Genomic DNA, 57,671 nt, shown 5'->3' on the forward strand with positions numbered 1-57,671 from the left:
GCTCTACGGCACCGACTGGCTGGCCTTCGCCCACCTCGTCATCGCGGTCGCCTTCTACGGCCCCTACCGCGACCCGGTGCGCAACATCTGGGTCGTCGAGTTCGGGATGATCGCCTGCGCCGGGATCATCCCGCTCGCCCTGGTCTGCGGTCCGATCCGCGGGATCCCGTTCTGGTGGAGCGTGATCGACATGTCCTTCGGGGTCTTCGGAGTCGTCCCGCTGTACGTCGTACGCAAGAAGATCAAGCGGCTGGAGGCGCTCACGGCCGGCTGACGGCGTCGAGCACGATCCGCCGGGCCACCGGGTGGGCCCCGTCGCCCTCGGCGTCGGTCGAGTCCACCGAGGACACCAGCGTGCGGCCCAGGTCCCGGTGGTACGTGTGCCGTATCCCGGCCGCGCGCAGCACCAGCCGGGCCGCCTCCTCAGCGTACGGCCGTCCCGTCGCGCGAAAAACCGTTGTCGCCCCGGCCCCCGCTGCCTCTCCGCCACGTTCCGCTTCCTCACGCACGGAGCCGGCCCGCCGCCCCACGGGGCCGCCGGCCCCCGCCGGTGCGGTGCTCAGCCGCCGTTGCGCAGGGCGTGCAGGACGTCGACGCGGTTCGTGGTGATCGAGTCGACGTCCAGGTCGAGCAGCCGGCTCAGCGAGCGGCGGGTGTCCGGCGTCCACACGGACAGCAGGTGCCCGCCGCGGTGGACGCGGGCCGCCAGCTCGCGACTCACCAGGGAGAAGCGGTAGTTGAGCCAGCGCGGGCGGATCACGTCCAGCAGCGCGGGCCGGGGCGGGGCGAGGGTCGTCCAGGTCAGGGCGATCTCGGCGGCCGGATCGGCGGCGCGGACGGCGAGCATCGCCTCGGCGCCCGCGCAGTAGTAGACGCGCTCGCGGGCCCCGCTCTGCCGGACCACGTCCATGACCCGGTCCACCATCCGCCGGCCGGGCCGCCCGCACAGGTCCACCATCACCCGGCGGTCCCCGGTCGCGGCCAGTGCCTCCGCGAGCGTCGGCACCCCGCCCGACGTGAGCCCGCGCAGCTCCGCGGCGGACAACGCGCCGAGCGGCCGGTCGAGTTCCCACAGCCGCTTGAGCGTCTCGTCGTGCAGCAGCACGGGGACGCCGTCACGGGTGAGCCGTACGTCGATCTCGACCGCGTCCGCGCCCCGGTCGAGCGCGGAGCGCAGCGAGTCGACGGTGTTCTCGCGGAAGCGGTAGGGGTCGCCGCGGTGGGCCACGGCGGTCACGGTCTGCATGACCCCCATTGTGGTGGGCGTCAGGAGGCGAGCCAGGTGCTGGTGTACGTGTCGATCTCCGCCGCGATCCGGGCCTTGCCCGGCGCGTCGAGGAAGGACGCCTCCACCGCGTTCCTGGCGAGGTCGGCGAGGCCGCGCTCGTCCAGGTCCAGCAGCCGGGCGGCCACCGCGTACTCGTTGTTGAGGTCCGTGCCGAACATCGGCGGGTCGTCGGAGTTGATCGTGACCAGTACCCCCGCCTGCACGAAGTCCTTGAGCGGGTGCTCGTCCAGGGTGGTGACCGCGCGGGTGGCGATGTTGGAGGTCGGGCAGACCTCCAGCGCGATGCGGTGCTCGGCGAGGTGCGCGAGCAGCTTGGGGTCCTGGGCGGAGCTGGTGCCGTGCCCGATGCGCTCCGCGCGCAGCTCGGTCAGCGCGTCCCACACCGTCCCGGGGCCGGTGGTCTCCCCGGCGTGCGGCACGGCGTGCAGGCCGGCGGCGATGGCGCGGTCGAAGTACGGCTTGAACTGCGGCCGGGGCACGCCGATCTCGGGCCCGCCGAGCCCGAACGACACGAGCCCCTCGGGGCGGATGCGGTCGTCGGTGGCGAGCCGTGCCGTCTCCTCGGCGGACTCCAGCCCGGCCTCGCCGGGGATGTCGAAGCACCAGCGCAGCACGGTCCCGAACTCGGCCTCGGCCGCCTTGCGGGCGTCCTCGATCGCCGCCATGAAGGCCAGCTCGTCGATGCCGCGCCGGGTGGAGGAGAAGGGGGTGATGGTCAGCTCGGCGTACCGCACCTGCTGGCGGGCCAGATCGCGGGCGACCTCGTAGGTGAGCAGCCGGACGTCCTCCGGGGTGCGGATGAGGTCCACGACCGACAGGTACACGTCGATGAAGTGGGCGAAGTCGGTGAAGGTGAAGAAGTCGGCCAGGGCCTCGGGGTCGGAGGGCACCTTGGAGTCGGGGTGGCGGGCGGCCAGCTCCGAGACGATGCGCGGGGAGGCGGAGCCGACGTGGTGGACGTGCAGTTCGGCCTTGGGCAGCCCGGCGATGAAGGTCCGCAGGTCCCGGTCGGCGGTGCCGGCGGCGGGTACGGAGCTGCTGTCGGTCATGGGGTCCTCCCCGGACAGGGCGCCGCGCCCCGGATACGGGCGCGGCGCGGGTGATCGGCTGATCGGCAGTACGCAGCACATCGTAGGCGGGGAGGGGTGCCGGGGTGCCGGGCGCGGGCCCGTCGACCGGTGGTGCGGTCCGCGGAGGGCGCGCGTGGGGTGCGGAGCGGTCTGTCGGCGAAGGGTCCTTTAGGTGGGCCGGGGGGCGGCGCGGAGGGGTGGCCTCCGGATGTACGCCCCGGGATCCACCGCCCGGCCCGTGCGCTGCGGGAATCCGGGGTACCGGGCCGCAGGGGTGCGGAGGTGAGGCCGTAGCATGGCGGCACGAACGACCGAGGGGGACATGCCCGTGAGCGACGGAGCGCAGCCGAGTGGGGCCGCGGGGGGCGACTACAACCCGTGGGCGCCGCCCGAGCACCGGCCTTCGCTGGAGAAGAAGCCGGGCGAGCCCCAGGACCAGCCGCCCGTGCGGCCGCCGTCCGTGCACGACCAGGCGACCATGATCTCCCTGCAGCCCGACGGCTTCCCGCCGCCCGCGGCCGCCCCCGGCTTCGCCCCGCCTGCCGCCGCCCCCGGTTTCGGCATGCCCGGCCCGGCCCCGATGGGCGGTGAGGCCGTACCGCCACCGCCGATCGCGCCCTCGGGCCCCGGCATACCCGCACCGCCCGCTTCCGGCGGCTACGGCTACCCCGGCTACCCCGCGGGCTACGGCTGGACCGGTATGCCGATGGCCCCGCAGAACGGCATGGGCGTCGCGGCGATGGTGCTCGGCATCCTCTCCCTGTGCCTGTTCTGCATGTACGGCGTGGTCTCCGTGGTGCTGGGCATCCTCGCGGTGGTCTTCGGCATCAAGGGCCGCAAGCGGGCCCAGCTCGGCGAGGCCACCAACCACGGCCAGGCCCAGGCGGGTCTGATCATGGGCATCATCGGCATCGTGGTCGGCATCGCCGTGATCGTCCTGCTGGCGATCGGCATCACCGCCGCCATCCATGAGGGCCGCACACACTCCGGCCCGTACGACGACGACTCCGCCCGCGGTGTCTCGGTGACGGTGGCCACCGGCCGCTGAGTCCGTCGGGTCCTGGCCGTTCGGACGCCGGTCGGCCGGAACCCGCTCCCTCCCGTTGCGTGCGGCCATTACGATGCCCTCGATCGTCAACGGAGGGGAAAGCGCGCATGTCCAACATCAACCCCGGAGCCGGTGGTTACGGTCCGCCGGCTCCGCAGCAGCCGCCGGGATACGGATACCCGCAGCAGCCCGGGCCCGGCTACGGCTACCCGCAGGCGGGGCAGGGGCCGTCCTACCCGGCCGCCCCGCCCACGGCGTACCCGCAGGGCCCCGGCTACGCCATGCCGATGCAGCCGAGCAACGGCATGGGGACCACGGGACTGGTGCTGGGCATCATCGGCGTGGTCTGCAGCCTCACCATCGCCATGGAGATCCTCGGGATGATCCTGGGCATCCTGGCGATCATCTTCGGCGCCATCGGCCGGGGCAAGGCCAACCGGGGTGAGGCCACCAACAAGGGCGCGGCGACCGCCGGTCTCGTCTGCGGCATCATCGCCACCGTGCTCCTGCCGCTGCTGGTCTTCGCGTTCTTCGCCAGCATGTTCAGCGCCAGCACGTTCTGACGTCCCGGCGGGCCGGGAGGCGACACGGGGGCCGGCCGTCAGGCCGGCCCCCCAGCTGTCGGGCGGGCCCCCGGCTCCGGCCCGCTCAGGCCGCCGCCCCCGCCAACCGCTCCCGCGCCTCCATCAGCGCGAAGCCCAGCAGGTTCGGTCCGCGCCACCGCTCCGGGTCCGAGGCCGCCTCGTCGTCCGCCGCGAGGCCGATGCCCCATACACGGTCCAAGGGGCTCGCCTCCACCAGGACCCGGTCACCCGTGCCCAGCAGGAACGCCCGCAGATCGTCGTCCGCCGCGAACTTGTGGACGCTGCCCTCGACCACGATCCGGAAGCGCTCCCGCTCCCACACCGCCTCGTCGAAGCCGCGGACCAGCCGGCCCTCCTTCTTGACCTGCGCGGGATGCTCCGCGGCCAGCACCCGGCGCTCCGCCTCCGCGTCGCCGAACAGCCGCGCCTTGCCGGCCATCATCCAGTGCTCGGCCGTCGCGTACTCCACCCCGTCCACCACGAACGGTGACGGCCACCACTGGCTCAGACAGCTCGCGCCGATCCTGCCGTCCGGCCGCGGCCGGTGTCCCCAGAAGTGCAGATACTTGACCCGGGCCCCGGCCCGGACCTCGCTGATCAGGGCTTCCAACCCGTCGATCTTCCCCATGCACGCGAGTCTGGCACGTACCACTGACACTCCGTCCGGCCTTTTCCCTCCGCACTCGACACCTGGTCGACAGATTCCGTTGCGTAACCAAAAGGCAACAACGGAATCACTTGTTGGAGTCCACTCTCTCTGTCAGGATCGGCACTCAAATCGAGCTGGAGCTACGCCACCCACCCCCCGGGACGGGGCAAACGGCGGAGGAGAGCGACATGCACAACCCGGGCACCGCCACCCCGGAACGATTCCCCGCCGAGGACCGGTTCGCCGAGGGCGCGCAGTTCATCGCGGGCCGGCTGACCAAGGGCACCTCGGGCCGCACCCACGCCGTGGTCGACCCCGCCACCGGTGAGGAGGTGTACACCTACGAGCTGGCCGGCACCGACGACGTCGACGCGGCCGTCGCCGCCGCGCGCGCGGCCTTCCCGGGCTGGGCCGCGGCCACCCCGGGCGAACGCTCGGACGCGCTGCACCGGTTCGCCGCCGTGCTCGCCGAGCGCGCCGAGGACTTCGCCCGCGCCGAGTCGCTGCAGTGCGGCAAGCCGCTCAAGCTGACCCGCGAGTTCGACGTCCCCGGGACCATCGACAACATCGCCTTCTTCGCGGGCGCCGCCCGGCATCTGCAGGGGCAGTCCGCCGGTGAGTACTCGGGCGACCACACGTCGTACGTCCGGCGCGAGCCGATCGGCGTGGTGGGCTCCATCGCGCCCTGGAACTACCCGCTGCAGATGGCTGCCTGGAAGATCCTCCCGGCGATCGCCGCCGGCAACACCATCGTGCTGAAGCCGGCCGAGCTGACCCCGCTCACCTCGCTGCTCTTCGCCCAGGCCGCCACGGACGCCGGTATCCCCGACGGCGTGATCAACATCGTCACCGGAACCGGGAGGGAGGCGGGGGAGCACCTCGTCGGCCACCCCGATGTCGCCATGACCTCCTTCACCGGCTCCACCCCCGTCGGCAAGCGAGTCGCCGAGGTCGCCACCGCCACCGTCAAGCGGCTCCATCTGGAGCTGGGCGGCAAGGCACCCTTCGTGGTCTTCGACGACGCCGATCTGGAGGCCGCCGTCCACGGCGCGGTCGCCGGTGCGCTCATCAACACCGGCCAGGACTGCACGGCCGCCACGCGCGCGTACGTGCAGCGCCCGCTCTACGACGCGTTCGTGGAGCGGACCGCCGCCCTGATGGAGACCGTCCGGCTGGGCGACCCCTTCGCCGCCGGTACCGATCTCGGTCCGCTCATCTCGCACGTCCAGCGGGACCGGGTCGCCGCCTTCGTGGACCGGGCGCGTGCCTACGCGCGCGTGGTGACCGGCGGTGAGGCACCCGAGGGCGACCTGGCGGACGGCGCCTACTACCGGCCCACCCTGATCGCCGACGCGGCGCAGGACAGCGAGATCGTCCAGTCCGAGATCTTCGGTCCGGTACTGGTCGTGCTGCCGTTCGACAGTGATGATGAGGGCATCCGGCTGGCCAACGACACCCCCTACGGCCTCGCCGCCTCCGCGTGGAGCACGAACGTCTACCGCGCCAACCGCGCCACCCGCGAGATCAAGGCGGGCTGCGTGTGGATCAACGACCACATCCCGATCATCAGCGAGATGCCCCACGGCGGCTCCAAGGCCTCTGGCTTCGGCAAGGACATGTCGGTGTACTCCTTCGAGGAATACACCCAGGTCAAGCACGTAATGTTCGACAATACGGCGGTCGCCAGGAAGGACTGGCACCGCACGATCTTCGGGGACCGGTAGCAGACGGTTTTGTCCGGCTGCCGCCGGGAGTGACGTTCCGGCCCTCGACCACGGCCGACCCACCCATCCCTCCGAAAGGGCACCACGCGCATGGAGCAGTACGAGCCCGACCGCCTCACCCCGGTCGAACTGGCCGCCATACGGCGCAGTTTCCGCAACGGCAGGGCCGCGATGACCCGCCGTTCGCTGCTGCGCGCCTCCGCGGGCGGTGCGCTCGCGGTCGGCGGACTCGGGGCGCTGAGCGCCTGCGGGATCCCCGCGGCGACCAAGACGCAGGGTGGTGTGCCCGCGGACGACCACTCGGCCAAGGAGAAGGTCGTCAACTTCTCCAACTGGCCCGAGTACATCGACGTGGACGACAAGGGCAAGCGCCACCCCACGCTCGACACGTTCGCCCGGCGGACCGGTATCCAGGTCAAGTACACCGAGGACATCAACGACAACGACGAGTTCTTCGGGAAGATCCAGCCGCAGCTCGCCGCCGGCCAGGACACCGGCCGCGACCTCATCGTGCTCACCGACTGGCTGGCCGCCCGGATGATCCGCCTCGGGTACGTCCAGAAGCTGGACCCCTCGAACCTGCCGCACGCCTTCGCCAACCTTTCGGACCAGTTCCGCGCGCCCGACTGGGACCCCGGCCGCGCCTACTCGTACCCCTGGCAGGGCATCTCGACCGTCATCGCCTACAACAAGAAGGCGCTCGACGGCATCGAGGTGAAGTCGGTCTCCGACCTGCTCGACAACCCCAAGCTCAAGGGCCGCGTCGGCTTCCTGACCGAGATGCGCGACAGCATCGGCATGACCATGCTCGACATGGGCAAGGACCCCGCGAAGTTCACCGACGACGACTACGACGCGGTGACCGCCCGCCTGCAGAAGGCCGTCGACAAGGGCCAGATCCGCCGCTTCACCGGCAACGACTACACCTCCGACCTCGCCAAGGGCGACTTCGCCGCCTGCATCGCCTGGGCCGGTGACATCGTCCAGCTCCAGGCCGACAGCCCGGACGTCGGCTACGTCATCCCCGACAGCGGCTACATGACGTCGACGGACAACATGCTGATCCCCAACAAGGCACGTCACAAGACGAACGCCGAGCGGCTCATCGACTACTACTACGAACTCGAACCGGCCGCCGAGCTCGCCGCCTACATCAACTACGTGAGTCCGGCCGCGGGGGTGAAGCCGTACCTCGCCAAGATCGACAAGCAGGCGGCGGACAACCCGCTGATCCTTCCCGACAAGGCCATGCAGGCCCGGTCCCACGCCTTCCGCTCCCTGACGCAGAAGGAAGAGACGACCTACCAGCAGAAGTTCTCGAAGCTCACAGGGGCGTGACGACGACGATGACGACACCAGACAACAGCGGCGACGTCCGCCTCTCCGGTATCAGCAAGACCTACGACAACGGCTTCACCGCCGTACAGCCGCTCGACCTGACCGTGCCGCAGGGCTCCTTCTTCGCCCTGCTCGGCGCCTCCGGCTGCGGCAAGACCACCACCCTGCGCATGATCGCCGGCCTGGAGGAACCTTCCTCCGGGACCGTGCGCCTCGGCGACCAGGACGTCACCCACCTGCCGCCGTACAAGCGCCCGGTGAACACGGTCTTCCAGTCCTACGCCCTCTTCCCGCACCTCGACATCTTCGAGAACGTCGCCTTCGGCCTGCGCCGGCGTGGCATCAAGAGCGTGAAGAAGCAGGTCGAGGAGATGCTGGAGCTGGTCCAGCTCGGTGAGCAGGCCCGCAAGAAGCCGCACCAGCTCTCCGGCGGCCAGCAGCAGCGCGTCGCCGTCGCCCGCGCGCTGATCAACCACCCGAAGGTGCTCCTCCTCGACGAGCCCCTCGGCGCCCTCGACCTCAAGCTGCGCCGCCAGATGCAGCTGGAGCTCAAGCGCATCCAGACCGAGGTCGGCATCACCTTCGTGCACGTCACGCACGACCAGGAGGAGGCCATGACCATGGCCGACACGGTCGCCGTGATGAACGCGGGCCGCGTCGAGCAGCTCGGCTCCCCGAGCGACCTGTACGAGAACCCGCAGACGACGTTCGTCGCGAACTTCCTCGGCACCTCCAACCTCATCGAAGCCGAGGTCGACACGAAGAACGGCGACGACATCGTGCTCAAGGCGGGCGGCGGCAAGCTGGTGCTGCCCGAGGCGCGATGTTCCGCCCCGACGACGGCCGGCGGCAAGGTGCTGGTCGGCATCCGCCCCGAGAAGATCTCCCTCACGCACGCCGACGACGCGGGCGAGATCCCCGCGGGCCGCAACCGCCTCACCGGCAGGATCGCCGACGCCAGCTTCATCGGTGTCTCCACCCAGTACGTGATCGACAGCCCCGTCTGCGACGAACTGTCGGTGTACGTGCAGAACGTCGAGCGTGACGGCCGGCTCGTCCCCGGCGCCGAGGTCGTCCTGCACTGGAGCCCGGCACACACCTTCGGCCTGGACGCGGCTCAGGACATCGACGCGGGCACCGAGGAAGAGGCGGCCGCCTGATGTCGACGCTCACCGAGGCACCCCCGCCTCTCGCCCCCGCCGCACCGGAGAAGAAGCCACCGCGCAAGCGCGGCCGGTTCACCCCGTACTGGCTGCTGCTGCCCGGCATGCTGTGGCTGGTCGTCTTCTTCGCGCTGCCGATGATCTACCAGGCCTCCACCTCCGTGCAGACGGGCTCCCTGGAGGAGGGGTACAAGGTCACCTGGCACTTCGTGACCTACTGGAACGCGCTGAGCGAGTACTGGCCGCAGTTCCTGCGCTCGGTCTTCTACGCGGCCGCCGCGACCGTGCTGTGCCTGCTGCTCGGCTACCCGCTGGCCTACCTCATCGCCTTCCGCGCGGGCCGCTGGAAGAACCTGCTCATGATCCTGGTGATCGCGCCGTTCTTCACCAGCTTCCTGATCCGGACCCTGGCCTGGAAGACGATCCTCGCGGACAACGGCCCGGTCGTGCACGCCCTGAACTCGCTGCACATCCTGGACCTCACCAACTTCCTCGGCTGGACGGCCGGGGACCGCGTCCTCGCCACACCCCTGGCGGTCGTCTGCGGTCTGACGTACAACTTCCTGCCGTTCATGATCCTGCCGCTGTACACGTCGCTGGAGCGGATCGACGGGCGGCTGCACGAGGCGGCCGGCGACCTGTACGCCAAGCCCTGGACCACCTTCCGCAAGGTCACCTTCCCGCTGTCGATGCCGGGCGTCGTCTCGGGCACCCTGCTGACCTTCATCCCCGCGGCCGGCGACTACGTCAACGCCGAACTGCTCGGCTCCACCGACACCCGCATGATCGGCAACGTCATCCAGACGCAGTTCCTGCGGATCCTGGACTACCCGACCGCCGCGGCCCTCTCCTTCATCCTCATGGCCGCGATCCTGGCCATGGTCACGATCTACATTCGCCGCTCCGGGACGGAGGATCTGGTCTGATGCCCTTCGTCACCTGGCTCAAGCGCCGTCTCGTCGTCATCGCGGGACTGCTGACGCTCGCGTACCTGCTGCTGCCCAACGTCATCGTCACCGTGTTCTCCTTCAACAAGCCGAAGGGGCGCTTCAACTACGAGTGGCAGCAGTTCTCGCTGGACGCCTGGAAGCAGCCGTGCGGCGTCGCCGACATGTGCGGTTCGCTGTCCATCAGCCTCCAGATCGCCGTGTGGGCGACGATCGGCGCCACCCTGCTGGGCACGATGATCGCCTTCGCGCTGGTCCGCTACCGCTTCCGGGCCCGCGGCGCCGTGAACTCGCTGATCTTCCTGCCGATGGCGATGCCCGAGGTCGTCATGGCCGCCTCGCTGCTCACCCTGTTCCTCAACATGGGCGCACAGCTCGGCTTCCTGACGATCCTCATCGCGCACATCATGTTCTGCCTCAGCTTCGTCGTCACCGCGGTCAAGGCACGGGTGATGTCGATGGACCCGCGCCTGGAGGAGGCCGCCCGGGACCTGTACGCCGGCCCCGTGCAGACCTTCCTGCGGGTCACCCTGCCGATCGCGGCACCCGGCATCGCCGCGGGCGCGCTGCTGTCGTTCGCGCTGTCCTTCGACGACTTCATCATCACCAACTTCAACGCCGGCTCGACCGTCACCTTCCCCATGTTCGTGTGGGGTTCGGCGCAGCGCGGCACGCCCGTCCAGATCAACGTCATCGGCACGGCCATGTTCCTCGTCGCCGTGCTCTTCGTCCTGACCTCGATGGTCATCAGCAATCGCCGTAACAAGCAAAAGGCGTAGGCCTTTTCCGGAAAGTCCTCTGTAGGGAGTTGAAATCATGGCCCCAAGCGCCATGAGCCGTGGCAAAGACAGCTGGATCTCCTCTCTCTCCGAAGCCCAGCCGGTCCCGTACTGGCTGGAAGACCCTGGCAAGCCCGACGCCGAGCCCGCCCTCACCGGCACCGAGACCTGCGACCTGCTGGTCGTCGGCGGCGGCTACAGCGGGCTGTGGACCGCGCTGAACGCCAAGGAGCGCGACCCGCAGCGCGACGTGGTGCTGCTGGAAGGCCGCGAGGTGGGCTGGGCCGCCTCCGGCCGCAACGGCGGCTTCTGCGCCGCCTCCCTCACGCACGGCCTGCCCAACGGCCTGACCCGCTGGCCCGACGAGATCCAGCGGCTGGAGGAGCTGGGCCGGCGCAACCTCGACGAGATCGAGTCCGCGGTCGCCCGGCACGGCATCGACTGCGACTTCGAGCGCACCGGCGAGATCGACGTCGCCACCGAGACCTACCAGGCCTGGGAACTGCGCGACTGGCACCGGGAGCTGGAGGAGAAGGGCCTCGCGGACGGCGTCGAGTTCCTGGACGCCGACGCGGTGCGCGAGCAGGTGAACTCGCCCACCTTCGAGGCCGGCCTGTGGGACCGCCGGGGCGTGGCCATGCTGCACCCGGCCAAGCTGGTCTGGGGTCTGAAGCGGGCGTGTCTGCGGCTCGGCGTACGGGTGTACGAGCACACACCCGCGCTGAGCCTGAAGCAGTACGGCGCCGGGATGGCCGTACGCACCCCGTACGGCGCGGTCCGCGCCCGGCAGGTCGCGCTCGGCACGAACATCTTCCCGAGCCTGCTGCGCCGCGTGCGCTCCTACACCGTCCCGGTCTACGACTACGCGCTGATGACCGAGCCGCTGAGCACCGACCAGCTGGCGTCGATCGGCTGGAAGAACCGGCAGGGGCTCGGGGACAGCGCCAACCAGTTCCACTACTTCCGGCTGTCCGCCGACAACCGGATCCTGTGGGGCGGCTACGACGCGATCCACCACTACGGCGGCCGGGTGCGCGCCGAGTACGACGACCGGCCGGAGACCTACGCCAAGCTCGCGGGCCACTTCTTCACCTGCTTCCCGCAGCTGGAGGGCGTCCGCTTCACCCACGCCTGGGGCGGCGCGATCGACACCTGCTCGCGCTTCTCGGCGTTCTTCGGCACGGCACACCAGGGGAAGGTCGCGTACGCGGCGGGCTACACGGGCCTGGGAGTGGGCGCCACCCGTTTCGGCGCGGACGTGATGCTGGACCTGCTGGACGGGGAGCGCACCGAGCGGACGGAACTGGAGATGGTCCGCAAGAAGCCGCTGCCGTTCCCGCCGGAGCCGTTCGCCTGGACCGGCATCGCGCTCACCAAGTGGTCCCTGGCCCGGGCGGACGCGCACGGTGGCCGCCGCAACCTGTGGCTGCGGACGATGGACCGGCTGGGGCTGGGCTTCGACAGCTGAGCGGAAGCCCGGTCGTGTACCCGCCCCTCAGGGCTGCGTCAAGCCACGGGTTTCCGGAGCATGACCTCGCTGCCGCTGTGAGGCGTACTGGATCACGAGGACCACGACCACCATGACCACGACGAGGACGGGAATGTGACCTAGATCACTCGAAGAGGGTGTGGAATCCGCGTAATGCCCCCGGAAGGCCTCCCTCTCTCCTCTGGCGCGACCGCGCGGAACGGTCGGGCCAGAGAAGAGGGAGGCTTTCTGATGACTGGGGCGAAGACGGCCGTCGAATGGCTCGCATCCGTCGCACCGGATCCCGAGGCCTGTCGCTGGGAGTGGGAACGCAACCCCCTCGGGGTGGCCCTGCTGCCGGCGGGCAGGGCGTGGGACGTGTTGATCCTGCCAGGGGAACTCGGCTACCCGACCCTGGATGTGCTCACCCGGATCCTCGACCGGCCCGGCCCGGTGCTCGCCGACTTCGGCGACCACCGGGTCGGGTTCTTCGTGCCCCCGGGCACCGCGGCACGCTGGCTCGGCACCGGCATCCGCACCGCCGGCGCCGGCACCTGGATCGTCGTACCCCATCCCGGCCGGGCGGCCCGGGGTGTGCGCTGGCTGATGCCGCCGGACGGCGCCGGCACGCTGACCGACCCGGCACTGCTGGAGCTGGCGATGCACGAGGCGGCGGCGGGGCTGGCCGGGAAGCGGGACGGGGACGGGTAGCGGCCGTGCCGGCAACGGCCGTACGGGGAGCGGCCGTACACCTTGACAACGGGATTGGTCTGGACCAAATTGTGTGCGCTCCGCTCCTCCAACTCCCCGCCAGGAGGCTCCTGTGGAACGCGCCAGACGCCCCGGATCCGTCCTCGCCCTGCTCACGGCCGCCCTGCTGGCCGTGCCCGGTGTCACCGCGCTCTCGTCGGCCGCCCGTGCGGCCGACGCGGACCTCGCGACGAACGGCGGCTTCGAGTCCGGCCTGACCGGCTGGACGTGCACCGCCGGCAGCGGAACGGCGGTGAACTCGCCTGTGCACAGCGGGAGTTCCGCGCTGCAGGCGACCCCGGCCGGCAGCGACGACGCCCAGTGCGCGCAGACGGTGACGGTCCGGCCCAACGCGTCGTACACCCTGTCCGGTTACGTCCGCGGCTCGTACGTCTACCTCGGTGCGACCGGCACCGGCACCACCGACGTCTCGGCCTGGACCCAGTCCGCCCCCGACTGGCAGAAGCTCGCCACCACCTTCACCACCGGCGCCGCCACGACGAAGGTCACCATCCACACGCACGGCTGGTACGGCACCGGTGCCTACCAGGCCGACGACATCTCCCTGGTCGGCCCGGGCGCCGGCACCGGACAGCCACCCGCCGCGCCGGCCGGCCTCGCCACCGGCACGGTCACCTCCTCCTCCGTGGCCCTGTCCTGGTCGGCGGTGACCGGCGCCACGAGTTACGGCGTCTACCGCGGCGGGGTCAAGGTCCAGACGGTGAGCGGCACTTCGGCCACCGTCACCGGACTCGCGCCCGCGACGGCCTACAGCTTCCAGGTCACCGCGAGCAACGACGCCGGCGAGTCCGCCAAGTCGGCCGCGGTGACCGCGACGACCACGGCAGGGACCGGCGGCGGCTCGACCGGCCTGCCCGCGCACGCGCTGGTCGGCTACCTCCACGCCGGCTTCGCCAACGGCTCCGGCTACACCCGCCTCGCCGACGTACCCGACAGCTGGGACGTCATCGACCTCGCCTTCGGCGAGCCCACCTCGGCCACCTCCGGCGACATCCGCTTCCACCGCTGCCCGGTCACCGAGTGCCCGAACGTCGAGAGCGACGCCGACTTCAAGGCGGCGATCAAGGCCAGGCAGGCGGCCGGCAAGAAGGTGCTGATCTCGATCGGCGGCCAGAACGGCCAGGTCCAGCTGACGACCACCGCGGCCCGCGACGCCTTCGTCTCCTCGGTCTCGGACATCATCGACACCTACGGCCTCGACGGCCTCGACATCGACTTCGAGGGCCACTCGCTGTCCCTGGACGCGAACGACACCGACTTCACACACCCCACGACACCCGTGATCGTGAACCTCATCTCGGCCCTGAAGACCCTGAAGGCCGCCTACGGCGCGAAGTTCGTGCTGACCATGGCCCCGGAGACCTTCTTCGTGCAGAACGGCTACCAGTACTACGGCACCGGCAAGTGGGGCGGCCAGGACCCGCGCTGCGGCGCGTACCTCCCGGTGATCCACGCCCTGCGCGACGACCTCACGCTGCTGCACGTCCAGGACTACAACTCGGGCCCGATCATGGGCCTGGACAACCAGTACCACTCCATGGGCGGCGCCGACTTCCACATCGCCATGACCGACATGCTGCTCACCGGCTTCCCGGTCGCGGGCGACCCGGACCACGTGTTCCGGCCCCTGCGCCCGGACCAGGTGGCCATCGGCATGCCGGCGTCGACGAACGCGGGCAACGGCTACGTGGCTCCGGCCGAGGTCACCAGGACCCTGGACTGTCTGACGAAGAAGACCGACTGCGGTGCGTACGCGCCCCACGGAACCTGGCCGTCGCTGCGGGGTCTGATGACGTGGTCGGTGAACTGGGACCGCTACGCGAACTGGGAGTTCCAGAAGAACTTCGACGCGTACTTCGGCTGACGCGGCCGGCGAACAGGGCGAGGGCGGCCAGCAGCACGGTGCCCAGGCACCAGCCGGCCACCACGTCCAGCGGCCAGTGATAGCCGCGGCGGACCAGGCCGTACGACACCCCGAGCACGAGGACCGCGCACCCGGCGACCAGGGCACGGCGGGCGGCCGCGGAGCGCAGCCAGGGGAGGAGGAGCAGGGCCGCGGAGCCGTAGGCGACGGCCGCCGTGGTGGTGTGGCCGGAGGGGTAGTACCCCGACCCCGGGGGCATCACGGGCGTACCCGGCCGCGCGGTCCAGTCCTTGAGCGGTACGACGACCGCCGGGACCAGCGCCATCAGCACGGCCGCGGCGAGCGGCGGCAGCCACCACCGGTCCGCGCCGGCGGCACGGCCCCGCCCGGCCGCGTACCCCAGGGCCAGGACCAGCGCGGGGACGGCGACCTGGATGTTTCCGAGGTCGGAGAGGAACTCCGAGAACCGGTCCGGATGGACGATGGCCCGGCTGAGACGGGCGTCCAGGCGCAGCAGCGGGCCGTGACCGGCCACCTGCCAGGTGATGAGCGCGAAGAGGACGGCCGGGAGGCCGAGGAGCGGGGCGCGGCGGACTACGGTCGACACGGCGCCCAGCTTGTCAGACGGGCTCGGAGAGAAGGAGGTCGGCCGCCCCGGAACAGGGGGGGTGGTTCCGAGGCGGCCGTCCGGATCGGAACGTCGCGCGCCCCGGGGGGTTTGGGGCGGCGACCGTCCGATCGGTGAGGAGATCCCGGAGCCGTCAGGCGCCGGTTGTGTGCGCGAGGGCACGACCAGGTCGAAGCTGGGGAGGCCCCGCCCTGAAATCGCCCACAGTCCCCTGTGGGCGGGGTGTATCTCTCATCTGGGTAGAACCTACGGCAGGCCGAGGCGCTTGGGCAGGCGGAATCGCGTCCCGCCATCCACCTCGCACACCTTCTTCACACGGCCTGCCGCAGGGGCCCGCCGCAGGTGCGGGCCACTCGCTCAGATGCGCGAGAAGGCCTGCTCGATGATGTCGAGACCCTCGTTGAGGAGGTCCTCGCCGATCACCAGCGAGGGCAGGAAGCGCAGCACGTTGCCGTAGGTGCCGCAGGTCAGGACCAGCAGGCCCTCGGCGTGGCAGGCCTTGGCGAGCGCGGCGGTGGCCTCCGGGTTCGGCTCCTTGGTGGCGCGGTCCTTCACGAGCTCGATCGCGATCATCGCACCGCGGCCCCGCACGTCACCGATGATGTCGAACTTCTCGGCCATGGCGGTGAGGCGACCCTTCATGATCTCCTCGATGCACCGGGCCTTGCCGTTGAGGTCGAGCTCCTTCATGGTCTCGATGGCACCGAGCGCACCCGCGCAGGCGACGGGGTTGCCGCCGTACGTACCACCGAGCCCGCCGGCGTGCGCGGCGTCCATGATCTCGGCGCGCCCGGTGACGGCGGCGAGCGGAAGCCCGCCGGCGATGCCCTTGGCGGTGGTGATGAGGTCCGGGACGATCCCCTCGTCCTCACAGGCGAACCACTGGCCGGTCCGGCAGAAGCCGCTCTGGATCTCGTCGGCGACGAAGACGATCCCGTTGTCGGCGGCGAACTGCCGGATCGCCGGCAGGAAGCCCTTGGCCGGCTCGATGAAGCCGCCCTCACCGAGCACCGGCTCGATGATGATCGCGGCCACGTTGTCCGGGCCGACCTGCTTGGTGATCTGGTCGATGGCCTGCTTGGCGGCCTCCGGACCGGCGTTCTCCGGACCGGTGGGCCAGCGGTAGCCGTACGCCACCGGCACCCGGTACACCTCGGGCGCGAAGGGCCCGAAGCCGTGCTTGTACGGCATGTTCTTCGCCGTCAGCGCCATGGTCAGGTTGGTCCGCCCGTGGTACCCGTGGTCGAAGACCACCACGGCCTGCCGCTTGGTGTACGCACGAGCGATCTTGACGGCGTTCTCGACGGCCTCGGCGCCGGAGTTGAACAGCGCGGACTTCTTGGCGTGGTCACCCGGGGTCAGCTCGGCGAGGGCCTCCGCGACCTCCACGTACGCCTCGTAGGGGGTGACCATGAAACAGGTGTGGGTGAAGTCCGCGAGCTGGGCGCTCGCGCGCCGTACGACGGCCTCGGCCGACGCGCCGACGGAGGTCACGGCGATACCGGAGCCGAAGTCGATGAGGCGGTTGCCGTCGACGTCCTCGATGATGCCGCCGCCCGCGCGCGTGGTGAAGACGGGCAGCACCGAGCCCACGCCCTGCGCGACCGCGGCGGTACGGCGGGCCTGCAGCTCCTGCGACTTCGGGCCGGGGATGGCGGTGACGACGCGGCGCTCCTGCGGAAGTGCGGTCATTGGGGGCTCCCTGATGATCTTGCGTGGATCTGCGTACCGGGCGGTCCGGACGATTCCGGGCGGTGCGTTTTTCGGCCGCTTACCTATCTTTCTTCGCAGGCTAGGGCCGGGGGTGGGGGGTGGGCATGCTCCATGTGGGCGTTGTCGGCCAGTGCGGTTGTCCGCCGTGGACATAGCCGTGTGACCGGGGTGCGCCCAGTCGGCGGGCACTCTCGGCCGCGTAAGCGGTGAACTCCCCTTGTCATGGCATTAGATTGGCTCGCTGATGGTGGACGGAACGGCTGGTCAGGGGGCAAGGGAGATGGACAGCGACGGCACACGGGACGCACGCGGCACGCATGCGCATCCTGTACCCCGCCCAGCGACACCCTTCGAGCACAACGGCACACCACCGATGCCGACGGTACCGCCGGGCGCACCACCGCGACCGGACGGCTCGCCCTTCCTGACCTGGCTGCGCACCCCCCGCCCGGAGGCGGCGCCCGGTGTATGGCGCCTCGGACACCGGCCCCGGCCCGAGCAGGAGCCCGAGCAGACCCCGGCCCGGCAGCTGATCAGCGGTGCTCTCATCGCCTTCCTCGTCGGCTGGCTGGTGTGGTCCCTGTTGTGGAACGGCTACCTCGGCAGCTGGTGGGTGCTGCCCCTGCAACTGCTCGTGCCCGACTCCTGGCGCAACAGCGACAGCAACGTCTCGCGGGCCTTCCTCTGGTACGGCTACTACAGCCTCATCGCCCTCGCCATTCTGCTCGTCGTCGGCAGGCTCGGCCGCTGGGGCGAGGTCTGGCGCCGCTACGGCCCGCCCGCCTGGCGTCCGGCCAGGCCGGTGACCGAGCGCCCGCCCGCACCCGAGCAGGACCCCGCAGAATGGCCCCACCTGCGCCAGGCCGGTGCTCACGAGGCTGCCGAGCGGCTGGCTGCCGAGGCGAAGGCCGGGCTCATGCGGGATGTCGATCACGCGCGGATCAGCCGGGCCTGGCAGGGCGTGCGGTCGGGGCGGCACACCCTGGCCGGTTTCACCGGTGCCGTGCTCAAGGACGGCTCCGGCGCCTGCCTGCACCCCTCCGGCGAGCGCGACCTGCCCGTCCGGCACGCCCGCCACGACCTGCTGACCGGTCAGGTCCGGCTCGGCACGACCGCCGACGACCCCCGCAACCCTTACCACTACCGCGGTGCCGGCCTGGGCCTTGACCCCGGGCTGCTCGGCACCTCGCTGCTCGCCGTCGGCCCGTCCGGCTCCGGGAAGACCGGCGCGGTGGTACGGCCGCTCGCCGAGTCCCTGTGCCTGCACGCTCTCGCCGGACGCGCCTCCGTCGTGGTCGTCGGCGCGGCGGGCGCCGGGCTCGGCCCCGCGGAGGGCTACGACGTCGTCGTACGCATCGGCCACCCGGACTCCGTCTACGACCTCGACCTCTACGGCGGCACCACCGACCCTGACGAGGCCGCGGCCATACTCGCCGAGGCCCTCGTCGGTGACCTCGCCGACCCGCACCCGGGCAGCGACAGCCGGCGCTCCACCACGGTCCTCGCCCAACTGCTCGGCCCCTTCCGCGCCGTCCACGACCGCTTTCCCTCCGTGCCCGAGCTGCGCGGGCTCCTGGACGGCGCCCCCGGCCCGCTCGCCGCGCTGCGCAAGGCGCTGACGGACACCGGACAGGACGGCCTGCTGCGCGAACTCGACGCCCGAGAGCGGCAGATGGCGCACCCGGGTGACGTCGGTACCGTGCTCGCGGACCGGATCGCGCTGCTCGACCGGCCCGCCTTCGCCCCTTTCTTCGACACCTCCGGGCAGAGCCGGCCGTTCTCGCTCAAGGCCCTCGACCACCCGGTCCGCGTCCGCATCGACCTGCCCCAGCGCGGTCACGGCGACGCCTCCCGGATCCTGGCCCGGCTGGTGCTCGCCCAGTTCACAGCCGCCGTGACAGTGCGGGAGGACCGGTCGCTGTTCGCCTGCCTGATCCTCGACGACGCCTCCGGCGCCGTCACCCCGGAGGCGGTCCGCAGCATCCAGCGGCTGCGTTCCGCGGGGGCCGGTGCGGTGCTCACCCTGCGCACGCTGGACGACGTACCCAGGCCGCTGCGCGGGCCGCTGCTCGGCGCCATCGGCTGCCGCATGGCACTGTCCGGGGTCACTCCCTGGGACGGGCAGGACTTCGCGGACGTGTGGGGCAAGGAGTGGACCGAGACCCGGGACGTCACCGACCGGCAGATCATCGCCGAGACCCCGGCCGGCAAGGCCGTGCACATGCTGCGCCGGGTCATCACCGGACAGGCGCCCACCGCCCGCGCCGTCACCGTGCGGCAGGTCGAGCGGGAGCGTTGGTCGGCTTCTGAGTTGGCTCATGGGGTGCCGGCGGGGCATGCCGTGTTGTCGTTGACGAGTGTGCGCGGGGAGCACGCGCCGCCGTTGTTGGTGGACCTGCGGGGGTGAGGGGGCGGCACGGGACCGTACGGTGAGGCAGAATCGGCACAGGCCGTTCATACGTCGCGGCCAAAAGATCACCGGATCTCCCTCACCGTGAAGGCCCCATGCCCCCGACCCTCGCCTCGCTCGTCCACCACTCCGCGCTCAAGCTGACCGTGCGCGCGGGCGAGGACCGCCTCGACGTGCCCGTCCGCTGGGCCCACGTCAGCGAGCTGGCCGACCCCGTGCCGTACATGGAGGGCGGCGAGCTGCTGCTGATCACCGCCCTCAAGCTGGACGCGGAGGACCGGGAGGCCATGCGGCGGTATGTGAAGCGTCTGGTCGGGGCCGGTGTCGTCGGGCTCGGGTTCGCCGTCGGGGTGAACTACGAGGAGATTCCCGAGGCGCTGGTCGAGGCCGCCCGGGAAGAAGGGCTGCCGCTGCTGGAGGTCCCCCGCCGCACCCCCTTCCTCGCCATCAGCAAGGCCGTGTCCGCCGCCATCGCCGCCGATCAGTACCGCGCCGTCACGGCAGGGTTCGCCGCGCAGCGTGAGCTGACCAAGCAGGCCCTCAACGCCGGACCCGAGGGGCTGCTCGGCGCGCTCGCCGCCCAGGTCGACGGGTGGGCGGCCCTGTACGACGCCTCCGGTGCCGTCGTCGCCGCCGCGCCCGAGTGGGCCGGGCGGCGTGCCGCGCGGCTGACCGCCGACGTCGAGCGGTTGCGGGAGCGGCCCGCGCCGGCCTCCTCCGTGGTCGGCGGGCCCGATCACGAGGACCGGGTCGAGTTGCACTCCCTGGGGACGGGACGCCGGCCGCGCGCCGCGCTCGCCGTCGGTACGGCCGCGGCCCTGGGCACCGCCGAACGGTACGCCGTCCACTCCGCCATCGCCCTGCTCACCCTCACCACCGAACGCTCCCGCTCCCTGTACGCGGCCGAGCAGCGCATCGGCACGGCGGTGCTGCGCATGCTGCTCGCCGGGCAGCCCGACCACGCCCGGTCCGTCGCCGGGGACCTGTACGGCGGGCTGCTCGACGCGCCGTTCCGGATGATCGTCGCCGAGTCGGTGTCCGGCTCGGCCGCGCGGGCGCACGCGGATGCCCATGCCCATGCCCATGCCCACGCGCCCGCTCCGGCGCGGGTGAACGGTGCTGCCCAGCAGGCGTCCGCCGCCGCTCTCGCCGCCGCCGGCACCGGCGGGGATCCGCTGGGCGGGCTGACGGAGACCGTGGAGTCCGCCGCCGCCCGCTCCGGGGAGTCCGTCCTGGTCGTGCCCGAAGGGGAGCGGCTGGTGGTGCTCGCCGCCGACGGGGGCGCGGCGGTGGCCGCCTGTACGCAGTACGCGGCGGCGCTGGAGGCGGCGCGAGCGGTGCCCGAGCAGAACGGGTCCGACGAGGACGAGCTCGTCGTCGGGCTGTCCGCGCCGGCCGGTCCGATCGCCGCGGCGGCGGCCTACAAGCAGGCCGAGCAGGCGCTGTCCGTGGCCCGGCGGCGCGGGCGCGTGCTGGTGGAGCACGAGCAGCTGGCCGCGGGGTCCGTGCTGCCGCTGCTGGCCGACGACGCGGTGAAGGCGTTCGCCGACGGGCTGCTGCGGCCGCTGTACGAGCACGACGCGACGGGGCGGGGGGATCTGGTCGCCTCGCTGCGGGCCTGGCTGTCGCGGCACGGGCAGTGGGACGCGGCCGCGGCGGACCTGGGGGTGCACCGGCACACGCTGCGGTACCGGATGCGCCGGGTCGAGGAGATCCTGGGCCGGTCCCTGGACGACCCCGACGTCCGGATGGAGCTGTGGCTCGCCCTGAAGGCGACGTCGACGGAGTGACCGCCCCCCGGGGAGCCCCGCGCGCTGCGCCCCGGACTCGCTCACCTCCCGGGCACCGGAGGCGACCCCGCCCTTCCCACCCTTCCACCCCGCCATTCCGGCGCACCCCCCGCCCCGAGTGCTACGACTCGGACAAGCGACCCCCGGCCGTCCCCGCCCTACCGTGGACAGCGAACCGAAAGAACACCCCCAACGCGGAAGGGCCGGGACTCACGACATGACTTCCACCCACGCCTTCTGGCTCGCCGGCCGCCAGGTCACCGGTGAGGACACCTTCGACGTCACCTCCCCGTGGGACGGCCGGCTCGTCGGCAAGGTCAGTGTGCCGACCGACGCCCAGGTCGAGGAGGCCGTGGCCGCCGCGTACGCCGTACGGGACGAGTTCGCCGCCACCCCGGCGCACGTGCGCGCCGCCGCCCTCGACCACGTCAGCAAGCGGCTGGCCGAGCGCACCGAGGAGATCGCCCAGCTGATCTCCGCCGAGAACGGCAAGCCCATCAAGTGGGCCCGCGGCGAGGTCGGCCGGGCCGTGTCCGTGTTCCGGTTCGCGGCGGAGGAGGCCCGGCGGTTCAACGGCGGCGAGGCCCAGCGCCTCGACACCGACGCCGGCGGCCAGGGCCGGCTGGCCATCACCCGCCGCTTCCCGAAGGGTGTCGTGCTCGGCATCGCGCCGTTCAACTTCCCGCTGAACCTGTGCGCCCACAAGGTCGCCCCCGCGATCGCCGCCGGTGCCCCGATCATCCTCAAGCCGGCCCCGGCCACCCCGCTGTCCGGCCTGGTCATCGGCGAGCTGCTCGCCGAGACCGAGCTGCCGGCCGGCTCCTGGTCGATCCTGCCGGTCGCCAACGACCGCATGCCCGCCCTCGTCCAGGACGAGCGCCTGCCGGTCATCTCCTTCACCGGTTCCGAGAAGGTCGGCTACGCGATCATGGACTCGGTGCCGCGCAAGCACTGCACGCTGGAGCTGGGCGGCAACGGAGCCGCGGTCGTCCTCGGCGACTACGCCTCCGACGCGGACCTGGACTGGGCCGCGACCCGCATCGCGACCTTCTCCAACTACCAGGGCGGCCAGTCCTGCATCTCGGTGCAGCGCGTGATCGCCGACGCGTCGGTGTACGACCGTCTGCTGCCGCGTATCGTCGCCGCCGTCGAGGCCCAGGTCACCGGTGACCCGAGCGACGCCAAGACCGACGTCGGCCCGCTGGTCAGCGAGGACGCCGCCCAGCGCGTCGAGGCGTGGGTCAAGGAGGCCGTCGAGGCCGGTGCCACGCTCCTCACCGGTGGCGACCGCGACGGCGCCTCCTACGCGCCCACCGTCCTCACGGACGTACCGGCGGACACGACGATCGCCTGCGAGGAGGTCTTCGGTCCCGTTCTCACCGTGCAGAAGGTGGACGGCGAGGCCGAGGCGTTCGCCGCGGTCAACGACTCCAAGTACGGCCTCCAGGCGGGCGTGTTCACCCACGACGTGCAGGTCGCCTTCCGCGCCCACCGCGCCCTGGAGGTCGGCGGTGTGGTGGTCGGCGACGTCCCGTCCTACCGCGCCGACCAGATGCCGTACGGCGGTGCCAAGCAGTCCGGTGTGGGCCGCGAGGGCGTGCGGTTCGCGATGGAGGACTACACCTACGAGCGCGTGCTGGTTCTCACCGGTCTCGCGCTCTGACCTGCCACGGACAGGTCAGCCTGAACGGCCGGAGCCCACTGTGCGGGGGCTCCGGCCGTTCGCGTGTGCGAGTGCCCGGGGTAGCCTGTTTCCTGCCTGCTGGTAAAGGATTTGATATCGGCGGTTCAAGAGTCTTGTTCTGTCCATGACTCTCCCGATGAGATGCGCCTGACCAGTTCGTCCCGCCGGTTCGTCCGGCTCGGGGCGTCTCAGGACACTCAGGGGACCACATGCACATAGCCCGTACCGGGCGCGGCGTCGCGGCGTCCGCCGCCACCGTCGCACTCGTCGCCGCCGCACTGGCGGCCACCTCCCAGGCCGGCGCCACCACCGCCGCGCCCGCCGGCGTACCGCACACCTTCGCGCAGCCGGCCGTCGCGGGGCACGCCCTCGTCCACGGCGTGGCCAGCCCCCTGCCCATCGCGCAGTGTCAGGCCAAGTGGCACATCAACTGCTACAACCCGCTGCAGTACCGCACGGCGTACAACCTGAACCCGCTGTACAAGAAGGGCATCACGGGCAAGGGCCGGACGATCGTCATCGTCGACTCGTTCGGGTCGCCGACCGTCCAGCACGACCTGGACGTCTACAGCAAGCAGTTCGGGCTGCCCAGCACCAAGGTCAAGGTCGTCAAGTGGGGCCACGTCCCCGCGTTCGACCCCAAGAACTCCGACATGACCGGCTGGGCCGGCGAGACCACGCTGGACGTGGAGATGGCCCACGCCGTCGCGCCCGGCGCCAAGATCGTCCTGGTGGAGACGGCGGTCTCGGAGACCGAGGGGACCACCGGTCTGCCGGAGATGATGTCCGCCGAGAAGTACCTGATCGACCACGGCGTCGGCGACGTCATCAGCCAGAGCTTCGGCGCCACCGAGAACACCTTCCCGGGCTTCGGCAGGGGCGACTTCTCGAGCATCAAGAAGCTGCGGTACGCCTTCGAGGACGCCCAGCGCAAGCACGTGACCGTCCTCGCCTCGTCCGGTGACGGTGGCGCCACCGACAACAAGCTGGACGGCAAGACGTACTACAACAAGCGCGTCAACTCCTGGCCTTCGGCGGACCCGCTGGTCACCTCCATCGGCGGCACCCAGCTCCACCTGAACGACAAGGGTGAGCGGGTCAAGCCGGACAGCGTCTACAACGACTACGGCGCGGGCGGCGGCGGCCAGTCCCACGTGTTCACGCGGCCGTCCTTCCAGAACGGCGTGAAGAACGTCGTCGGCACCCGCCGCGGCACCCCGGACATCTCGATGGCCGCCGCGGTCAACGGCGGTGCCTGGGTCTACTCCAGCTACGACCCGACCGCCACCGGCTGGGACGTCAGCGGCGGCACCAGCGAGGCCAGCCCGCTCTTCTCGGGCATCGTCGCCCTCGCCGACCAGGTGGCCGGTCACCGTCTGGGCGACATCAACGGGGCCCTCTACACCCTTCTCCAGCAGAAGAACCCGGGCGTCGTCGACGTCAACGACGGCACCGACAACAGCTATGAAGGCGTCAAGGGCTACAAGGCCGTCAACGGCTACGACATGGCCACGGGCGTGGGCACCCTGAACGCCCTCCGCTTCGTGCCGGCCCTGGCGAAGGCGGCCCACCACAGCTGACGCCTCGGCACTCGGCAGGGCTCGCGCCCTGGCGCCCCGCCCTCAGGACGGCCCGGGTCCCCGACCCGGGACGTCGGCATGTCCGCGTCGCGCGGGCCGCGAGGGCCCGACCCCTCGCCGGCAGTTGTGGGGTCAGTTCGCGCACGCCCGTGCCGAAGTCGCGGGAACGGTGGACCAGTTCCCCGGTCGTCCCGCTCCCCGCCGGGGTCACCGCGTCGCCCGCCGTCCGTGTCCTGCCCACGGCTGGGGCACCTCGTCCGCCGTGCGGTCGCCGGTGTTCGTGACCGTGCAGGACACCCGCAGCGTGCCACCGTCGGCCCGCGCCGACAGGCCGGTGTCGGCCGAATGCGCCGAGCCGGAAGCGTACGGGGAGCTGGCGGCGTACGGCGGCGTCGAGGCCCGCCTCGGTCAACAGGCCCTGTGCCAGCGCCCCCTGCCCCGGTGCGGGATCCGCCCGGACTCCGTGCCGTGGTCGGTCAAGCTGTCCACGCCGGCGAGCAGGGCGGCCGCGGTGGCCTCCTCGTCACGGCCCCACAGCGGATGCCGCAGCAGGTTCACCGTCGGCGCCCAGGCGTTGAGGCCGACGCGGTCGTCGCGGGCCCGCATCGCCCGCGCCTCCCTGGACACCGCCTCGCCGACACACCGCCGAGGTGGGTCCGGTGGAAGAAGTCGCAGACGATCGCGGAGACCGGGCGGGTGCCGGAGGGGGGTCGGGCCGGCGCGGGCCGGGGGTCCGGCGGGCGTGGGTCAGGAGGCGGCCGGGGCCGGTCCCGAGCTCGCCCGTACCGTCAGTTCGGGTGCGATCAGCACGACCTCGTCGCTGCCCCGCCCGTCCAGCTTGGCCACCAGGTGCTCGACCGCGTGCCGGCCCATCTCCGGTGCGGGGACGGCGACCGAGGTCAGCCGTACCGAGGCCTGGACGGCGACCTGGTCCGGGCAGATCGCGACCACGGACACGTCCTCCGGAACGGCCCGGCCCTGCTGGCGCAGCAGCGCGAGCAGCGGCTCCACCGCCGACTCGTTCTGCACAACGAACCCGGTCGTCGCCGGGCGCTCGTCGAAGATCCGGGCCAGGGTGAGGGCCATCGCGTCGTACCCGCCCCCGCACGGCCGGTGCAGCACCCGTACGCCCGACCCGCGGGCGCGGGTGCGCAGTCCGTCCAGGGTGCGCTCGGCGAAGCCGGTATGCCGCTCGTAGACGGCCGGGGCCTCGCCGATGACTGCGACATCACGGTGACCGAGCTCCGCCAGGTGCTCGACGCACAGCGCGCCGGTCGCGCTCAAGTCCAGATCCACGCAGGTCAGGCCCGCTGTGTCGGCGGGCAGCCCGATGAGGACCGAGGGCTGGTCGGTCTGCCGCAGCAGCGGCAGCCGCTCGTCCTGCAGCTCGACGTCCATCAGGATCATCGCGTCGGCGAGCCCGCTGCCGGTCACCCGGCGCACCGCGTCCGGCCCCTCCTCCCCGGTGAGCAGCAGGACGTCGTAGCCGTGCGTAGGGGCCGTGGTGGCCACCGCGATGGCGATCTCCATCATCACCGGCACGTACATGTCGGTGCGCAGCGGGATCATCAGTGCGAGGGCGACCATCCGTGCTCCAAGCGGTTTGAAGCGCTTCGACAGCGCCTTTTCGACGGGACGTCCACCAGAGCGACATCGGCTGAAAGGTGTACTCCCTCGTACGCCGTACCCAGACCACCGGCGCGACCCTGAACCTGGACGACTGCACCCAGGCACTCGTTCGGCGCAAGCCGCTCGGCGACGACGAGTACGTGTCCGGGACCGAGTCCGGCACCGAGGTCTTCAAGGGCTCGGGGCGCCTCGACACCACGTCCTGCTCGGTCGACATCGGCCGGCCGCCCGGCCGGATATCCGCTGAACGGACGCGCGAGGGGTGGTGGGGTCGGCCCGTTTCGGGTACCAACGATCCAGTAGCACTGGTCGGTAGCGAACGGTCCGCAATCATCCCTCTTCGCGGCGAGGTGAGCCTCATGTCCGCCCCCACCACTTCACGAACCACCGTCACCGAGCGCGAGGCACGCCAGGTGGCGGAGGCCGCCCGGCAACAGGACTGGCACAAGCCCAGCTTCGCCAAGGAACTGTTCCTCGGGCGTTTCCGGCTCGACCTCATCCACCCCCATCCGCTCCCCGACGACGAGTCCGTCCGGCGCGGCGAGGAGTTCCTCGCCAAGCTGCGCGCGTTCTGCGAGAGCACCGTCGACGGAGCCCGCATCGAGCGCGAGGCCCGTATCCCCGACGAGGTCGTGGCGGGCCTGAAGGAGCTCGGCGCCCTCGGCATGAAGATCGACCCCAAGTACGGCGGTCTCGGTCTCACCCAGCTGTACTACAACAAGGCCCTCGCCCTGGTCGGCTCCGCGAGCGCCGCCGTCGGCGCGCTGCTCTCCGCCCACCAGTCGATCGGCGTCCCCCAGCCGCTGAAGATGTTCGGCACCCAGGAGCAGAAGGACGCCTTCCTGCCCCGCTGCGCCCGCACCGACATCTCCGCCTTCCTGCTCACCGAGCCGGACGTCGGCTCCGACCCGGCGCGGCTCGCCACCACCGCCGTACCCGACGGCGAGGACTACGTCCTCGACGGGGTGAAGCTGTGGACCACCAACGGCGTGGTCGCCGACCTCCTCGTCGTCATGGCGCGCGTGCCGAAGTCCGAGGAGCACAAGGGCGGCATCACCGCGTTCGTCGTGGAGGCGGCCGCGGAGGGCATCACGGTCGAGAACCGCAACGCCTTCATGGGCCTGCGCGGCATCGAGAACGGCGTCACCCGATTCCACCGGGTGCGGGTGCCGGCCGCGAACCGCATCGGCCCCGAGGGTGCGGGCCTGAAGATCGCGCTGACCACCCTCAACACCGGCCGGCTCTCGCTGCCGGCGATGTGCGCGGGCGCCGGCAAGTGGTGCCTGAAGATCGCCCGTGAATGGTCGGCGGAGCGCGAGCAGTGGGGCAAGCCGGTGGCGCTGCACGAGGCCGTCGGCTCCAAGATCAGTTTCATCGCGGCCACCACCTTCGCCCTGGAGGCCGTCCTCGACCTGTCCTCGCAGATGGCCGACGAGGACCGCAACGACATCCGCATCGAGGCCGCGCTCGCCAAGCTCTACGGCTCCGAGATGGCCTGGAAGATGGCCGACGAACTGATCCAGATCCGTGGCGGACGCGGCTACGAGACCGCCGAGTCCCTCAGGGCGCGCGGCGAACGGGCGGTCCCGGCCGAGCAGATGCTGCGCGACCTGCGCATCAACCGCATCTTCGAGGGCTCGACGGAGATCATGCACCTGCTGATCGCCCGGGAGGCCGTCGACGCCCACCTCTCGGTCGCCGGTGACCTCATCGACCCCGACAAGTCCCTGTCCGACAAGGCGAAAGCGGGCGCCAGCGCGGGTGTCTTCTACGCCAAGTGGCTGCCGAAACTGGTCGCCGGACCGGGGCAACTGCCCACGTCCTACGGCGAGTTCAAACACGACGTAGATCTGTCCGGGCATCTGCGCTACGTCGAGCGCACCGCCCGCAAGCTGGCCCGCTCCACCTTCTACGCCATGTCCCGCTGGCAGGGCCGGATGGAGACCAAGCAGGGCTTCCTCGGGCGGATCGTGGACATCGGCGCCGAACTGTTCGCGATGAGCGCGGCCTGTGTCCGGGCCGAACTGCTGCGCAGCCGGGACGAACACGGCCGCGAGGCCTACCAGCTGGCCGACGCCTTCTGCCGGCAGGCCCGCATCCGGGTCGAGGAACTCTTCGACCGGCTGTGGACCAACACCGACGCCCTTGACCGGAGTGTGGTCAAGGGCGTTCTCGGCGGTGCCTACACCTGGCTGGAGGAAGGGGTCATCGATCCGTCCGGAGACGGCCCGTGGATCGCCGAAGCGACCCCCGGAGCGTCCACACGGCAGAACGAGCGCCGCCCCTTCGGCGGCTGAGCCCCTCCTGGTCCGGCAGGCCGGGCGCCTGGGGTCAGTTGCCCCAGGTGCCCTGGTTCACGGCGCAGGTCCAGCCCGAGCCGCGCAGGGTGAACTTCACCTTGTAGGAGTGGGTGTTGAGCAGGTGGGTCTGCACCTTGACGCCGAGGCTCGCCTTCTTGTTCAGCGTCCCGGTGTACACGGTCACCGTCTTCGAGGTCTTGTGGGTGACCCGGCCGCCCGTGGCCTTGGCCGAGCCGAAGCGGATGTTGGCGACATCCGTGACGGTGAAGCTGACCTTCTTGAAGCTCTTGGTCGTGCTCTTGTTCTTGATGCCGAAGTACAGGCCGCCGTTGGTCACCCAGTGGTTCGAGTTGATGTAGAAACGCGTCGGGTAGCTCAGGGTGAGCGGGCAGCCGGAGCTGCTGCTCGGCGTCTTGGCGGCGGCGAACGCGCCCCCGGCCAGGCCGAGCTGAGCGGCGGTCAGCAGACCGGTCGTCGCCAGGACGGCCGTCGTGCGCATGCGGTTCATGGTGGTGACTCCTCCCCGTTTGGCCCCTCTTCGCGGGCCCCGACGCAGAAGGATGCCATCACCGAAGCCCCGACGCGCGCGATTTCGGCGGTACTCGTCGTCCGGAATCGCGTCGCCCCGACCCGGGCGTGACGGTCCCGGTCCTTGTCCGGCGCGGTGTCCGGGCCGCGACCGGGGTGGATCCCCGGCGCTCCCCGGCACCGATCTTGAGACCGAACTGTTATCACACGATCTTCACGGATGCCTCACAACGGGAAAACCGCTCCACCCGGCGGCGCACCCTCTCCACACCCCCGCCCGGGGGACGCCCTGTCCTGACACCCACCGCATGCGGCCACAATGGAGGGATGACCGACAGCCCCGCCCATCCGGCGCCCCTCGCCGACCCGCACCTCGTCTACGACCCCCGCGCGGGCGACGGCCCCAAGGACGTGGTGATCCTCGGCTCCACCGGATCCATCGGCACCCAGGCCATCGACCTCGTGCTGCGCCACCCCGACCGCTTCCGGGTCACCGCCCTGTCCGCGAACGGCGGCCGGGTCGCCCTCCTCGCCGAGCAGGCCCGCCGGCTGCGGGTGCGGACCGTCGCGGTCGCCCGCGAGGACGTCGTACCCGCCCTGCGCGAGGCGCTCGCCGCCGAGTACGGCCCCGGCGAGCCGCTCCCCGGCATCCTCGCCGGAGCGGACGCCGCCACCCAGGTCGCCGCCTCCGACTGCCACACGGTGCTGAACGGCATCACCGGCTCCATCGGGCTGGCCCCCACCCTCGCCGCCCTGGAGGCGGGCCGCACCCTCGCGCTCGCCAACAAGGAGTCCCTGATCGTCGGGGGGCCGCTGGTCAAGGCGCTCGCCAAGCCCGGCCAGATCATCCCGGTCGACTCCGAGCACGCCGCCCTCTTCCAGGCCCTCGCCTGCGGCACCCGCGCCGACGTCCGCAAGCTGGTCGTCACCGCCTCCGGCGGCCCCTTCCGCGGCCGCACCAAGGCCGAGCTGGCGCACGTCACCGTCGAGGACGCCCTCGCCCACCCGACCTGGGCCATGGGCCCGGTGATCACGATCAACTCCGCGACCCTCGTCAACAAGGGCCTGGAGGTCATCGAGGCACACCTCCTCTACGACATTCCCTTCGACCGCATTGAGGTGGTCGTGCATCCCCAGTCGTATGTTCACTCGATGGTCGAGTTCACCGACGGTTCCACGATCGCCCAGGCGACGCCCCCCGACATGCGCGGGCCCATCGCCATCGGTCTGGGCTGGCCCGAACGCGTCCCCGACGCCGCGCCCGCCTTCGCCTGGAACCAGGCCTCCACCTGGGAGTTCTTCCCGCTGGACAACGAGGCCTTCCCGTCGGTCGACCTCGCCCGGCACGTGGGGCGGCTCGCGGGGACCGCCCCGGCGGTGTTCAATGCGGCCAACGAGGAGTGCGTCGAGGCCTTCCGCAGCGGCGCGCTGCCCTTCAACGGGATCATGGAGACCGTCACCCGGGTCGTCGAGGAGCACGGCACCCCCGTCACGGGAACTTCGCTCACGGTGTCGGACGTCCTCGAAGCGGAGACCTGGGCCCGCGCCCGGGCCCGCGAACTGACAGCCACGACGGCAACCGCGGAGGCGCGTGCATGACGACGTTGATGTTCATCCTCGGCATAGGGGTCTTCTTCGTCGGCCTGCTCGTCTCGATCGCGTGGCACGAGCTGGGGCACCTGTCCACGGCCAAGCTCTTCGGCATCCGCGTCCCGCAGTACATGGTCGGCTTCGGCCCCACCATCTGGTCGCGGAAGAAGGGCGAGACCGAGTACGGCTTCAAGGCGATCCCGCTCGGCGGCTACATCCGCATGATCGGCATGTTCCCGCCCGACGAGGAGGGCCGGGTGTCCGCCCGCTCGACCTCGCCGTGGCGCGGCATGATCGAGGACGCCCGCTCCGCGGCCTTCGAGGAACTGCAGCCCGGTGACGAGACCCGCATGTTCTACACGCGCAAGCCGTGGAAGCGTGTCATCGTCATGTTCGCCGGCCCCTTCATGAACCTGATCCTCGCGATCGCCCTGTTCTTCACCGTGCTCATGGGCTTCGGCATCCAGCAGCAGACCACCACCGTCGCCTCCGTGTCGCCCTGCGCCATCGCCCAGAGCGAGCACCGCGACACCTGCAAGAAGTCCGACCCGGTCTCCCCGGCGCAGAAGGCCGGCCTGAAGGCCGGCGACAAGATCGTCTCCTTCGACGGCGTGCGGACCACCGACTGGAACACCCTCTCGGACCTCATCCGCGACAGCGCCGGAAAGAACGTCGCGATCGTCGTCGACCGCAAGGGGCAACAGCAGACCCTGCACGCGACGATCACCAAGAACAAGGTCGCCAAGAAGGACGCCGGCGGACAGTACGTCAACGGCTACGTCGAGGCCGGTTTCCTCGGCTTCAGCTCCGCCACCGGCGTCGTCCACCAGGACTTCGGCCAGTCCGTGACCTGGATGTCCGACCGGGTCGGCGACGCCGTCGACTCCCTCGCCGCACTGCCCGGCAAGATCCCGGCCCTGTGGAACGCGGCCTTCGGCAACGGCCCGCGCGAGCCGGACTCCCCGATGGGCATCGTCGGCGCGGCCCGCATCACCGGCGAGATCGCCACCCTCGACATCCCCGCCTCCCAGCAGGTGGCAGGGTTCGTGATGCTCCTCGCCGGCTTCAACCTCTCCCTGTTCCTCTTCAACATGCTCCCGCTGCTCCCGCTCGACGGCGGGCACATCGCGGGCGCCCTGTGGGAGGCGCTCCGGCGGAACGTGGCCAGGGTGCTCCGCCGCCCGGACCCGGGACCGTTCGACGTGGCGAAGCTGATGCCGGTGGCGTACGTGGTGGCCGGGATCTTCGTCTGCTTCACCGTCCTGGTGCTGATCGCGGACGTGGTCAACCCGGTGAAAATCTCCTAGCCGCCCGATGTTCGACGCGGCCCGGAACCCTGTGGTCCGGGCCGCCTTCCATCGAGTGGGTTTGCCGGGTGGGATGTGCTCGGGCCAGAGCCCGTGCCGTAATCTCGAAGCCTGGAGCCCGCCCGCCCGCGGGGCCGGACCTTGATCCACGACTTGGGGTTGCACAGCAGATGACTGCGATTTCTCTCGGCATGCCGTCCGTTCCGACCAAGCTCGCCGAGCGCCGGAAGAGCCGGCAGATCCAGGTCGGAAGCGTGGCGGTCGGCGGAGACGCGCCCGTCTCGGTCCAGTCGATGACGACGACCCGGACGTCCGACATCGGCGCCACGCTCCAGCAGATCGCCGAGCTGACCGCGTCCGGCTGCCAGATCGTCCGCGTCGCCTGCCCCACCCAGGACGACGCCGACGCCCTCGCCACGATCGCGAAGAAGTCCCAGATCCCGGTCATCGCCGACATCCACTTCCAGCCCAAGTACGTCTTCGCCGCCATCGAGGCCGGCTGCGCCGCGGTCCGCGTCAACCCCGGCAACATCAAGCAGTTCGACGACAAGGTCGCGGAGATCGCCAGGGCCGCCAAGGACCACGGCACCCCCATCCGCATCGGCGTCAACGCCGGCTCCCTCGACAGGCGCCTGCTGCAGAAGTACGGCAAGGCCACCCCTGAGGCCCTGGCCGAGTCGGCCCTGTGGGAGGCGTCCCTCTTCGAGGAGCACGACTTCCGGGACATCAAGATCTCCGTCAAGCACAACGACCCGGTCATCATGATCGAGGCCTACCGCCAGCTCGCCGAGCAGTGCGACTACCCCCTGCACCTCGGTGTCACCGAGGCCGGCCCGGCGTTCCAGGGCACGATCAAGTCGGCGGTCGCCTTCGGCGCCCTGCTCTCCCAGGGCATCGGCGACACCATCCGCGTCTCCCTGTCGGCCCCGCCCGTCGAGGAGGTCAAGGTCGGCCTCCAGATCCTCCAGTCCCTCGGCCTGCGCCAGCGCGGCCTGGAGATCGTCTCCTGCCCGTCCTGCGGCCGCGCCCAGGTCGACGTCTACAAGCTCGCCGAAGAGGTCACCGCCGGCCTGACCGGCATGGAGGTCCCGCTGCGCGTCGCCGTCATGGGCTGCGTCGTCAACGGCCCCGGCGAGGCCCGCGAGGCCGACCTCGGCGTCGCCTCCGGCAACGGCAAGGGCCAGATCTTCGTCAAGGGCGAGGTCATCAAGACCGTCCCCGAGTCCAAGATCGTGGAAACCCTCATCGAGGAGGCCATGAAGCTGGCCGAGCAGATGGAGGCCGAGGGCGTGCAGTCGGGCGAACCGTCGGTGTCCGTGGCGGGCTGAGCCTCCATCCCGGCGGCGGGTGCGGCGCCCCGGAAGGGGCGCGGGGAACCGCGCGACAAGCCGCCCCCGGCCCGCAGTCGCCGGCGAACCGAGGCCGCCCGAGCTGGAAGGCGCACCGCCAGGCGGGCGCAGCTATAGTGCGGGGATCAGCAGAACCCCAGGGTGAGGCCCCGTACGTGTTGACCCAGACCACCTCTCGGGTGCTCGAACCGAGTGACCTCGACGCCGCGCTCGCCGTCCTCGACCGCGAGCCGGTGGCGAACGCCTTCGTGACCGCCCGGGTCCAGGTCGCCGGACTGGACCCGTGGCGCCTGGGCGGCGAGATGTGGGGTTGGTACGAGGACGGCATGCTCACGTCCCTGTGCTACGCGGGCGCCAACCTGGTCCCGGTCTGCGCCACCCCGCGCGCCGTCCGGGCCTTCGCCGACCGCGCCCGCCGGGCCGGCCGCCGCTGCTCCTCCATCGTCGGCCCCGCCGAAGCCACCGCCGCGCTGTGGCGCCTGCTGGAGCCCAACTGGGGGCCCGCCCGCGAGGTCCGTGCCCAGCAGCCCCTGATGGTCACCGACCGCATGCCCGCCGACATCGCCCCGGACCCCTACGTCCGCCGCGTCCGCAAGGACGAGATGGAAACGATCATGCCGGCGTGCGTGGCGATGTTCACCGAGGAGGTGGGCGTATCGCCCATGGCCGGCGACGGCGGCCTGCTCTACCAGGCCCGTGTCGCCGAACTCGTCGGCGCCGGCCGCTCCTTCGCCCGCCTGGACCAGCACGGCAAGGTCGTCTTCAAGGCGGAGATCGGCGCGGCGACCCGGCAGGCCTGCCAGATCCAGGGCGTGTGGGTGGCCCCGGAGTACCGGGGCAGGGGCCTGGCGGCGCCGGGCATGGCCGCCGTCCTGCGCTACGCCCTCGCCGACGTGGCTCCGGTGGTCAGCCTGTACGTGAACGACTTCAACACGGCGGCGCGGCGGGCGTACCGCAGGGTGGGCTTCCAAGAGGTGGGCGCCTTCATGAGTGTGCTGTTCTGAACGCCCTGTACGCTCCCCGCATGGACCTCGTGATCGGCCCCCTGGACCTCGCAGCCCACGTCGACGAGGCCCTCGCCGTCCAGGCCGTCGCCTTCGGCCTCGGCCCCGAAGAGGTCGCCGTACGACGGCAGATCGTCCAGCGCCACATGCAGTACCAGGGCGCGCGGGCCCTCGGCGCGAGCGCCGACGGACACCTCGTCGGATTCGTGTACGGCATGCCCAACAGCCGTACCCACTGGTGGTCCACCGTCGTGGAGCCCTACCTGCGCGCGGGCGGCAACGACTTCTGGCTGGACGACTCCTTCGTGATCACCGAACTGCACGTCCACCCCGGCCATCAGAACCGCGGCATCGGGCGCCGTCTGATCACCACCATCACCGACACCGCCAGCGAACCCCGCTCGATCCTCTCCGCGATCGACACCGACAGCCCGGCCCGCGGCCTGTACCACTCCCTCGGCTATGTGGACCTCGCCCGCCGGGTCCACTTCCCGAGCGCGCCACGGCCGTACGCGGTGATGGGCGCCCCGCTGCCGCTGCGCCGCGCATAGCACCCGCGTCCTAACCGATTTCCACCGGCACAGCCAGCCCGGCTAACCTCCTATGCCATCACCCTTACCTGGCAGGAGTACGAGAACCATGGCCAACGCACCGGTCCAGCGCATGTCCCAGTTGATGGCGAAGACGCTGCGCGACGACCCGGCGGACGCCGAGGTCCTCAGCCACAAGCTCCTCGTCCGCGCCGGCTACGTCCGCCGCACGGCCGCCGGCATCTGGAGCTGGCTGCCCCTCGGCAAGAAGGTCCTCTCCAACGTGGAGCGGATCGTCCGCGAGGAGATGGACGCCATCGGCGCCCAGGAGGTCACGCTGCCCGCCCTGCTGCCCCGCGAGCCCTACGAGGCGACCGGCCGCTGGGACGAGTACGGCCAGGAGCTGTTCCGGCTCCAGGACCGCAAGGGCGGCGACTACCTCCTCGGCCCCACCCACGAGGAGATCTTCACCCTCCTGGTCAAGGACCAGTGCACGTCCTACAAGGACCTGCCGGTGATCCTGTACCAGATCCAGACCAAGTTCCGGGACGAGGCCCGCCCCCGGGCCGGCATCCTGCGCGGCCGCGAGTTCCTGATGAAGGACTCGTACTCGTTCGACCTGGAGGACGAGGGCCTCGCCCGGTCCTACGCCCTGCACCGCCAGGCCTACCAGCGCGTCTTCGAGCGCCTCGGCCTCGACTACCGCATCTGCGCGGCCACCGCCGGCGCCATGGGCGGCTCGAAGTCCGAGGAGTTCCTGGCCCCCGCCGAGGCCGGCGAGGACACCTTCGCGGACTGCCCGAACTGCGACTTCGCCGCCAACACCGAGGCGATCACCTACGCCCTGCGACCCGTCGACGGCTCGGACGTCCCCGCGCTGGAGGAGATCCCGACCCCCGACACCCCCACCATCGAGACCCTGGCCGCCTCCCTCGGCGTCCCCGCCTCCGCGACGCTGAAGAACCTGCTGGTGAAGGTGGACGGCGAGATCGTCGCCGTCGGCGTGCCCGGCGACCGCGAGGTGGACCTCGGCAAGGTCGAGGCGCACTTCGCCCCGGCCGCCGTCGAGATGGTCACCGAGGCGGACTTCGCCGGCCGTCCCGACCTGGTCCGCGGCTATGTCGGCCCGCAGGGCCTGGGCGAGAAGGTGACCTACATCGCCGACCCGCGCGTGGCCCCCGGCACCTCCTGGATCACCGGCGCCAACAAGGACCAGACCCACGCCAGGAACGTCGTCGCCGGCCGTGACTTCGAGGCCGACGCGTACGTGGACGTCGTCGTGGTCCAGGAGGGCGACCCCTGCCCCCAGTGCGGCACCGGCCTGAAGCTGGACCGCGCCATCGAGATCGGCCACATCTTCCAGCTGGGCCGCAAGTACACCGACGCCCTCAAGCTCGACGTCCTCGGCCAGCACGGCAAGCCGGTCCGCGTCACCATGGGCTCCTACGGCATCGGCGTCTCCCGCGCCGTCGCCGCGCTCGCCGAGCAGACCGCCGACGACAAGGGCCTGGTGTGGCCCAAGGAGGTCGCCCCGGCCGACGTGCACGTGGTCGCCGCCGGCAAGGCCCTGCAGACCGAGCTGGCCCTCGACGTCGCCGAGAAGCTGGCCGCCGCGGGCGTCCGCGTGCTGGTCGACGACCGCGCCGGCGTCTCCCCGGGCGTGAAGTTCACCGACGCCGAGCTGATCGGCGTCCCGCAGATCCTGGTCGCCGGCCGCCGCTCCGCCGAGGGCGTCCTGGAACTGAAGGACCGCAGGACCGGCGAGCGCGAGGAACTGTCGGTCGAGGACGCGATCGCCCGTCTGACGGCGTAGTCAGGGGGTGGTTTCCCCGCGCCCGGAAGGGCGCGGGGAACACCGCGGGCGACCGGAGCGCGACCCGCGGTGCCACGACGGTCCGGACGACCCCGGACCACCACGGCCGGCAGCACAGCCGGCTCACAGCCACCCGGCGAACTCCAGCAACAACTCCCCGTCCTTCGGCCGCCCCACCCGAAGGGCCCGCACCCCCGACTCCACGGCCCGGAAGAGCGTCCACCCGCGCAGCCGCTCCTGGTCCACCTCCAGCGACTCCGCGAGCCGCTTGACGCGCCGCCGGACGATCGCCGCTCCGGACGGAGCCGCGATCAGGTCCTCCACCCGGTCCCGCACCAGCCGCGCCAGATCGAACGCACACTCGCCGACCACCGGATCCGGCCCCACCGCGAGCCACGGCATCCGCTCCGCGGCGAGCACCTTGCTCTGCCGGAACGTGCCGTGCAGCAGCAGCCGCTCGGGCGGCGCGGCCACCAGCTCCTCGCGGGCCGCGAGCGCCGCGTCGACCAGCGCCGCCGCCTCCGGGGCGGCCTCGGCGCCCGCCCTCATCGCCGTCGCCTGCCGGCCGGTGCGCTCGGCGACGGTCTCGAAGACCGGGCCGGCCGGCGGCTCGACCCACAGCCGCCTCAGCGTCCCCGCCGCCTCCAGCAGCGCCTTCGCCTCCGGCAGCGACCGCACCGACACATCCGGGTGCAGCCGCTCCAGCAGCAGCACGCCCGCCTCGGCGTCCGCGGGGGCTCCTTCCAGCAGCTGGACGGCGCCCAGTCCGCCCCAGTGCGCCAGCGCCGCCCGCTCGCTCTCCGGGCGGGCCCTGGGCGGGGCCAGCTTCAGCACGGCCGGGGTGCCGTCCGCCCGCCGTACCAGCACCACCAGGCTGCTGCGCCCGCCCGGCACCTGGACCCGCTCCACGGTCAACCCGCGCCCGGCGACGGCCCGTTCGGCGATCGCGGGCAGCTCCGCCAGCCAGGCGTCCTGGGCCGGTGCCGTCTCACCGAGCGCCCGTACCAGGCGCGGCGGCGGTTCGAAAGCCATGCGCGAGTTGTTCCCTTCCAGTCCGGGTCCTGTCGTCAGGGTCGTACGGGCGCTCACCGGGTCACCGTGACGGTGCCACCGAGGCGGAGGCCGACGGGGCCGCGCCGGCCGCGCCCGTCCCCTCGCCGGCCCGCTCGGCGAGCCCAGGGAAGGCTACGCTCTCCCCGCTCCAGCGCACCGCGCGCACCGCGGCCTCCCGCAGCGCCGCGGCGGCCGCCCCGCGCCGGGCGCCCGTCGCCGCCCGCACCAGGTCCGCGTACGCGCCGGCCAGCCCTTCCTCCAGCCGGGCGGCGAGCCGTACGGCCGCGGCCGTGTCCGGCACCGGGAACGGCAGCGCGTACGCGGCGTCCGCGGCGACCGGCTGGCCGCCCAGGTCGCGGACGTCGAGGATCAGCGCGTCGCGGTGCGCCCGGTGGGCGTCGTACGCCGCCCGCGCCTCACTCCGGCGTGCCGCGTCGACGCGGCCGCCGACGACGCCGTACCCGTACACCGCCGCGTGTTCCGCCGCCAGCGCCGCCTGCAGCGCGGTCAGCTCGGCCGCCTTCGCCTCGTCCTTCGCCTTGCCGCTCACTTCGCCGCCTCCGTCAGCAGGTACGCGTGCGTGGCGCCCGCCGCCGCCACCGACGCCAGCAGCCGGGCCGTCTCACCGGGCACCTCCAGCAGGGACTTGGCGCGCCGGTCGGCGAGGCTGCGCTCGGCGGCGGCCAGCCCGGCGAGCGCCGCCTTCTCGGTGGCCGGGACGGGGGCGGGGGAGGAGGACGCCGAGACCGGTGCCGACGCTGACGCGCCGTCCGTGAAGGCCGCGGCGTGGGCCGCGACCTGGGTGCGCAGCGGGCGCAGCCGCTCCGCGAGCCCCGGATGCGCGGCGAGGACGGCGTCGTACCGCTCCAGCAGTGTCCGGCTGTCCCGCGCCGCACGCGCGCGTGCCCGTGCCGTCTGCGACGGGCCGCTGCTGCCGCCCGAGTCCGGCCCGGCCGAGCAGCCCGTCAGCAGGGCGGCGCCGGCGGCCGAGGCGAGCAGGGATCTTCTGCGCGGCCCCGAGGGGGTGCGCAGGGGTGGGGGGTACGGCACGGCTGACGTCCTCGGGGGCTCGTACGAACACACGGGCGGGAGGGCGGCCCGCCGTGATCACGGTACCCGCGCGTTCCCCCGCTTCATGTCACCGGCTCAGGCAGCCAACCCCAAGGGGCGCGAGGAACCGCGCGACAAGCCACGACACCCGCGCCCGCCGGCGAACCGCAGCCCCCCGGGCCGGCGGGCGCCCGGCCCCACCGCCGGAGACACGCGCACGCAACACCCCCCGCGACCGGATACCCTTTGACCAGACACGCGACCCATCCCACAACAGCACACGCGGCCGAGGAGTCACCCGGATGAGCACCACCCAGAGCGAGAGGCTGCGAGAGCTGCTGGAACCGCTCGTCACGTCCCAGGGGCTGGATCTCGAAGAGATCGCCGTGGACTCCGTCGGACGCAAGCGGGTGCTGCGCGTGGTCGTCGACTCCGACTCCGGAGCGGATCTGGACGCCATCGCCGATGTGAGCCGTGCGCTCTCGGCGAAGCTCGACGAGACCGACGCGATGGGTGACGCGGCGTACGACCTGGAGGTCGGAACCCCCGGCGCGGAGCGCCTCCTCACCGAGCACCGGCACTTCGTGCGCGCCGTCGACCGGCTCGTGAAGTTCCAGCTGACCGAGGGCGGCGAGCTTCTCGCCCGGATCCTGAAGGCCGACGAGGACGGTCTCGACGTCGAGGTCCCCGGGGTCAAGGGCCGCAAGGCCACCACCCGCAGACTCGGCTTCCCGGAGATCGCCAAGGCGCGTGTGCAGGTCGAGTTCAGCCGCAAGGACAAGACCGACAAGACGGACAAGCAGAACATGAAGGAAGAGGAGGAGGCGTAGCCGTGGACATCGACATGAGCGCCCTGCGGGGCTTGGTTCGGGAGAAGGAGATCTCCTTCGACCTGCTGGTCGAGGCGATCGAGTCGGCCCTCCTCATCGCCTACCACCGCACCGAGGGAAGCCGCCGACACGCGCGCGTGGAGCTCAACCGGGAGACCGGGCATGTGACCGTGTGGGCGAAGGAGGACCCCGAGGACCTCGAGGAGGGCCAGGAGCCCCGCGAGTTCGACGACACCCCCACCGGCTTCGGCCGTATCGCCGCCACCACCGCCAAGCAGGTGATCCTGCAGCGGCTGCGCGACGCCGAGGACGACGCCACGCTCGGCGAGTACGCGGGGCGTGAGGGCGACATCGTCACCGGCGTGGTCCAGCAGGGCCGCGACCCGAAGAACGTGCTGGTCGACATCGGCAAGCTGGAGGCCATCCTGCCGGTGCAGGAGCAGGTGCCCGGCGAGACCTACCCGCACGGCATGCGCCTGCGGTCGTACGTCGTCCGGGTCGCCAAGGGCGTCCGCGGACCGTCGGTCACCCTCTCCCGCACGCACCCGAACCTGGTGAAGAAGCTCTTCGCCCTGGAGGTGCCGGAGATCGCCGACGGTTCGGTGGAGATCGCCGCGATCGCCCGTGAAGCCGGTCACCGCACCAAGATCGCCGTACGGTCCACCCGTTCGGGCCTGAACGCCAAGGGCGCCTGCATCGGCCCGATGGGCGGCCGTGTGCGCAATGTCATGGGCGAACTGAACGGCGAGAAGATCGACATCGTCGACTGGTCGGACGACCCGGCCGAGATGGTGGCGAACGCCCTGTCACCCGCTCGGGTGAGCAAGGTGGAGGTCGTCGACATGGCCGCCCGGTCCGCCCGGGTGACCGTACCGGACTACCAGCTGTCGCTCGCGATCGGCAAGGAGGGCCAGAACGCCCGCCTCGCCGCCCGCCTCACCGGCTGGCGCATCGACATCCGTCCGGACACCGAACAGCCGGCCGGGTAATCGGCCGGCGCCGGGGGTCCGGCCGGGAACAGATCCAAGCCGCAGGTCGCTTGGTTTACGACAACAACCGTTCGATCTTTGCCCCGAAGGGGTGAGGTCGGTACGGGGAGGTAGACTTAACGGTGTCTGGCCGGACGCACGCCCGAGCATGCCCTGAGCGCACCTGTGTGGGGTGCCGGGAGCGGGCGGCCAAGAACGATCTCCTGCGGATCGTGAGGATCGAGGACGCGTGCGCCCCCGATCCTCGCGGTACGCTGCCCGGCCGGGGTGCCTACGTACACCCCGCCCTGGTCTGTTTCGACCAGGCGGTACGCCGTCGGGCGTTCCCGCGGGCACTGCGCGTCCCGGGGCCGCTCGACACAAAGGCGTTGCGCCGATACGTCGAGCAGACAACAGTTGCCGAGCAGGCAACACCGTAAGACGTGCCGTACGGAACCCCGTGCGGCCTGGTACCTCGCGAGTCGAAAGCAGGTCGAGATTGCGATGAGCACTCGATGAGTACGCGATGAGTACGCCCATGAACTAGCGACGGTCCGGCTTCACCCGGACCTCAAAGGAGCGAAGTGGCTAAGGTCCGGGTCTACGAACTCGCCAAGGAGTTCGGTGTCGAGAGCAAGGTCGTCATGGCCAAGCTCCAGGAACTCGGTGAATTCGTCCGTTCGGCGTCTTCGACCATCGAAGCGCCCGTTGTACGCAAGCTGACCGACGCCTTCCAGGGCGGCTCCGGCAAGTCCGCCGGCAAGCCCGCCCCGCGCAAGGCCGCCCCCAAGCCCGCCGCGCCCTCTCCGGCGCAGGCGGCGCGTCCGGCTGCCCCGAAGCCGGCGGCCCCCAAGCCTCCGACGGCGCCCGCTGCCCAGCAGCCGGCCGCCCCGGCGGCGTCCTCGGCGCCCGCCCCGGGCCCGCGTCCGGTTCCGGGCCCCAAGCCCGCGCCGCGTCCGGCTCCGGCCGCCCCGGAGTTCACCGCTCCGCCGGCTGCTCCGGCCGCCCAGACCCCGCAGGCCCCGGCCGCGCAGGGTCCGCGTCCCGGCGCCCGCCCCGGTGCCCCGAAGCCTGGTGGCCGTCCGGCTGCCGGCCAGGGTCAGGGCCGTCCCGGCCAGGGTGCCCAGCGCCCCGGTGGCCAGGCCCCGCGTCCGGGTGCCCGTCCGGCCGGTCCGCGTCCGGGTAACAACCCCTTCACCTCCGGTGGCTCCACCGGCATGGCCCGTCCGCAGGCCCCGCGCCCGCAGGGCGGACCGCGTCCTGGTGGCCACGGCGGCCCCGGTGCCCCCGGCGCCGGTCCCCGTCCGCAGGCGCCCGGCCAGCAGGGTGGCGGTCCCCGTCCCCAGGCTCCCGGTGCGTCCGGGCGTCCGTCGCCGGCCGGCATGCCCCGGCCGCAGGGCGGCCCGCGTCCCGGCCCGGCCGGTCCGCGTCCGAACCCCGGCATGATGCCGCAGCGTCCCGCTGCCGGCCCCCGTCCCGGCGGCGGTGGCCCCGGCGGCCGCGGTCCCGGTGGCGGCGGTCGTCCCGGTGGCGGCGGCGGTCGTCCCGGTGGCGGCTTCGCCGGTCGTCCCGGTGGCGGTGGCGGCGGCTTCGCCGGCCGTCCTGGTGGTCCCGGCGGTGGCGGTGGCGGCGGCTTCGCCGGCCGTCCCGGTGGTCCCGGCGGTGGCGGCGGTGGCCGTCCCGGCTTCGGTGGCCGTCCCGGCGGCCCCGGTGGCCGTGGTGGCACGCAGGGCGCCTTCGGTCGTCCCGGCGGCCCCGCGCGTCGTGGCCGCAAGTCGAAGCGGCAGAGGCGCCAGGAGTACGAGGCCATGCAGGCCCCGAGCGTCGGCGGCGTGATGCTGCCGCGCGGCAACGGCGAGACCATCCGTCTCTCCCGCGGCGCGTCGCTCACCGACTTCGCGGAGAAGATCAACGCCAACCCGGCGTCGCTCGTCGCGGTCATGATGAACCTCGGCGAGATGGTCACGGCCACGCAGTCCGTCTCCGACGAGACGCTGCAGCTCCTCGCGGGCGAGATGAACTACGAGGTTCAGATCGTCAGCCCCGAGGAGGAGGACCGCGAGCTGCTGGAGTCCTTCGACATCGAGTTCGGCGAGGACGAGGGCGACGAGGAGGACCTGGTGGTCCGCCCGCCGGTCGTCACCGTCATGGGTCACGTCGACCACGGTAAGACCCGGCTCCTCGACGCCATCCGCAAGACGAACGTCATCGCGGGCGAGGCCGGCGGCATCACCCAGCACATCGGTGCCTACCAGGTCTCCACCGAGGTCAACGACGAAGAGCGCAGGATCACCTTCATCGACACCCCGGGTCACGAGGCGTTCACCGCCATGCGTGCCCGTGGTGCGAAGTCGACCGACATCGCGATCCTGGTCGTCGCGGCCAACGACGGCGTCATGCCGCAGACGGTCGAGGCGCTGAACCACGCCAAGGCGGCCGACGTGCCGATCGTGGTCGCGGTCAACAAGATCGACGTCGAGGGTGCCGACCCGACCAAGGTGCGCGGTCAGCTGACCGAGTACGGCCTGGTGGCCGAGGAGTACGGCGGCGACACGATGTTCGTCGACATCTCCGCCAAGCAGGGTCTGCACATCGACTCGCTGCTGGAGGCCGTGGTCCTCACGGCCGACGCCTCGCTCGACCTGCGGGCCAACCCGGCCCAGGACGCGCAGGGCATCTCGATCGAGTCCCGTCTCGACCGCGGCCGTGGTGCCGTGGCGACGGTCCTCGTCCAGCGAGGCACGCTGCGGGTCGGCGACACGATGGTGGTGGGCGACGCCTACGGCCGCGTCCGCGCCATGCTCGACGACAACGGCAACAACGTCGCCGAGGCCGGACCCTCGACGCCGGTCCAGGTCCTGGGCCTGACCAACGTCCCGGGTGCGGGTGACAACTTCCTGGTGGTGGACGAGGACCGTACGGCCCGTCAGATCGCCGAGAAGCGTGCCGCCCGTGAGCGCAACGCGGCCTTCGCCAAGCGCACGCGCCGCGTGTCGCTGGAGGACCTGGACAAGGTGCTCAAGGCCGGCGAGGTCCAGCAGCTGAACCTGATCATCAAGGGTGACGCTTCTGGTTCCGTCGAGGCCCTGGAGTCCTCCCTGCTCCAGCTGGACGTCGGCGAAGAGGTCGACATCCGCGTCCTGCACCGCGGCGTCGGTGCGGTCACGGAGTCCGACATCGACCTGGCGATGGGCTCCGACGCCATCGTGATCGGCTTCAACGTCCGTGCGGCCGGCCGCGCGGCGCAGATGGCCGAGCGCGAGGGTGTGGACGTCCGGTACTACTCGGTCATCTACCAGGCGATCGAGGAGATCGAGGCGGCCCTCAAGGGCATGCTCAAGCCGGAGTACGAAGAGGTCGAGCTCGGTACGGCGGAGATCCGCGAGGTCTTCAAGTCGTCCAAGCTGGGCAACATCGCCGGTGTCCTCATCCGCTCGGGCGAGGTCAAGCGCAACACCAAGGCGCGCCTCATCCGCGACGGCAAGGTGGTCGCGGAGAACCTCAACATCGAGGGCCTGCGTCGCTTCAAGGACGACGTCACCGAGATCCGCGAAGGCTACGAGGGTGGTATCAACCTCGGCAACTTCAACGACATCAAGGTCGACGACGTCATCGCGACGTACGAGATGCGGGAGAAGCCGCGGGCCTGACGCCCACGGTTCGTGCTGGCCGACGGGACTCCGGTCCTGTCGGCCAGCGCGCCGTTCCTGGGCTCCGAACGCGGTCCAGGTGCGGCAAAACCCCGTCGAGCCTCCGGCAGGAACGGGGTACCGTTCTTGATGACCCCGGCCACACGGACCCGGGGCCATCGATCCCGTACCGGCGGGTGAACCGGCTACACACATGTACGTGGGGACTCTGTCCTTCGACCTCCTCCTCGGCGACGTCCACTCGCTGAAGGAGAAGCGCTCCGTCGTCCGCCCGATCGTCGCCGAACTCCAGCGGAAGTACGCGGTGAGCGCGGCAGAGGTGGACCACATGGATCTCCACCGGCGAGCGCTCATCGGCCTCGCCATGGTCTCCGGCGACGCGGCGCACCTCACCGACGTACTGGACCGGTGCGAACGGCTGGTCGCCGGCCGCCCCGAGGTCGAGCTGCTGTCCGTGCGACGGCGCTTCCACGGCGAGGACGACTGACGACCAGACCCAACACCAGAGCAAGCAGAAGAAAGAACGGGAGACGGACCAGTGGCCGACAACGCGCGGGCGAAAAGGCTGGCGGACCTCATCCGGGAGGTGGTGGCCCAGAAGCTGCAGCGCGGGATCAAGGACCCGCGGCTCGGCTCGCACGTCACCATCACGGACACCCGGGTCACGGGTGACCTGCGGGAGGCGACCGTCTTCTACACGGTCTACGGCGACGAGGAGGAGCGGAACGCGGCGGCAGCCGGCCTGGAGAGCGCCAAGGGCATCCTGCGCTCCGAGGTCGGGCGTGCGGCGGGCGTGAAGTTCACCCCGACCCTGACCTTCGTCGCGGACGCCCTGCCGGACACCGCCCGGACCATCGAGGACCTCCTCGACAAGGCCCGGCAGTCCGACGCCAAGGTCCGCGAGGCCTCCGCGGGCGCCAGCTACGCGGGCGGCGCGGACCCGTACAGGAAGCCGGCCGACGACGAGACGGACGGCGACGCCGCGGAATGACCCAGAAGCACACCACGCCCGACGGCCTCGTCATCGTCGACAAGCCGTCGGGCTTCACTTCGCACGACGTGGTCGCCAAGATGCGGGGGATCGCCAGGACCCGCCGCGTCGGCCACGCCGGCACCCTCGACCCGATGGCGACCGGCGTCCTGGTCCTCGGGGTCGAGCGCGCCACCAAGCTCCTCGGGCACCTCGCGCTGACCGAGAAGGAGTACCTGGGCACCATCCGCCTGGGCCAGAACACGGTCACCGACGACGCCGAGGGCGAGATCACCTCGTCCACCGACGCCTCCCAGGTGACCCGGGACGCCATCGACGCCGGCATCGCCAAGCTGACCGGCGACATCATGCAGGTCCCGTCCAAGGTCAGCGCCATCAAGATCGACGGCGTACGGTCCTACAAGCGGGCCCGCGAGGGCGAGGACTTCGAGATCCCCGCCCGGCCGGTGACGATCTCCTCCTTCGCGGTGTACGACGTCCGGGACGCCGTCGCCGACGACGGCACCGCGGTGCTCGACCTGGTCGTGTCCGTGGTCTGCTCGTCCGGCACGTACATCCGTGCCCTGGCCCGTGACCTGGGCGCCGACCTGGGCGTCGGCGGCCACCTCACCGCGCTGCGCCGGACCCGCGTCGGACCGTACAAGATCGATACGGCGAGGACACTGGACCAGCTCCAGCAGGAGCTGACCGTGATGCCGATCGCGGAGGCCGCCGGGGCCGCGTTCCCGCGCTGGCAGGTGGACGACCGGCGCGCCCGGCTGCTGCTGAACGGCGTCCGGCTGGAGATGCCCGACGAGTACGCCGGCGCCGGACCCGTCGCCGTGTTCGACCCCGAGGGCCGTTTCCTCGCGCTCGTCGAGCAGCAGAAGGGCAAGGCCAAGAGTCTCGCCGTCTTCGGCTGAGGCCCCTGCCATGGGCGCTGCCCGTGGAGCGGCGGCCGGCCACGGGGTGGGCCCCTGCCGCCGCTCCACGATCCCCCCTCGGTTCCCCCACCTCTAGGGTTATCCAACGGCCCCCGCCTATTCACCCGTCCGGGCAGGCGCTCGGAGTGAACCGGGGGAGCGGAAGGGGGCGCTTTCGCCACGCGATCTGTCCCGTCGATCACCGCGCGCCTACCGTCGGGACACAGGGCACGCGGGTACGGGCGGAGGTACGGCCATGGCGGGACGGGGCCCGCGCACCGGCAGCGGTCGCGGGGCGACGGTGGACGGTACGGGGGAACCGGCGTACGGCTTCCCACGGGACCCTCGGGACCGCGGGGACGCCGGGGGCGCCGCCGCCCCTGCCGCCGACGCCGGCTGCACCACCGGCACAGCCGGCACCGGCTACACCACCGGTGCCACGGGCTTCGGCCTCACCGGCGCCGATGACACCGCGGGTAGGGGCGGCATCGGCGCCGATGACACCACGGGGATCGGCGGTATCGGCCCGACGGGCACCACGTACACCGGCGGTATCGGCCCGACGGGCACCACGTACACCGGCGGCACCGGCCCGACGGGCACCACGTACACCACGGGCACCAGCGGTATCGGCCCGACCGGGACCGCCTACACCACGGGTACGAGTGGCGTCGGCAGCGCCGCGGGCCTCTGCGCCCCCACGGCCGGTGACAACCCCGCGCGCAGCGACAGCCCCGGCCCCGACCCCTCCCTGGTCCGGATCCGTGACCTCGCCGGACGTCCCCGGGGCGTCGGCTTCCTCGCCGATCACCAGGGCACCCTGCTCACCGGCCACGAGGCCGTCGACGGCCTGCCCCGGCTCGTGCTGCACACAGCGGCCGACCGCTCCTGTGTGGTCGGCGCGGACGCCGTCACCCCGCTGCCCGCACTCGGCCTGGCCCTGATCCGCACCCAGGGCCTGGACGTGGATCCGCTGCCACTGACCGTGCGGGAGCGCATCGACGCCGGAACGTACGTACGGCTCCCGGCGGGCTGCTGGCGCGAGGCGCGGGTGCTGGCCGCGACCGAGGTGACCTACACCGCCACCGACCGCGTCCACCTCCTCCAGGACGCGCTGGAGCTGGCCATCGGCACCGCCGGCCAGGACGCGCTGCGGCCGGGCGGCGGGGCGGCCGGGGGACCGGTGCTCGACGCGAGCACCGGCGCGGTCGTCGGCGTCCTCGGCACCGCCCTGCACTCGCCCCAGCGCGACACGGGCTTCGCGGTGCCGCTACGGCCCGCCGCGGGCCCCCTCGCGGAACTGCTCGCGCGCAACGCGGCCACCGTGCCCGCCTACGGCGCCGACCTCAACCTGGCCGCCCTCCTGCAGCTGACCGCCACCTCGGTCGGCCAGGACGGCCCGCGGGGCTTCCTCCCCGGCGCGCTGGAACCCGTCGAACGCGCCGACGTGGTACGGGAGTTGGCCGCCTTCACGGACGGGGACCGGGCGGTGCTCGGGCTCGTCGGCGCTCCCGGCAGCGGCCGTACGACGGAACTCGCCGCCCTCGCCGCGCGGCGAGGGCGCGGCGAGCGCGCCGCCCCGACGCTGTGGCTGCGCGGAGCCGATCTGGAGGACGCCGACGACTGCGTGGCCGACGCGGCCCGGCGCGCCCTGGACCGGGCCGCCCGGATCGTCGCCGCCGCCCGCTCGGTCCCTCCCGCCGACCTGGGCGACCTCGGCCCCGAGCAGCTGGCCCGCCTCGCCGCACGGGTAGGCCGCCCGCTCCTGCTGCTCCTCGACGGCCCCGAGGAGATGCCCCCCGTCCTCGCCCACCGGCTGCCCGAGTGGACCAGGGGAACGGCCGCCTGGCTGCGCGCGACCGGGGCCCGGCTGGTGGTGGCCTGCCGGGAGGAGTACTGGCAGCGGGCCGGGGCGGAATTCCCCGCCGACCTGCTGCACACTCCGCCACCCCCGACCGCTTCCCCGGCCCCGGCCACCGGGACGGCTTCCGTGCGGATCCCTTCGACAGACCCGCAGCGCCGCGGAGCTCCCACCACCCCGCCTGGTGCTACGCCCGGCACGACCCCAGCCGACCAGGCCGCTTGGGCGGCTCCCACGGTTCCCGCGGTTCCCGCGGATCTCGTCCCTTCGCCCGGGTCCGGGGTTCCTGGGATCCCGTCCGCGCTGGCTGGACCGGCGGGTTCGGATGTGTCGACCGGGTCTGAGGGATCCGGGCGCCTGTTCGTGCCGGCTGGTTCGGCGGATTCTGGGGTTTCGGCCGGGTCCGGGACTTCCGGGGTTTCCGGCGTCCCCGCGGGGCCGGCGGCCGGCGCGGCTCCGGGCCACCAGGTCGGTTCCGCGACAGCCGGGGAACCCGCCGCCCCGCGTGGTTTCGCGGCCCCCGTTGCGCCCGCCGCCTCCGCCGTGCCCGCCGCCCCCTTCGCCATGCCCGCCCCCACTGCGCCCGCGGTCCCCTTCGCCACGCCCGCGCCCGCCGCCCCATTCGTCACGCCCACCCCCGCTGTGCCCGCCGCCCCGGGTGCCCTCTTCGCCACGCCCGGAGCGCCCGCCCGGACCGAACCGCCGGCTCTCCTCCCGCCCTGCGTCCGTCTCCCCGATCTCACGGTGGACGAGGCGCGTCTCGCGCGGGCCCGCTACTGGATCCCGGACGGTGTCCTCGTCGGCCGTGAGGCCCGGCATCCGCTGACCCTCCGCCTGCTGTCCGAGGTCCGCGCCGCCGCGCCGGACATGCCGGTCGCCGGGCCCGTCGACCGGCACGAGGTGTTCGCGGCGTACCTGGACCTGATGTGCCTGCGGATCGCGGTCCGGCTCGCCGCCGGGAGCGGTCTGCGCGGCACGGCCGTACGCCGGCTCGCCGCACGCGTCGCCGGCCAGGTGCACGAGGCCGCCAGGCGCAGCCTCGGACCCGGGCAGGGCGAGCTGGACCGGGAGTCCTTCGAAGAGGTGTTCCCCTGGGGGATCGCCCCGGCCCGGCTCGGCGGCGGCACCGGCTGGGCGTCCGCCGTGCTCACCGAGGGCCTGCTCGTCCCGGCCGGCGGCGGCTACCGCTTCGCGCACGAGGAGCTGGCCGACTGGATCCAGGGCATGCACCTCGACCTCGACGAGGCCCTGCACGCCCTGGTGCACCGCACCCGAACACCGGGCGAACCCCGGCCCGTGCCCGTGCCGCACCACCGTGTCGGCCCCGTCGTGCAGGCCCTGCTGCTCCTCGCCCGGCAGCACGGGGACCATCAACTCGCCGGCAAACTGCGGGACTTGATGGAAGCCCTTGACCGGGACCCCGGCTCCTGGTGGGCCGCCCGGCTGCTCGCCCGCACCCTGCTCCAGGTCCCGGACGCGACGCCGTACACCGAGGAGCTGCGGCTGCTCGCCGACCGCATCGTCGGCTGGCGCCGCGCCCAGCGGCCCGTACCGGCCGAGTTCGGCCCCGCCTTCTGGACCGAGCTGCCGGTCCCCGACACCGAGCGGCTCGACCTGCTGCGCCGGCTCGTGCTGGCCGACCAGGCACCCCCGGAGGCCGGCGAGCGCTACCTGGACGCCGTCGCCCGGCTGCTCGCCGCCGCGCCCGCCGTCGTACAGCCGGGCCTGACGCGCTGGTTCGACGACGAACGGTCACTGCCCGCGACCCCGCACGCCACCGTCGCGACCGCGGCACAGGCCCTGCTGCACACCCACCGGCACGGCGCGCTGGACGACCTCACCGAGATCCTGGTGGCGAGCGCCCACCGGCGCGCCGACGAACTGCTCGCCACCCTCGCCGAGGACGAGCCGTCAGCCGTCTGCCGGGCCGTCGACCGCTGGGCGCACGACGAGCGCCCCGCCCGGCGGGTCGCGGCCGTGGCCTTCGGGCTGCGCGCCGCCCCGCACGTCCGCTCGGCGGCCGACCGCGAACTGCTGCGCTACGCCGCCCTCGCCCTGCTCGCCCGCCCCGCCGACTGCACCCTGCACGGCGGCGCCCTCGCCCTGCTGGTCCGCGACCCGCACAGCCGTGACCGGCACCTCGCCGAGGCCCTGCGGCACTTCACCGACGGCGACCCGCAGTTCCCGCCGAGTGCCCTGGCCCCCGCCCTGAACACCCACCGCGAACAGGTCCTGGAGGCCTTCCGCGCCCGGCTGCGCGGCCCGCACCCGGACGAGGCGCTGGGCACCCTCACCGACGTCACCACCCCAGCCCTCGCCCGCCTCGTCCCGGGCCTGCTCCGGGAGGCGGTACGGCTGCACCCGGAGACCGCCGGGCGCATCGCCGCCCACGTCGACCGCCGCCTGGCCCAGGGCCCCACCAACCGCCCGGTCCTGCTGCCCCTGGTCACCGGCCTGCTCGACGAGGCCCCCGAACAGCTCCGCGCGGCCCTCGCCACCGTCCTGGCCGCCCCCGCCACCCCTGCCTCCCGCCCCCTGCGCCGCGAGCTGCTTGAGTTCCTGCTCGCCCGGGAACAGCACCCGTACGTGCTGGACGCCGTCCTGCGCACGGCGGCGGAGCACGGCGACGGCCGGGCGGAGGAGGAGGCCCGCGGGCTCGTCCACCGCACCGGCCTGCTCCTCGTCCGCACCCCCGAGGGCGCCACCCACTTCGACCGCGCCCTGGTCGACCTGGGCCGGCACGTGCCCGGCTTCGCCGCCCGGATGGCCCGCTGGCTGGCCGCCACCCCCGGGGACTGGGCCGCCGTCGTGGGCCCGAGCACCCGCCGCATGCTGGAGAACCTGGCGGGCATACGCGTACCGGCGTGAGCGGCCCCGGCGGGCAACGGCGAACGTGCGCCCGGTCACAGCCCCGACACCGATGCGGGCCCGGGGCACCCGGCATGGCACCCTTAGACCTGCACAGAGGTCAAGGTAGACACGGACACGGGTTCGAGGAGCGGTCACAGTGCAGCGCTGGCGTGGCTTGGAGGACATCCCCCAGGACTGGGGGCGCAGCGTCGTCACCATCGGTTCCTACGACGGCGTCCACCGCGGCCACCAGCTGATCATCCAGCACGCCGTCGACCGCGCCCGCGAGCTGGGCGTCCCGGCCGTCGTCGTCACCTTCGACCCGCACCCCAGCGAGGTCGTCCGCCCCGGCAGCCACCCGCCGCTGCTCGCCCCGCACCACCGCCGTGCCGAGCTGATGGCGGACCTCGGCGTGGACGCGGTCCTCATCCTGCCCTTCACCACCGAGTTCTCGAAGCTCTCGCCCGCCGAGTTCGTCGTGAAGGTCCTGGTGGACAAGCTGCACGCGAAGGCGGTCGTGGAGGGCCCGAACTTCCGCTTCGGCCACAAGGCCGCCGGCGACGTCGAGTTCCTCGCCGAGCAGGGCAAGGTCTACGACTTCGAGGTCGAGGTCGTCGACCTGTACGTCACCGGCGCGGCGGGCGGGGGCGAGCCGTTCTCCTCGACGATGACGCGCCGCCTGGTCGCCGAGGGCGATGTCGAGGGCGCCCGCGAGATCCTGGGACGCCCGCACCGCGTGGAGGGCGTGGTCGTGCGCGGCGCCCAGCGCGGCCGCGAACTGGGCTTCCCGACGGCCAACGTGGAGACGCTCCCGCACACCGCGATCCCCGCCGACGGCGTCTACGCCGGCTATCTCCACGTCCAGGGCGAGGCCATGCCGGCCGCGATCTCCGTGGGCACCAACCCGCAGTTCGACGGTACCGAGCGCACGGTGGAGGCGTACGCCATCGACCGTGTCGGCCTCGACCTGTACGGCCTGCACGTCGCCGTCGACTTCCTCTCCTATGTGCGCGTCCAGGCGAAGTTCGAGTCGCTGGAGGCTCTGCTGGAGCAGATGGCCGCGGACGTGAAGAGGTGCCGGGAGATCATCGCCGCCGAGGCGTAGAGCAGGCTTTCCCAGGGCTTTTCGCGCGACGAAAGGGCGGCCGGTGCGAAGAACGCACCGGCCGCCCTTTGTCCTGCCGTGCTACTGCTGGGGCGGCTGCTGCCCCTGCGGAGGCTGCGGGTAGCCCTGCTGCGGCGGGTACGGCTGCCCCGGGGCCTGCGGGTAGGGCTGCTGCGCCTGCGGCGGCTGTGCCTGCTGCGGGTAGGGCTGCTGCGGCCCGGTGTACGGCTCCTGACCGGGAGCCTGCGGGTACGGCTGTCCCGGCATCGGCTGTCCCGGCATCGGCTGTCCCGGCATCGGCTGTCCCGGCATCGGCTGTCCCGGCATCGGCTGTCCCGGCATCGGCTGTCCCGGCATGGGCGGCGCGGCCACCGGCGGCGGGTTGCCGTCGCTGGTCCACAGCCCCTGCGACTGCTGGTGCCGTACGAAGTCCTCGGCGACCAGCGCGGCGAGGTTGAAGTACGCCTCGCGGGTCCGCGGCCGCATCATGTCGAGGTCGACCTCGGCACCGGCGGCCAGGTGCTCGTCGAAGGGCACGACCACGACCCCGCGGGTGCGCGTCTCGAAGTGCGTCACGATGTCCTCGACCTTGATCATCTTGCCGGTCTCACGGACACCGGAGATCACCGTGAGGGACCGGGAGACCAGGTCGGCGTACCCGTGCGCGGACAGCCAGTCCAGCGTCGTGCTGGCGCTGCTCGCACCGTCGACGGACGGCGTGGAGATGATGATGAGCTGGTCGGCGAGGTCGAGCACCCCGCGCATGGCGCTGTACAGCAGGCCCGTGCCGGAGTCGGTCAGGATGACCGGGTACTGACGGCCGAGCACGTCGATCGCGCGCCGGTAGTCCTCGTCGTTGAACGTCGTCGAGACGGCCGGGTCCACGTCGTTGGCGATGATCTCCAGACCGGAGGCCGCCTGCGAGGTGAACCGCCGGATGTCCATGTACGAGTTCAGGTAGGGGATCGCCTGGACGAGGTCACGGATGGTCGCCCCCGTCTCCCGGCGCACCCGCCGGCCGAGCGTGCCGGCGTCCGGGTTCGCGTCGATCGCCAGGATCTTGTCCTGCCGCTCGGTGGCGAGGGTGGAGCCGAGCGCGGTGGTCGTGGTCGTCTTTCCCACGCCGCCCTTGAGGCTGATGACCGCTATCCGGTAGCAGGAGAGCACCGGTGTGCGGATCAGCTCCAGCTTGCGCTGCCGCTCGGCCTCCTCCTTCTTGCCACCGATCTTGAACCGGCCGCCCGCCGCCGGGCGCCCGCTCTTCGGCTTCTGCTTCCTGTTGTTGAGCAGTCGGTCCGAGGACAGTTCCACGGCGGCGGTGTAACCGAGCGGTGCCGCACCGGGGTTGGTCGGCTGCCGGTGGTCGTGCTGGAGGGGCTGCGGCCAGCCGGTACCGGACCGCGGATCGACCGGCGCCTGCGGGAATCCGTAACCGCCGGGCTGCGCCTGCGCGTTCGGGTCCGGCTGGGGGAACCCGTAGCCGCCGGCCTGGGGCTGGGGCTGGGGCTGGGCGTTGGGGGTGCCTGGTTGCGGGAAGCCGTAGCCGGCTTGCGGGGTGGGGGTGTTGGGGTTCGCCTGGGGTGCCGGTGGCTCACCGCCGGGCTGGACCTGCGCGTTGGGGTTCGGCTGGGGGGCCTGGGGGAACCCGTAGCCGCCGGGCTGCGGCTGGGGCTGGGCGTTGGGGGTGCCCGGCTGGGGGAAGCCGTAGCCGGCCGACGCGGGGGGCCCGGCGGGGTTCGGCTGCGGGGCCGGTCCCGCGGTCGGCTGACCCGGCTGCGGCGGTGCCGTGGGTGCGCCTGGCTGACCCGGCTGGGCGGCCTGGTCCCAGGCGGCGGGTGCGGGCTGCGGGGCCTGCGGCTGGAACGGCGGCTGCTGTCCGGGCACACCACCCGGTCCCTGCGCGACCGCCGGCTGCGGCTGTCCCGGCATCGGACCGGGCTGCTGCACCGGCCACTGGGCCGCCGGAGTGGGCGCCGCGGGCTGGTAGGAGGGCGGCAGCGGCGGCACACCGGCCTGCGGCGCGGGCGGAGGCGTCCAGGCGGGCTGGGCGTCCTGCGGAGCGGGCGGCACGACGGCCTGGGGCGCGCCGGGCTGCGGGGCGCTGTGGACCTGGCTGCCCTGGGGCTGGGCACCGCTCTCCGGCGTGCCCGGCTGCGGCGCGGTGTGGGGCTGGGCGCCGTGCGCGGGCGCGCCCGGCTGCGGAGCGGCGTCCTGGGCGGTGGCGTCCGCCGTCACGACGTCCTGGACCGCGGCGTCCTGGCCCGAGGCCTCCGGGGCTGCGGCGTTCGGCGTCAGGGTGTCCGGGGCTGCGGCGTCCGCGGCCACGGCGTCCCGGGCTGCGGCGTCCGCAGCCACGGCGTCCTGGGCCGAGGCGTCCGCTGTCACGGCGTCCCGCGCTGCGGCGTCCGCCGTCAGGGTGTCCTGGGCCGCGGCCTCCGGCCTTACGGCGTCTTGGGTCGAGGCGTCCGTTGTCGCGGCGTCCCGGGCTGCGGCATCCGCCGCCACGGCGTCCTGGGCCGAGGCGTCCGCCGGCACAGCGTCCTGGACCGCGGCATCCGCCGCCACGGCGTCTTGGGCCGAGGCGTCCGCGGCCACGGCGTCCTGGACCGCGGCGTCCTCGGCCATGGCGTCGGACCGGGCGGCGGTGGCCTCGGCGCCATCGGCTTCAAGGCCGTCGGACGGGGCGTCGACGGCGGAACCCGCCCGGGCGCCGTCCGCGGCCCCGGCGCTGCCCTCGGGCTCGCCGTCCCCGTGCTCCTCATTCCCCTCGGCGTCCCCGGGGGCCTCGCAGGCCGCGGCAGCCGGCCCGGGGGTGTCCTCCTTGACGACTCCGTCGCCGGACTCCTCGGCCGCCGGCTCCTCGGCGCCCCGCGGTGCGGCCGCAGCCTCCTCGGCGACGGCCGACGTGGCCTCCCCGCCGGCCTCGGCCGTACCCGAACCCTCGGCGGCGCCCTCGTCACCGGACCCGGCCTGCTGCGCGGCGGCCGCCGCGCGCTCGGCGATCTCGGCCATCTCGCGCTTCAGTGCCACGGCGGAGAAGCGCATGGTGGCCCCACTCTCCAGGTCCCCGTTGCTCGGCTGCGGCTCGACCGCCCCGGCCTCCGGCTGGGCCGGCGGAGCCGACTGGACAGGCTGCGGCTGCTGCAGCTCGAAGCCGTCCGGCAACTGCGGCACGGGGGCGGGATGACCCACGGGCGGGGCGTAGGGCGTGGCGTGCGGCGGCGGAGGCGGCGCGTACGGGGTCCCCTGTGGAGGCGGGTAAGCAGCGCCTTGCGCAGGCGGATAGGGGGCGCCCTGCGCAGGCGGATAGGGGGCGCCCTGCGGAGGCGGATAGGGGGCGCCCTGCGCGGGCGGGTACGGCGTTCCCTGCGGCGGGGGGCCGGAGGGATGTGCGGTGGGCGGTGGCGGGGTCGGCCCGGGGGCCGGTGTGTTCGAGGGGAACGACGGCACCGCGGAGGCGGCGGGCGCGCCCGCGTCGGCGGAGCTGTCGGCCCCGCCGAAACCGCCCGCACCGGCCGGACCTTCGCCCGTACCGGCGGCTCCGGGCGCGCCGGACGCGTTCTGCGTGTACCAGGCGGGGGGAGCGTAGTCGATGGTGAACTCACCGGTGGTCTCGACGGCCTCCGCGTCGGGCTGGTCATCGCCGGGCGTGGCCCAGCCCCCGCGCATCCCGTCCCGATCGCTGCTCACAGTTCCTCCTGATGTGGTCGAGCACCCTCATGCCGTGCCGGGGCGACCATGTCGTGTCGTTCCGAGTCGTCCGTAGTCGTTGGGGCAGTCCGATCCGGCGATCGTGCCCCTGGGACACCGACGCCCGGTCCACGGGTCGTGTCATCGCGCCCGCTCCCAGCCTAATCACCGTGAGCCGTACCTCGGCAGGCCCGCCCGCCCCTGGGGGCGCGGGCAGCGCGAACAAAAGGGACACTGCGGGCAGTTCATCCCATCCGTCGCGGTGTGCTCGGCAATCCCATCCCGGCATCGGCCGGTTGGGTCGTCATCGCCGGTGGAACGCCGGGGACGGCCGCTGCGCCTGGAGCGGCGTCCGCCTCGCGGACAGCGCGCGATAGGGTCGTCGGCGCCGAACAGCCGGTCACCCCGGCCCAACTGAACACGAGCGAGGACGTACACAGGCATGGAGCCAGCGACCGGCCGACGCGGCAGAGGTGTTGCCCTCCTGAGGGGGCGCGGTATGAGACGTCTGGCAGCGATGTGTTCGGCGCTGGGCACCCTGGTCATCGTGTCGGCCGGGCCGGCTCCCGGAGCGCCCGCAGAGGGCATTCGGTCGAAGCAGTGGTACCTGAACGCCATGCGTGCCGATGAGATGTGGAAACACAGCACCGGCAAGGGGGTGGAGGTCGCCGTCGTCGACTCGGGCGTGAATCCGAAGACCCCGTCCCTCAAGGGGCAGGTGCTGACCGGCCAGGTGCCGAAGTCCGTCGCGTACGAGGCGACCGAGGACCATGCCGGTCATGGCACGGGCATGGCCGAGCTCATCGCCGGCACGGGAGCGGGCGGCGGCGTCAAGGGGCTGGCACCGGGAGCGAAGATCCTTCCCCTTCACATCCCGTACACCACGGACCGCAAGGACGAAGACAAGCTGGCGAGCCTCGCCGACGCGATCCGGGCCGCCGCCGACAGTGACGCGAAGGTCATCAACATGTCTCTCGCCAGTCCGTATTCGTCCTCCGAGGAGGAAGACGCCGTCAAGTACGCAGCGTCCAAGGGGAAGCTGATGTTCGCCGCGATCGGTAACGGCGGAGAAAAGGGAAAGGCCTCGTATCCGGCCGTCTACCCGTACGTCGTCGGCGTCTCCGCCAGCGACAGCACCGGAACGGTGGGCAAGTTCTCCACGAAGAGCGACTACGTGGACTTCGCGGCCCCCGGCGTCCACATCCCCCTCTGGTGCGACGGCACGTTCACCCGGTACTGCGACACCGACGGCACCAGCCCCGCCACCGCCATCGCCTCCGCCTGCGCGGCCCTGGTCTGGTCGGTGCACCCCGACTGGACGGCCAACCAGGTCCTTCGGACACTCCTCGACACCGCGGGCCGGTCCTGGCCCAAGGACAGGCCCAGCACGTACCTCGGCTACGGCATCATCCGCCCGCGCCGCGTGCTGACGGACCAGAACATCGATCCGGGCCCGGCCGACCGGGATCCCCTGTACGCCGAGAACGGAACGGGCGCCGACGAGGACGTCATGGCCACCCCGAGCCTGTCGGTCGCGCCGTCCCCCGGCCGGCCCGCACAGGACGCCGGTTCCTCCGGTGGCCCCGGCCCGGCCGCCGCGAAGGACTCCGGCTCCGGGGGCGACACGACGACCTGGATGGTCATCGGTGCCGTCGCGGCCGTACTGGTCGTCGCAGGCGCCGGTTTCGGCGTGCTGCGGGCGCGCCGTAACCCCTGATCGGTCGAGGTCCGGAAGGTTCCCGCCATGTGGGAGGGTGAGGCCCACGACGTGAACCGCCGGCGGCAAAGCGGAAGAAACAGGATAGGAAATGCAGGTCACAGGGGGCGGCACGGGTGTGGCCGCCGGGGAAGAACCGGGCGCGGCCGCCAAGGCACGGCGGCGCGTGGGCCCGTACACGCTCATCACCGCGCTGGACGATCCGCGTACCGGACTGCCCGTCCCCGAGCGGCGCCACATCGCCCGCAGCGCCGACGGCCGGCACACCGTCCTGCTGTCGCTCCCGCGGCCGGGAGCCGACGCCGGGCGCTTCCTGGCCGAAGCGGACGGCTCCCGTTATCTGCTCGGGCCCTGTGCCGCCCCGGCCACGGCCCTCGCCGGTCCGGGGGAGCCCGCCTGGTACTCCTGGCCCTACCAGCCCGTCCTGCCGTTGCCGACCGCCCTCGCCGTACACGG

General features: G+C 72.3%; 44 protein-coding genes and 2 pseudogenes (2 of these 46 cut by a window edge). 33 read left to right on the plus strand and 13 right to left on the minus strand.

Translation table 11 applies throughout. The features are described 5' to 3' along the window. Nucleotides 1-274, plus strand: partial view of a hypothetical protein gene (locus IE244_RS28430; RefSeq protein WP_191876420.1) — the 3' portion only. Its footprint begins 227 nt before the window's first position; the window shows 274 of its 501 coding nt (coding positions 228-501); its start codon lies off the left edge, out of view; it ends in the stop codon at nucleotides 272-274. Here IE244_RS28430 and IE244_RS28435 read toward each other — a convergent pair. The 3 genes from IE244_RS28435 to IE244_RS28445 form a co-directional block, all read right to left on the minus strand. Continuing rightward, complete coding sequence (locus tag IE244_RS28435; RefSeq protein WP_191876421.1) at nucleotides 261-407, minus strand: hypothetical protein; 147 nt, start codon at nucleotides 405-407, stop codon at nucleotides 261-263. The two genes, IE244_RS28430 and IE244_RS28435, sit on opposite strands and share 14 nt — an antisense overlap. Nucleotides 408-559: 152 nt before the next feature. Next, nucleotides 560-1,246: a glycerophosphodiester phosphodiesterase gene (locus IE244_RS28440; protein WP_191876422.1), complete on the minus strand. Its 687-nt coding sequence runs from the start codon at nucleotides 1,244-1,246 to the stop codon at nucleotides 560-562. 20 nt (nucleotides 1,247-1,266) lie between these two features. Further along, entirely contained in the window at nucleotides 1,267-2,337 is a 1,071-nt protein-coding gene (locus IE244_RS28445; protein WP_191876423.1) for an adenosine deaminase, read from the minus strand. A 316-nt stretch (nucleotides 2,338-2,653) separates the two neighbouring features. On the opposite strand from IE244_RS28445, the gene IE244_RS28450 reads away from it, so the two are divergent. Further along, nucleotides 2,654-3,406 (plus strand): DUF4190 domain-containing protein, encoded by a 753-nt coding sequence (locus IE244_RS28450; RefSeq protein WP_229854369.1) that lies wholly within the window; start codon nucleotides 2,654-2,656, stop codon nucleotides 3,404-3,406. A gap of 107 nt (nucleotides 3,407-3,513) precedes the next feature. Next, the gene (locus IE244_RS28455) at nucleotides 3,514-3,969 is read left to right on the plus strand and encodes a DUF4190 domain-containing protein (protein WP_191876424.1); all 456 of its coding nucleotides are present in this window, start codon (nucleotides 3,514-3,516) and stop codon (nucleotides 3,967-3,969) included. An 85-nt stretch (nucleotides 3,970-4,054) separates the two neighbouring features. Here IE244_RS28455 and ybiA read toward each other — a convergent pair whose 3' ends face one another. After that, nucleotides 4,055-4,618 (minus strand): riboflavin biosynthesis intermediates N-glycosidase, encoded by a 564-nt coding sequence (gene ybiA, locus IE244_RS28460; protein ID WP_191876425.1) that lies wholly within the window; start codon nucleotides 4,616-4,618, stop codon nucleotides 4,055-4,057. Between the two features lie 209 nt (nucleotides 4,619-4,827). Between ybiA and IE244_RS28465 the strand changes: the two genes are divergently transcribed. The 8 genes from IE244_RS28465 (at nucleotide 4,828) to IE244_RS28500 (ending at nucleotide 14,693) form a co-directional block, all read left to right on the plus strand. Next, nucleotides 4,828-6,363, plus strand: coding sequence for a gamma-aminobutyraldehyde dehydrogenase (locus tag IE244_RS28465; protein WP_191876426.1), 1,536 nt, complete (start codon nucleotides 4,828-4,830; stop codon nucleotides 6,361-6,363). A gap of 90 nt (nucleotides 6,364-6,453) precedes the next feature. After that, nucleotides 6,454-7,701: an ABC transporter substrate-binding protein gene (locus IE244_RS28470; RefSeq protein WP_191876427.1), complete on the plus strand. Its 1,248-nt coding sequence runs from the start codon at nucleotides 6,454-6,456 to the stop codon at nucleotides 7,699-7,701. Between the two features lie 8 nt (nucleotides 7,702-7,709). After that, nucleotides 7,710-8,861 (plus strand): ABC transporter ATP-binding protein, encoded by a 1,152-nt coding sequence (locus IE244_RS28475; RefSeq protein ID WP_191876428.1) that lies wholly within the window; start codon nucleotides 7,710-7,712, stop codon nucleotides 8,859-8,861. Further along, nucleotides 8,861-9,790, plus strand: a complete 930-nt coding sequence (locus IE244_RS28480; protein WP_191876429.1) for an ABC transporter permease — start codon at nucleotides 8,861-8,863, stop codon at nucleotides 9,788-9,790. Before IE244_RS28475 ends, IE244_RS28480 begins: the two co-directional genes overlap by 1 nt. Next, nucleotides 9,790-10,590, plus strand: a complete 801-nt coding sequence (locus IE244_RS28485) for an ABC transporter permease (protein ID WP_191876430.1) — start codon at nucleotides 9,790-9,792, stop codon at nucleotides 10,588-10,590. Before IE244_RS28480 ends, IE244_RS28485 begins: the two co-directional genes overlap by 1 nt. 37 nt (nucleotides 10,591-10,627) lie before the next feature. Next, nucleotides 10,628-12,058 carry an NAD(P)/FAD-dependent oxidoreductase gene (locus tag IE244_RS28490; protein ID WP_191876431.1) on the plus strand — a complete coding sequence of 477 codons (1,431 nt, stop codon included), beginning with the start codon at nucleotides 10,628-10,630 and terminating at the stop codon, nucleotides 12,056-12,058. Between the two features lie 252 nt (nucleotides 12,059-12,310). After that, a complete protein-coding gene (locus IE244_RS28495) occupies nucleotides 12,311-12,769 on the plus strand; it encodes a hypothetical protein (RefSeq protein ID WP_191876432.1) in 459 nt (152 codons plus the stop codon). A 112-nt stretch (nucleotides 12,770-12,881) separates the two neighbouring features. Continuing rightward, on the plus strand, nucleotides 12,882-14,693 hold the full coding sequence (locus IE244_RS28500; protein WP_191876433.1) for a chitinase: 1,812 nt from the start codon (nucleotides 12,882-12,884) through the stop codon (nucleotides 14,691-14,693). Between the two features lie 67 nt (nucleotides 14,694-14,760). Here IE244_RS28500 and IE244_RS42230 read toward each other — a convergent pair. Together IE244_RS42230 and gabT are read right to left on the minus strand one after the other, a co-directional pair. Beyond that, nucleotides 14,761-15,018: pseudogene (locus IE244_RS42230) on the minus strand (phosphatase PAP2 family protein); the annotation flags it as partial. Between the two features lie 660 nt (nucleotides 15,019-15,678). Next, a complete protein-coding gene (gene gabT, locus IE244_RS28510) occupies nucleotides 15,679-17,013 on the minus strand; it encodes a 4-aminobutyrate--2-oxoglutarate transaminase (protein WP_191876434.1) in 1,335 nt (444 codons plus the stop codon). A 301-nt stretch (nucleotides 17,014-17,314) separates the two neighbouring features. On the opposite strand from gabT, the gene IE244_RS28515 reads away from it, so the two are divergent. The 4 genes from IE244_RS28515 to IE244_RS28530 all read left to right on the plus strand — a co-directional run bounded on the left by IE244_RS28515 (nucleotide 17,315) and on the right by IE244_RS28530 (nucleotide 24,498). After that, nucleotides 17,315-19,441: an ATP-binding protein gene (locus IE244_RS28515; protein WP_191876435.1), complete on the plus strand. Its 2,127-nt coding sequence runs from the start codon at nucleotides 17,315-17,317 to the stop codon at nucleotides 19,439-19,441. Nucleotides 19,442-19,539: 98 nt separating this feature from the next. Continuing rightward, a complete protein-coding gene (locus IE244_RS28520; RefSeq protein WP_191876436.1) occupies nucleotides 19,540-21,234 on the plus strand; it encodes a PucR family transcriptional regulator in 1,695 nt (564 codons plus the stop codon). Nucleotides 21,235-21,451: 217 nt separating this feature from the next. Next, nucleotides 21,452-22,897, plus strand: a complete 1,446-nt coding sequence (locus IE244_RS28525; RefSeq protein WP_191876437.1) for an aldehyde dehydrogenase family protein — start codon at nucleotides 21,452-21,454, stop codon at nucleotides 22,895-22,897. 230 nt (nucleotides 22,898-23,127) lie between these two features. After that, on the plus strand, nucleotides 23,128-24,498 hold the full coding sequence (locus IE244_RS28530) for a S53 family peptidase (RefSeq protein ID WP_031167463.1): 1,371 nt from the start codon (nucleotides 23,128-23,130) through the stop codon (nucleotides 24,496-24,498). A 343-nt stretch (nucleotides 24,499-24,841) separates the two neighbouring features. On the opposite strand, the pseudogene IE244_RS28535 reads toward IE244_RS28530, so the two are convergent. Both IE244_RS28535 and IE244_RS28540 read right to left on the minus strand, forming a co-directional pair. Next, nucleotides 24,842-25,143, minus strand: a pseudogene (locus tag IE244_RS28535) (sugar hydrolase); the annotation flags it as partial. Nucleotides 25,144-25,245: 102 nt separating this feature from the next. Then, nucleotides 25,246-26,232 carry a LacI family DNA-binding transcriptional regulator gene (locus IE244_RS28540; RefSeq protein WP_373305784.1) on the minus strand — a complete coding sequence of 329 codons (987 nt, stop codon included), beginning with the start codon at nucleotides 26,230-26,232 and terminating at the stop codon, nucleotides 25,246-25,248. Between the two features lie 254 nt (nucleotides 26,233-26,486). Here IE244_RS28540 and IE244_RS28545 point away from each other — a divergent pair, with 254 nt between their 5' ends. After that, nucleotides 26,487-28,424, plus strand: coding sequence for an acyl-CoA dehydrogenase family protein (locus IE244_RS28545; RefSeq protein WP_191876474.1), 1,938 nt, complete (start codon nucleotides 26,487-26,489; stop codon nucleotides 28,422-28,424). Between the two features lie 34 nt (nucleotides 28,425-28,458). Here IE244_RS28545 and IE244_RS28550 read toward each other — a convergent pair whose 3' ends face one another. After that, nucleotides 28,459-28,935, minus strand: a complete 477-nt coding sequence (locus tag IE244_RS28550) for a hypothetical protein (RefSeq protein WP_191876438.1) — start codon at nucleotides 28,933-28,935, stop codon at nucleotides 28,459-28,461. Nucleotides 28,936-29,282: 347 nt separating this feature from the next. Between IE244_RS28550 and dxr the strand changes: the two genes are divergently transcribed. The 6 genes from dxr (at nucleotide 29,283) to IE244_RS28580 (ending at nucleotide 36,548) form a co-directional block, all read left to right on the plus strand. Then, nucleotides 29,283-30,554: a 1-deoxy-D-xylulose-5-phosphate reductoisomerase gene (gene dxr, locus IE244_RS28555; protein ID WP_191876439.1), complete on the plus strand. Its 1,272-nt coding sequence runs from the start codon at nucleotides 29,283-29,285 to the stop codon at nucleotides 30,552-30,554. Further along, the gene (locus IE244_RS28560) at nucleotides 30,551-31,852 is read left to right on the plus strand and encodes a M50 family metallopeptidase (RefSeq protein ID WP_506005175.1); all 1,302 of its coding nucleotides are present in this window, start codon (nucleotides 30,551-30,553) and stop codon (nucleotides 31,850-31,852) included. Before dxr ends, IE244_RS28560 begins: the two co-directional genes overlap by 4 nt. A gap of 170 nt (nucleotides 31,853-32,022) precedes the next feature. Next, nucleotides 32,023-33,180: a flavodoxin-dependent (E)-4-hydroxy-3-methylbut-2-enyl-diphosphate synthase gene (gene ispG / locus IE244_RS28565; RefSeq protein WP_031167487.1), complete on the plus strand. Its 1,158-nt coding sequence runs from the start codon at nucleotides 32,023-32,025 to the stop codon at nucleotides 33,178-33,180. Nucleotides 33,181-33,356: 176 nt separating this feature from the next. Then, the gene (locus IE244_RS28570) at nucleotides 33,357-34,205 is read left to right on the plus strand and encodes a GNAT family N-acetyltransferase (protein WP_191876440.1); all 849 of its coding nucleotides are present in this window, start codon (nucleotides 33,357-33,359) and stop codon (nucleotides 34,203-34,205) included. Between the two features lie 20 nt (nucleotides 34,206-34,225). Continuing rightward, nucleotides 34,226-34,756, plus strand: coding sequence for a GNAT family N-acetyltransferase (locus IE244_RS28575; RefSeq protein ID WP_191876441.1), 531 nt, complete (start codon nucleotides 34,226-34,228; stop codon nucleotides 34,754-34,756). A gap of 88 nt (nucleotides 34,757-34,844) precedes the next feature. Continuing rightward, nucleotides 34,845-36,548, plus strand: coding sequence for a proline--tRNA ligase (locus tag IE244_RS28580; RefSeq protein WP_191876442.1), 1,704 nt, complete (start codon nucleotides 34,845-34,847; stop codon nucleotides 36,546-36,548). Nucleotides 36,549-36,671: 123 nt separating this feature from the next. Here the strand turns inward: IE244_RS28580 and IE244_RS28585 are convergent, their stop codons facing one another. From IE244_RS28585 to IE244_RS28595, 3 genes are all read right to left on the minus strand, one after another. Beyond that, nucleotides 36,672-37,580, minus strand: coding sequence for an aminoglycoside phosphotransferase family protein (locus IE244_RS28585; protein WP_191876443.1), 909 nt, complete (start codon nucleotides 37,578-37,580; stop codon nucleotides 36,672-36,674). A gap of 61 nt (nucleotides 37,581-37,641) precedes the next feature. Next, the gene (locus IE244_RS28590) at nucleotides 37,642-38,151 is read right to left on the minus strand and encodes a ferritin-like domain-containing protein (protein ID WP_191876444.1); all 510 of its coding nucleotides are present in this window, start codon (nucleotides 38,149-38,151) and stop codon (nucleotides 37,642-37,644) included. Then, nucleotides 38,148-38,651, minus strand: a complete 504-nt coding sequence (locus IE244_RS28595; protein ID WP_191876445.1) for a hypothetical protein — start codon at nucleotides 38,649-38,651, stop codon at nucleotides 38,148-38,150. The genes IE244_RS28590 and IE244_RS28595 overlap by 4 nt, the downstream gene beginning before the upstream one ends. Nucleotides 38,652-38,953: 302 nt before the next feature. Between IE244_RS28595 and rimP the strand changes: the two genes are divergently transcribed. The 9 genes from rimP to IE244_RS28640 all read left to right on the plus strand — a co-directional run bounded on the left by rimP (nucleotide 38,954) and on the right by IE244_RS28640 (nucleotide 51,808). Continuing rightward, complete coding sequence (rimP, locus tag IE244_RS28600) at nucleotides 38,954-39,481, plus strand: ribosome maturation factor RimP (protein WP_191876446.1); 528 nt, start codon at nucleotides 38,954-38,956, stop codon at nucleotides 39,479-39,481. Between the two features lie 2 nt (nucleotides 39,482-39,483). Continuing rightward, the gene (gene nusA / locus IE244_RS28605) at nucleotides 39,484-40,470 is read left to right on the plus strand and encodes a transcription termination factor NusA (RefSeq protein ID WP_191876447.1); all 987 of its coding nucleotides are present in this window, start codon (nucleotides 39,484-39,486) and stop codon (nucleotides 40,468-40,470) included. Between the two features lie 122 nt (nucleotides 40,471-40,592). After that, nucleotides 40,593-40,889 carry a YlxR family protein gene (locus IE244_RS28610; protein WP_191876448.1) on the plus strand — a complete coding sequence of 99 codons (297 nt, stop codon included), beginning with the start codon at nucleotides 40,593-40,595 and terminating at the stop codon, nucleotides 40,887-40,889. Between the two features lie 144 nt (nucleotides 40,890-41,033). Continuing rightward, complete coding sequence (gene infB / locus IE244_RS28615) at nucleotides 41,034-44,099, plus strand: translation initiation factor IF-2 (protein ID WP_191876449.1); 3,066 nt, start codon at nucleotides 41,034-41,036, stop codon at nucleotides 44,097-44,099. A gap of 193 nt (nucleotides 44,100-44,292) precedes the next feature. Continuing rightward, nucleotides 44,293-44,586: a DUF503 domain-containing protein gene (locus IE244_RS28620; protein ID WP_031167509.1), complete on the plus strand. Its 294-nt coding sequence runs from the start codon at nucleotides 44,293-44,295 to the stop codon at nucleotides 44,584-44,586. 51 nt (nucleotides 44,587-44,637) lie between these two features. Beyond that, entirely contained in the window at nucleotides 44,638-45,090 is a 453-nt protein-coding gene (gene rbfA / locus IE244_RS28625; RefSeq protein ID WP_191876450.1) for a 30S ribosome-binding factor RbfA, read from the plus strand. Then, complete coding sequence (gene truB, locus IE244_RS28630; protein WP_191876451.1) at nucleotides 45,087-45,992, plus strand: tRNA pseudouridine(55) synthase TruB; 906 nt, start codon at nucleotides 45,087-45,089, stop codon at nucleotides 45,990-45,992. Before rbfA ends, truB begins: the two co-directional genes overlap by 4 nt. A 256-nt stretch (nucleotides 45,993-46,248) precedes the next feature. Continuing rightward, entirely contained in the window at nucleotides 46,249-50,721 is a 4,473-nt protein-coding gene (locus tag IE244_RS28635) for a hypothetical protein (RefSeq protein ID WP_308436297.1), read from the plus strand. Nucleotides 50,722-50,860: 139 nt separating this feature from the next. Continuing rightward, on the plus strand, nucleotides 50,861-51,808 hold the full coding sequence (locus IE244_RS28640) for a bifunctional riboflavin kinase/FAD synthetase (RefSeq protein WP_191876452.1): 948 nt from the start codon (nucleotides 50,861-50,863) through the stop codon (nucleotides 51,806-51,808). Between the two features lie 81 nt (nucleotides 51,809-51,889). On the opposite strand, the gene IE244_RS28645 is transcribed toward IE244_RS28640, so the two are convergent. Then, the gene (locus IE244_RS28645; RefSeq protein ID WP_191876453.1) at nucleotides 51,890-55,498 is read right to left on the minus strand and encodes an SCO5717 family growth-regulating ATPase; all 3,609 of its coding nucleotides are present in this window, start codon (nucleotides 55,496-55,498) and stop codon (nucleotides 51,890-51,892) included. Between the two features lie 517 nt (nucleotides 55,499-56,015). Between IE244_RS28645 and IE244_RS28650 the strand changes: the two genes are divergently transcribed. Both IE244_RS28650 and IE244_RS28655 read left to right on the plus strand, forming a co-directional pair. Continuing rightward, nucleotides 56,016-57,215: a S8 family serine peptidase gene (locus tag IE244_RS28650; protein ID WP_191876477.1), complete on the plus strand. Its 1,200-nt coding sequence runs from the start codon at nucleotides 56,016-56,018 to the stop codon at nucleotides 57,213-57,215. A 91-nt stretch (nucleotides 57,216-57,306) separates the two neighbouring features. Beyond that, nucleotides 57,307-57,671 carry the 5' end (the start) of a protein kinase family protein gene (locus IE244_RS28655; RefSeq protein WP_191876454.1) on the plus strand. It continues 628 nt past the right edge of the window, so the window shows 365 of its 993 coding nt (coding positions 1-365); it begins with the start codon at nucleotides 57,307-57,309; its stop codon lies off the right edge, out of view.

This window comes from Streptomyces filipinensis (assembly GCF_014649495.1).
GTDB classification, from domain to species: Bacteria; Actinomycetota; Actinomycetes; order Streptomycetales; family Streptomycetaceae; genus Streptomyces; species Streptomyces filipinensis.

Bases quoted from the DNA above. Each gene is read 5' to 3' on its own strand.
- IE244_RS28440 (WP_191876422.1), bottom strand. From the start codon at position 1,246: ATGCAGACCGTGACCGCCGTGGCCCACCGCGGCGACCCCTACCGCTTC.
- IE244_RS28445 (WP_191876423.1), bottom strand. From the start codon at position 2,337: ATGACCGACAGCAGCTCCGTACCCGCCGCCGGCACCGCCGACCGGGAC.
- IE244_RS28450 (WP_229854369.1), top strand. From the start codon at position 2,654: ATGGCGGCACGAACGACCGAGGGGGACATGCCCGTGAGCGACGGAGCG.
- IE244_RS28455 (WP_191876424.1), top strand. From the start codon at position 3,514: ATGTCCAACATCAACCCCGGAGCCGGTGGTTACGGTCCGCCGGCTCCG.
- ybiA (WP_191876425.1), bottom strand. From the start codon at position 4,618: ATGGGGAAGATCGACGGGTTGGAAGCCCTGATCAGCGAGGTCCGGGCC.
- IE244_RS28465 (WP_191876426.1), top strand. From the start codon at position 4,828: ATGCACAACCCGGGCACCGCCACCCCGGAACGATTCCCCGCCGAGGAC.
- IE244_RS28470 (WP_191876427.1), top strand. From the start codon at position 6,454: ATGGAGCAGTACGAGCCCGACCGCCTCACCCCGGTCGAACTGGCCGCC.
- IE244_RS28475 (WP_191876428.1), top strand. From the start codon at position 7,710: ATGACGACACCAGACAACAGCGGCGACGTCCGCCTCTCCGGTATCAGC.
- IE244_RS28480 (WP_191876429.1), top strand. From the start codon at position 8,861: ATGTCGACGCTCACCGAGGCACCCCCGCCTCTCGCCCCCGCCGCACCG.
- IE244_RS28485 (WP_191876430.1), top strand. From the start codon at position 9,790: ATGCCCTTCGTCACCTGGCTCAAGCGCCGTCTCGTCGTCATCGCGGGA.
- IE244_RS28490 (WP_191876431.1), top strand. From the start codon at position 10,628: ATGGCCCCAAGCGCCATGAGCCGTGGCAAAGACAGCTGGATCTCCTCT.
- IE244_RS28495 (WP_191876432.1), top strand. From the start codon at position 12,311: ATGACTGGGGCGAAGACGGCCGTCGAATGGCTCGCATCCGTCGCACCG.
- gabT (WP_191876434.1), bottom strand. From the start codon at position 17,013: ATGACCGCACTTCCGCAGGAGCGCCGCGTCGTCACCGCCATCCCCGGC.
- IE244_RS28515 (WP_191876435.1), top strand. From the start codon at position 17,315: ATGGACAGCGACGGCACACGGGACGCACGCGGCACGCATGCGCATCCT.
- IE244_RS28520 (WP_191876436.1), top strand. From the start codon at position 19,540: ATGCCCCCGACCCTCGCCTCGCTCGTCCACCACTCCGCGCTCAAGCTG.
- IE244_RS28525 (WP_191876437.1), top strand. From the start codon at position 21,452: ATGACTTCCACCCACGCCTTCTGGCTCGCCGGCCGCCAGGTCACCGGT.
- IE244_RS28530 (WP_031167463.1), top strand. From the start codon at position 23,128: ATGCACATAGCCCGTACCGGGCGCGGCGTCGCGGCGTCCGCCGCCACC.
- IE244_RS28545 (WP_191876474.1), top strand. From the start codon at position 26,487: ATGTCCGCCCCCACCACTTCACGAACCACCGTCACCGAGCGCGAGGCA.
- IE244_RS28550 (WP_191876438.1), bottom strand. From the start codon at position 28,935: ATGAACCGCATGCGCACGACGGCCGTCCTGGCGACGACCGGTCTGCTG.
- dxr (WP_191876439.1), top strand. From the start codon at position 29,283: ATGACCGACAGCCCCGCCCATCCGGCGCCCCTCGCCGACCCGCACCTC.
- IE244_RS28560 (WP_506005175.1), top strand. From the start codon at position 30,551: ATGACGACGTTGATGTTCATCCTCGGCATAGGGGTCTTCTTCGTCGGC.
- ispG (WP_031167487.1), top strand. From the start codon at position 32,023: ATGACTGCGATTTCTCTCGGCATGCCGTCCGTTCCGACCAAGCTCGCC.
- IE244_RS28575 (WP_191876441.1), top strand. From the start codon at position 34,226: ATGGACCTCGTGATCGGCCCCCTGGACCTCGCAGCCCACGTCGACGAG.
- IE244_RS28580 (WP_191876442.1), top strand. From the start codon at position 34,845: ATGGCCAACGCACCGGTCCAGCGCATGTCCCAGTTGATGGCGAAGACG.
- IE244_RS28585 (WP_191876443.1), bottom strand. From the start codon at position 37,580: ATGGCTTTCGAACCGCCGCCGCGCCTGGTACGGGCGCTCGGTGAGACG.
- rimP (WP_191876446.1), top strand. From the start codon at position 38,954: ATGAGCACCACCCAGAGCGAGAGGCTGCGAGAGCTGCTGGAACCGCTC.
- IE244_RS28620 (WP_031167509.1), top strand. From the start codon at position 44,293: ATGTACGTGGGGACTCTGTCCTTCGACCTCCTCCTCGGCGACGTCCAC.
- truB (WP_191876451.1), top strand. From the start codon at position 45,087: ATGACCCAGAAGCACACCACGCCCGACGGCCTCGTCATCGTCGACAAG.
- IE244_RS28635 (WP_308436297.1), top strand. From the start codon at position 46,249: ATGGCGGGACGGGGCCCGCGCACCGGCAGCGGTCGCGGGGCGACGGTG.
- IE244_RS28650 (WP_191876477.1), top strand. From the start codon at position 56,016: ATGTGTTCGGCGCTGGGCACCCTGGTCATCGTGTCGGCCGGGCCGGCT.